The organism is Agrobacterium sp. MCAB5 (assembly GCF_052114365.1).
GTDB classification, from domain to species: Bacteria; Pseudomonadota; Alphaproteobacteria; order Rhizobiales; family Rhizobiaceae; genus Agrobacterium; species Agrobacterium tumefaciens.
The window spans coordinates 1-57,671 of sequence record NZ_JBFREP010000003.1; the positions used below are offsets into that span (position 1 = coordinate 1).

48 protein-coding genes and 2 pseudogenes (1 of these 50 running past the window's edge) are annotated in these 57,671 nt (G+C 58.3%); 31 read left to right on the plus strand and 19 right to left on the minus strand.

Features of this window, described 5'->3' with window-relative positions; all coding sequences use genetic code 11:
* Positions 1-573 precede the first annotated feature (573 nt).
* Genes AB4Z23_RS07740 through AB4Z23_RS07750 form a run of 3 tightly spaced genes read left to right on the plus strand, consistent with a single transcriptional unit; the run spans position 574 to position 4,264 of the window.
* Positions 574-1,683, plus strand: a complete 1,110-nt coding sequence (locus tag AB4Z23_RS07740) for a 2Fe-2S iron-sulfur cluster-binding protein (protein WP_421477059.1) — start codon at positions 574-576, stop codon at positions 1,681-1,683.
* 41 nt (positions 1,684-1,724) lie between these two features.
* Positions 1,725-2,846, plus strand: a complete 1,122-nt coding sequence (gene hisC / locus AB4Z23_RS07745; RefSeq protein ID WP_421477061.1) for a histidinol-phosphate transaminase — start codon at positions 1,725-1,727, stop codon at positions 2,844-2,846.
* Positions 2,843-4,264: an FAD-binding oxidoreductase gene (locus tag AB4Z23_RS07750; RefSeq protein WP_441360043.1), complete on the plus strand. Its 1,422-nt coding sequence runs from the start codon at positions 2,843-2,845 to the stop codon at positions 4,262-4,264. The genes hisC and AB4Z23_RS07750 overlap by 4 nt, the downstream gene beginning before the upstream one ends.
* Before the next feature lie 51 nt (positions 4,265-4,315).
* On the opposite strand, the pseudogene AB4Z23_RS07755 reads toward AB4Z23_RS07750, so the two are convergent.
* The 6 genes and pseudogenes from AB4Z23_RS07755 to AB4Z23_RS07780 form a co-directional block, all read right to left on the minus strand.
* Positions 4,316-4,441, minus strand: a pseudogene (locus tag AB4Z23_RS07755) (S-(hydroxymethyl)glutathione synthase); the annotation flags it as partial.
* Positions 4,420-5,106, minus strand: coding sequence for an ABC transporter permease (locus AB4Z23_RS07760; protein ID WP_013636823.1), 687 nt, complete (start codon positions 5,104-5,106; stop codon positions 4,420-4,422). The gene AB4Z23_RS07760 and the pseudogene AB4Z23_RS07755, both read right to left, overlap by 22 nt.
* Before the next feature lie 4 nt (positions 5,107-5,110).
* Positions 5,111-5,818: an ABC transporter permease gene (locus AB4Z23_RS07765; RefSeq protein WP_035198759.1), complete on the minus strand. Its 708-nt coding sequence runs from the start codon at positions 5,816-5,818 to the stop codon at positions 5,111-5,113.
* Positions 5,819-5,955: 137 nt separating this feature from the next.
* A complete protein-coding gene (locus AB4Z23_RS07770) occupies positions 5,956-6,750 on the minus strand; it encodes a transporter substrate-binding domain-containing protein (protein WP_003514202.1) in 795 nt (264 codons plus the stop codon).
* A gap of 71 nt (positions 6,751-6,821) precedes the next feature.
* Positions 6,822-8,783, minus strand: a complete 1,962-nt coding sequence (locus AB4Z23_RS07775) for a DUF2817 domain-containing protein (RefSeq protein ID WP_441360044.1) — start codon at positions 8,781-8,783, stop codon at positions 6,822-6,824.
* 139 nt (positions 8,784-8,922) lie between these two features.
* Positions 8,923-9,963 (minus strand): aromatic ring-hydroxylating dioxygenase subunit alpha, encoded by a 1,041-nt coding sequence (locus AB4Z23_RS07780; protein WP_421477067.1) that lies wholly within the window; start codon positions 9,961-9,963, stop codon positions 8,923-8,925.
* Positions 9,964-10,092: 129 nt separating this feature from the next.
* Between AB4Z23_RS07780 and AB4Z23_RS07785 the strand changes: the two genes are divergently transcribed.
* Positions 10,093-11,013, plus strand: a complete 921-nt coding sequence (locus tag AB4Z23_RS07785; RefSeq protein ID WP_080797685.1) for a LysR family transcriptional regulator — start codon at positions 10,093-10,095, stop codon at positions 11,011-11,013.
* Positions 11,014-11,036: 23 nt separating this feature from the next.
* On the opposite strand, the gene AB4Z23_RS07790 is transcribed toward AB4Z23_RS07785, so the two are convergent.
* The gene (locus AB4Z23_RS07790; RefSeq protein WP_111798698.1) at positions 11,037-11,552 is read right to left on the minus strand and encodes a flavin reductase family protein; all 516 of its coding nucleotides are present in this window, start codon (positions 11,550-11,552) and stop codon (positions 11,037-11,039) included.
* A gap of 11 nt (positions 11,553-11,563) precedes the next feature.
* Positions 11,564-12,928 carry an LLM class flavin-dependent oxidoreductase gene (locus tag AB4Z23_RS07795; RefSeq protein ID WP_421477070.1) on the minus strand — a complete coding sequence of 455 codons (1,365 nt, stop codon included), beginning with the start codon at positions 12,926-12,928 and terminating at the stop codon, positions 11,564-11,566.
* A 427-nt stretch (positions 12,929-13,355) separates the two neighbouring features.
* Here AB4Z23_RS07795 and AB4Z23_RS07800 point away from each other — a divergent pair, with 427 nt between their 5' ends.
* From AB4Z23_RS07800 to AB4Z23_RS07845, 10 genes are all read left to right on the plus strand, one after another.
* Positions 13,356-14,489, plus strand: coding sequence for an HD domain-containing phosphohydrolase (locus AB4Z23_RS07800; RefSeq protein ID WP_441360045.1), 1,134 nt, complete (start codon positions 13,356-13,358; stop codon positions 14,487-14,489).
* Positions 14,482-14,808, plus strand: a complete 327-nt coding sequence (locus AB4Z23_RS07805; protein ID WP_111798695.1) for a hypothetical protein — start codon at positions 14,482-14,484, stop codon at positions 14,806-14,808. Before AB4Z23_RS07800 ends, AB4Z23_RS07805 begins: the two co-directional genes overlap by 8 nt.
* Entirely contained in the window at positions 14,805-15,173 is a 369-nt protein-coding gene (locus AB4Z23_RS07810; RefSeq protein WP_013636814.1) for a response regulator, read from the plus strand. The genes AB4Z23_RS07805 and AB4Z23_RS07810 overlap by 4 nt, the downstream gene beginning before the upstream one ends.
* On the plus strand, positions 15,170-17,137 hold the full coding sequence (locus AB4Z23_RS07815; protein ID WP_441360046.1) for a chemotaxis protein CheA: 1,968 nt from the start codon (positions 15,170-15,172) through the stop codon (positions 17,135-17,137). Before AB4Z23_RS07810 ends, AB4Z23_RS07815 begins: the two co-directional genes overlap by 4 nt.
* Entirely contained in the window at positions 17,134-17,679 is a 546-nt protein-coding gene (locus tag AB4Z23_RS07820; RefSeq protein ID WP_003514184.1) for a chemotaxis protein CheW, read from the plus strand. Before AB4Z23_RS07815 ends, AB4Z23_RS07820 begins: the two co-directional genes overlap by 4 nt.
* A 1-nt stretch (position 17,680) precedes the next feature.
* Positions 17,681-19,498 carry a methyl-accepting chemotaxis protein gene (locus AB4Z23_RS07825; protein ID WP_421477076.1) on the plus strand — a complete coding sequence of 606 codons (1,818 nt, stop codon included), beginning with the start codon at positions 17,681-17,683 and terminating at the stop codon, positions 19,496-19,498.
* Between the two features lie 2 nt (positions 19,499-19,500).
* Positions 19,501-19,995 carry a chemotaxis protein CheW gene (locus AB4Z23_RS07830; RefSeq protein WP_003514179.1) on the plus strand — a complete coding sequence of 165 codons (495 nt, stop codon included), beginning with the start codon at positions 19,501-19,503 and terminating at the stop codon, positions 19,993-19,995.
* Entirely contained in the window at positions 19,992-20,861 is an 870-nt protein-coding gene (locus AB4Z23_RS07835; protein ID WP_421477078.1) for a CheR family methyltransferase, read from the plus strand. The genes AB4Z23_RS07830 and AB4Z23_RS07835 overlap by 4 nt, the downstream gene beginning before the upstream one ends.
* A 12-nt stretch (positions 20,862-20,873) precedes the next feature.
* Positions 20,874-21,962, plus strand: a complete 1,089-nt coding sequence (locus tag AB4Z23_RS07840) for a protein-glutamate methylesterase/protein-glutamine glutaminase (RefSeq protein WP_035198754.1) — start codon at positions 20,874-20,876, stop codon at positions 21,960-21,962.
* A 117-nt stretch (positions 21,963-22,079) separates the two neighbouring features.
* Positions 22,080-22,781, plus strand: a complete 702-nt coding sequence (locus AB4Z23_RS07845) for a ParA family protein (protein ID WP_111798691.1) — start codon at positions 22,080-22,082, stop codon at positions 22,779-22,781.
* A 58-nt stretch (positions 22,782-22,839) separates the two neighbouring features.
* On the opposite strand, the gene AB4Z23_RS07850 is transcribed toward AB4Z23_RS07845, so the two are convergent.
* From AB4Z23_RS07850 to AB4Z23_RS07860, 3 genes are all read right to left on the minus strand, one after another.
* Positions 22,840-24,567: a chemotaxis protein gene (locus tag AB4Z23_RS07850; protein WP_421477081.1), complete on the minus strand. Its 1,728-nt coding sequence runs from the start codon at positions 24,565-24,567 to the stop codon at positions 22,840-22,842.
* Between the two features lie 140 nt (positions 24,568-24,707).
* The gene (locus AB4Z23_RS07855; protein WP_421477083.1) at positions 24,708-26,822 is read right to left on the minus strand and encodes a sensor histidine kinase; all 2,115 of its coding nucleotides are present in this window, start codon (positions 26,820-26,822) and stop codon (positions 24,708-24,710) included.
* The gene (locus tag AB4Z23_RS07860; RefSeq protein WP_003514167.1) at positions 26,819-27,559 is read right to left on the minus strand and encodes a response regulator transcription factor; all 741 of its coding nucleotides are present in this window, start codon (positions 27,557-27,559) and stop codon (positions 26,819-26,821) included. Before AB4Z23_RS07860 ends, AB4Z23_RS07855 begins: the two co-directional genes overlap by 4 nt.
* A gap of 229 nt (positions 27,560-27,788) precedes the next feature.
* On the opposite strand from AB4Z23_RS07860, the gene AB4Z23_RS07865 reads away from it, so the two are divergent.
* The 4 genes from AB4Z23_RS07865 (at position 27,789) to AB4Z23_RS07880 (ending at position 33,300) form a co-directional block, all read left to right on the plus strand.
* Positions 27,789-28,781: an ABC transporter substrate-binding protein gene (locus AB4Z23_RS07865; RefSeq protein ID WP_421477118.1), complete on the plus strand. Its 993-nt coding sequence runs from the start codon at positions 27,789-27,791 to the stop codon at positions 28,779-28,781.
* 117 nt (positions 28,782-28,898) lie between these two features.
* Positions 28,899-29,924 (plus strand): ABC transporter substrate-binding protein, encoded by a 1,026-nt coding sequence (locus tag AB4Z23_RS07870; protein ID WP_003514162.1) that lies wholly within the window; start codon positions 28,899-28,901, stop codon positions 29,922-29,924.
* A gap of 86 nt (positions 29,925-30,010) precedes the next feature.
* Positions 30,011-32,242 carry an ABC transporter permease gene (locus tag AB4Z23_RS07875; RefSeq protein ID WP_038492179.1) on the plus strand — a complete coding sequence of 744 codons (2,232 nt, stop codon included), beginning with the start codon at positions 30,011-30,013 and terminating at the stop codon, positions 32,240-32,242.
* A complete protein-coding gene (locus AB4Z23_RS07880) occupies positions 32,239-33,300 on the plus strand; it encodes an ABC transporter ATP-binding protein (protein WP_003514159.1) in 1,062 nt (353 codons plus the stop codon). The genes AB4Z23_RS07875 and AB4Z23_RS07880 overlap by 4 nt, the downstream gene beginning before the upstream one ends.
* 27 nt (positions 33,301-33,327) lie before the next feature.
* Here AB4Z23_RS07880 and AB4Z23_RS07885 read toward each other — a convergent pair whose 3' ends face one another.
* Positions 33,328-35,364, minus strand: a complete 2,037-nt coding sequence (locus tag AB4Z23_RS07885) for an NADH:flavin oxidoreductase (RefSeq protein ID WP_013636803.1) — start codon at positions 35,362-35,364, stop codon at positions 33,328-33,330.
* A gap of 145 nt (positions 35,365-35,509) precedes the next feature.
* On the opposite strand from AB4Z23_RS07885, the gene AB4Z23_RS07890 reads away from it, so the two are divergent.
* The 4 genes and pseudogenes from AB4Z23_RS07890 to AB4Z23_RS07905 all read left to right on the plus strand — a co-directional run.
* The gene (locus tag AB4Z23_RS07890) at positions 35,510-36,139 is read left to right on the plus strand and encodes a TetR/AcrR family transcriptional regulator (protein ID WP_421477085.1); all 630 of its coding nucleotides are present in this window, start codon (positions 35,510-35,512) and stop codon (positions 36,137-36,139) included.
* 139 nt (positions 36,140-36,278) lie between these two features.
* Positions 36,279-36,953, plus strand: a complete 675-nt coding sequence (locus AB4Z23_RS07895) for a response regulator transcription factor (RefSeq protein ID WP_003514154.1) — start codon at positions 36,279-36,281, stop codon at positions 36,951-36,953.
* 35 nt (positions 36,954-36,988) lie between these two features.
* Positions 36,989-38,386 (plus strand): sensor histidine kinase, encoded by a 1,398-nt coding sequence (locus AB4Z23_RS07900; RefSeq protein ID WP_441360047.1) that lies wholly within the window; start codon positions 36,989-36,991, stop codon positions 38,384-38,386.
* Between the two features lie 5 nt (positions 38,387-38,391).
* A pseudogene (locus AB4Z23_RS07905) lies at positions 38,392-38,614 on the plus strand (outer membrane protein); the annotation flags it as partial.
* A gap of 113 nt (positions 38,615-38,727) precedes the next feature.
* Here AB4Z23_RS07905 and AB4Z23_RS07910 read toward each other — a convergent pair.
* Together AB4Z23_RS07910 and AB4Z23_RS07915 are read right to left on the minus strand one after the other, a co-directional pair.
* Positions 38,728-39,114, minus strand: a complete 387-nt coding sequence (locus tag AB4Z23_RS07910; RefSeq protein WP_421477087.1) for a hypothetical protein — start codon at positions 39,112-39,114, stop codon at positions 38,728-38,730.
* Positions 39,115-39,218: 104 nt separating this feature from the next.
* Positions 39,219-39,650, minus strand: coding sequence for a MarR family winged helix-turn-helix transcriptional regulator (locus AB4Z23_RS07915; protein WP_025594436.1), 432 nt, complete (start codon positions 39,648-39,650; stop codon positions 39,219-39,221).
* A gap of 206 nt (positions 39,651-39,856) precedes the next feature.
* Here AB4Z23_RS07915 and graD point away from each other — a divergent pair, with 206 nt between their 5' ends.
* From graD to AB4Z23_RS07950, 7 genes are all read left to right on the plus strand, one after another.
* On the plus strand, positions 39,857-40,396 hold the full coding sequence (gene graD, locus AB4Z23_RS07920) for an FADH(2)-dependent resorcinol hydroxylase reductase component (protein ID WP_003514147.1): 540 nt from the start codon (positions 39,857-39,859) through the stop codon (positions 40,394-40,396).
* 36 nt (positions 40,397-40,432) lie between these two features.
* Entirely contained in the window at positions 40,433-41,662 is a 1,230-nt protein-coding gene (graA, locus tag AB4Z23_RS07925; RefSeq protein WP_421477089.1) for an FADH(2)-dependent resorcinol hydroxylase oxygenase component, read from the plus strand.
* Positions 41,663-41,708: 46 nt separating this feature from the next.
* Positions 41,709-42,692: a gamma-resorcylate decarboxylase gene (tsdA, locus tag AB4Z23_RS07930; RefSeq protein ID WP_003514143.1), complete on the plus strand. Its 984-nt coding sequence runs from the start codon at positions 41,709-41,711 to the stop codon at positions 42,690-42,692.
* A gap of 3 nt (positions 42,693-42,695) precedes the next feature.
* On the plus strand, positions 42,696-43,751 hold the full coding sequence (gene graC, locus AB4Z23_RS07935) for a maleylacetate reductase (RefSeq protein ID WP_112675643.1): 1,056 nt from the start codon (positions 42,696-42,698) through the stop codon (positions 43,749-43,751).
* Between the two features lie 40 nt (positions 43,752-43,791).
* Complete coding sequence (gene graB / locus AB4Z23_RS07940; RefSeq protein WP_065662121.1) at positions 43,792-44,679, plus strand: hydroxyquinol 1,2-dioxygenase; 888 nt, start codon at positions 43,792-43,794, stop codon at positions 44,677-44,679.
* Positions 44,676-45,014: a YciI family protein gene (locus AB4Z23_RS07945; protein WP_111790577.1), complete on the plus strand. Its 339-nt coding sequence runs from the start codon at positions 44,676-44,678 to the stop codon at positions 45,012-45,014. The genes graB and AB4Z23_RS07945 overlap by 4 nt, the downstream gene beginning before the upstream one ends.
* Positions 45,015-45,234: 220 nt before the next feature.
* Entirely contained in the window at positions 45,235-46,521 is a 1,287-nt protein-coding gene (locus AB4Z23_RS07950) for an MFS transporter (protein WP_013636793.1), read from the plus strand.
* Positions 46,522-46,574: 53 nt separating this feature from the next.
* Here the strand turns inward: AB4Z23_RS07950 and AB4Z23_RS07955 are convergent, their stop codons facing one another.
* The 4 genes from AB4Z23_RS07955 to mprF form a co-directional block, all read right to left on the minus strand.
* The gene (locus AB4Z23_RS07955) at positions 46,575-48,902 is read right to left on the minus strand and encodes a DUF1217 domain-containing protein (protein WP_174068609.1); all 2,328 of its coding nucleotides are present in this window, start codon (positions 48,900-48,902) and stop codon (positions 46,575-46,577) included.
* Positions 48,903-49,279: 377 nt separating this feature from the next.
* Positions 49,280-50,605 (minus strand): telomere resolvase, encoded by a 1,326-nt coding sequence (locus tag AB4Z23_RS07960; RefSeq protein WP_174068608.1) that lies wholly within the window; start codon positions 50,603-50,605, stop codon positions 49,280-49,282.
* A gap of 288 nt (positions 50,606-50,893) precedes the next feature.
* Positions 50,894-52,273, minus strand: a complete 1,380-nt coding sequence (locus AB4Z23_RS07965; protein WP_115064398.1) for a virulence factor — start codon at positions 52,271-52,273, stop codon at positions 50,894-50,896.
* Positions 52,270-54,870: a bifunctional lysylphosphatidylglycerol flippase/synthetase MprF gene (gene mprF, locus AB4Z23_RS07970; protein ID WP_013636789.1), complete on the minus strand. Its 2,601-nt coding sequence runs from the start codon at positions 54,868-54,870 to the stop codon at positions 52,270-52,272. Before mprF ends, AB4Z23_RS07965 begins: the two co-directional genes overlap by 4 nt.
* 275 nt (positions 54,871-55,145) lie before the next feature.
* On the opposite strand from mprF, the gene AB4Z23_RS07975 reads away from it, so the two are divergent.
* Positions 55,146-55,439, plus strand: a complete 294-nt coding sequence (locus tag AB4Z23_RS07975; RefSeq protein WP_003514125.1) for a hypothetical protein — start codon at positions 55,146-55,148, stop codon at positions 55,437-55,439.
* Positions 55,440-55,499: 60 nt separating this feature from the next.
* Here the strand turns inward: AB4Z23_RS07975 and AB4Z23_RS07980 are convergent, their stop codons facing one another.
* The gene (locus tag AB4Z23_RS07980) at positions 55,500-56,540 is read right to left on the minus strand and encodes a dipeptidase (protein WP_013636788.1); all 1,041 of its coding nucleotides are present in this window, start codon (positions 56,538-56,540) and stop codon (positions 55,500-55,502) included.
* Between the two features lie 235 nt (positions 56,541-56,775).
* Here AB4Z23_RS07980 and AB4Z23_RS07985 point away from each other — a divergent pair, with 235 nt between their 5' ends.
* On the plus strand, positions 56,776-57,671 hold the 5' portion of the coding sequence (locus AB4Z23_RS07985; protein ID WP_421477092.1) for an ABC transporter substrate-binding protein. The gene runs 700 nt beyond the window's last position; only the first 896 of its 1,596 coding nucleotides appear in the window; it begins with the start codon at positions 56,776-56,778; its stop codon lies off the right edge, out of view.

Genomic DNA, 57,671 nt, shown 5'->3' on the forward strand with positions numbered 1-57,671 from the left:
TGAAGGCCGCAGGTTCAAATCCTGCCCCCGCAACCAATATCTTCAAGACTATCAACAACAAAGCCCTCCCATCCCGGAGGGCACCTTGCGTTTAGGGCCTTGGATACCGCAAATGAATTGCTGGCGGTATAGCCACGTGGGGCTCTGATAGCGTGCACCTAGGCCTATATCCTGCTCGCGGAGCACTCTGCAACTATCTAACGATTGGTTCTCAAGATCACGTTCTGTTTTGGCGTATCCCAGTGAAAAACGAGGGCGCAAATCCAGAGTTGCCCGCCCCAATTCATACCCCCATAGTTTAGCTTTTCTAAACAAAAACCCATCTGTGGCGGGATTGTCTCTCTTTGTTGACGCGCAAATAATGAGATTTGTCAGAGGGATAAATTGAGGTGAGGCCTTGGGGCTGCAAATTGGTGAAGACCAAATTGCCAGCGAGTTTTTGAGGAAGTTCTGCCTCCCACGAAAACCTTTGACCGTCTGCAGGTTGAAGCAAGCCTTGAGCGATCTCACGGGGAGGGCTTTCGAGGCGATCTGCGGATTTCCGGATATTGCAATCATCAGGACAAGCAAATCATGACGACCCGCCTGGATCCACGTTTTCGCCCGTTCGAGGTAAAGCGCAAGGTGCGCGAGAGTGCCACGATCACGTCTTTTTACCTCACGCCTGTCGATCCTGCGGATTGGTGTACTTTTGAGGCGGGCCAGTTTCTGACGATCCAGATACCGCATCCCGAAGGCAAAGAACCGCTTGTCCGGAATTACACGGTTTCGTCAGGACCAAATGAGATCGGGGTCTATCGTATTACCGTGAAACGGGAGGCCGCTTTAACGCCCGATATGGCCGATGGTCTTGTTTCGTGCTGGCTCCACGACGCCGTAGAAGAGAGTGCGGTCATCCATATTGACAGGCCGCGTGGTGCCTTCAAACTCGACAAGGCCAGTCAGCGACCGGTTATTCTCTTGTCCGGTGGCGTCGGGCTGACACCTACGATATCCATGTTGAAGGTCTTGGTTGCGGAAAGCGATCGGCCCGTCTGGTTCGTCCATGCCTGCGACGGGGCTGCTACCCATGCGCTGCGTGAAGAAGTACGGGTGCTCGCTGAACAGCGCAGCAACGTCCATATTCATTACTGTTATCGTTTTCCGACCGACGAGGATGCCAAGGCCGGACTATTCCATTCCGCCGGTTTCATCACTCGGGAGACCTTGCAGTCGTTTCTGCCGCTGGACGATTACGAAGTCTATATGTGCGGACCACCGCCGTTCATGCAGGCGATGTATGACCTGCTCCTCTCCCTCGGCTTGGAGAAAAGCAAGATTGCCTACGAGTTTTTCGGGCCTGCCTCCCTGCTTTCGCCATCGCAGCCGAAGAAGGAAGCAAACCTCAGCCTCACTGTTGCTCCGGTGGCGTCAGAGCCTGAGTACTCAGGCATTGAGATCGTTCTTGGAAAGTCAAATGCCAGATTCGAGTGGGATTCAGCCTCGGAATCCATCCTGAGCTTTCTGGAGAGCCGGGGTATTGAGCCAGCATTCTCCTGTCGCGCGGGTGTCTGCGGCAGCTGTGTCCAGGACCTTGTGTCCGGCGACGTTGAATATGTGGAAGAGCCGCTGGATGACGTGCCATCCGGGCAGATTCTCCTCTGTTGTTCCAAGCCCGTGAGTTCAATCGTACTCGACCTCTGAAACCAGATTCCAGCGTTTGTCCAAATCAGCGAGATCAACCCATGGCCGATGAACTCAGACTCAACCCGCACGTTGCTGAACTCCCGCCTTATAATGCTGGAATGAATATCGCCGTTGCGCGAAGCAAGACGGGTTTGACCGATATTGCGGCCCTTGCCAGCAATGAGAATCCATATGGTTGCTCTCCGAAGGTAACCGCTGCGCTGGCCAGTCTCGACCCTTCACGCTATGCGGATCCTGCCTGTGTGATCTTGCGTGATGCGCTTAGTCGAAAGCTCGGCGTTGCCGGAAACCGGATTGTCATTGGAAACGGCTCCGAAGAGATGATCGCTGCCGTTTGTCGCGCGGTCCTGCGTCCGGATGCTACCGTGGTCGCGATGATACCTGGTTTCGGCCTTCACGAAATCGAGCCTAGAGCAAATGGTGCGAAAATCATCAAGATACCGATGACGAAGGATCTTCGGTTCGATCTTGAGGCGATGACGACCGCATTGCGCGAAAAGCCATCGATATTCTTCATCTCCTCGCCTTCCAATCCCGTGGGCCCTGCGTTGCGACAGGATCAGCTCTCAAGCCTCATTGCAGCCGTCCCGAAAGAGACGTTGCTTGTTTTCGACGAAGCCTATTTCGAATTCTGCGACGGGAATACGCCAGATGGGCTTAAGACACTGGCTGACAGCGCTATCTCCTGGGTCGTGCTCAGAACCTTCTCGAAGGCCTACGGGCTGGCTGGGTTGCGCGTCGGATATGCCGTGGCTTCCGATGAGCGGCTGGCACAGGCCATGTCATCTGCAAAAACACCGTTCAACGTCAATGCAGCCGCGCAATTGGCCGCAGTTGCCGCGCTCGATGACGAAAACTGGATGCGGGTTTCCGTCGAAAGCGTCGTCAAGGAGCGCAGGCGCATGGCTGCGGCAATCGCCTCGCTTGATCTTTTCGTTCCGGACTCTCAGACGAATTTTCTCTTCATCGATGTTGGTTGCGACAGTTCGATCGCTTTCGATCATTTCCTGTCCCATGGCGTCATCGTCAAGCCCTGGAAAGAACCGGAGTTCGCCAGCTTCATTCGTGTGACCGTCGGGCTTCCTGCGGAAAACGACCGTTTTCTCGAAGCGTTACGCTCACTCAAAGATAAGCTTCCTGAGGCAAAAGTCGCGTCATGATCGAACACAATACCGCCTCAACAGGGGATTTGTCCGCCGCGTTTCTCAATGAAATCGACCTGATTATCGGCCTGTCGAACCTGAAACGCGGTGATGCCGTTGCCAATCTCGATTATGGCGTAACGCCTGCGAATTTCGGTGCGGATGCGGTTGCTTTCCCTTCATCTCCGCACGAGGTTGCGTCGATCATAAAAACTGCGGTTGCCCATGGTATATCGGTTGTACCACAGGGTGGCCGAACCGGGCTTGTTGGCGGGGGTGTGTCCGTCCCCGGTCAAATCGTGGTGTCGACCGCCCGGCTGAACCGGATCGTGGAAATCTATCCAGATGAGCGCGTTGCCGTTGTGGAGGCGGGCGTTACGCTTCAAGCGTTGCAGGCGGCCGCATCGGAGCATTGTCTCGAGCCAGGCATCGACTTGCCATCGCGTGGTTCTGCCACGATTGGCGGAATGGTCTCAACCAATGCCGGCGGGATTTCTGCCTTTCGATATGGGGTGATGCGACATCGCGTGCTCGGGCTGGAAGTCGTATTGCCTGATGGCTCGATATATTCCGACCTGACACGCGTGGTGAAGAACGCCGCAGGATACGATCTCAAGCATCTCTTCATCGGGGCCGAGGGTACGCTTGGTATTGTGACCAGAATTGCCATCAAGCTAGAGCCGGTTCCCGCAGCAACCGCCACCGCACTTTTTGGGCTTCCCTCCGTTGAAGCGGCTCTTGATGCAACCAGGCTGGGGTTGACCGTGAGGTATGGCCACATGCGTGCGGCGGAAGCGATCTGGAATTCGTTTTTCTCCCTGACGGCGGGCGAGCACCTTTGGTCGGCGCCAGATTATGCCCCTGACTATCCTGTCAACCTCATCATGTCTCTGGGCGGCGGTGACGAGGAACAGCTTCAGATGGAGCTCGGCCGGATTTACGAGGAGCTGTATGAAACCTATCCGAACGTGTCCGCTGTCGTCGCAACATCGAAGGCACAGGAAGCAGAGTTGTGGCGTCTGAGGGAGGACACGGACCTTATCTATCGCAGATATCCGGCTGCGCCGTCCTTTGACGTCTCCGTCCCCTTGTCGCAGATCGGAGAATATGTGGCTCGCTGCGTACCGGAGCTTCGGTCAATCGATCCTCTCCTCGATCCCTACCTCTTCGGCCACATTGCCGATGGCAATCTTCACATTGTTCTCAATGCAGCCGGGGCAGCTCTGACGCCCGCCAAGATTGCTGCCATCGAATCCGTTCTGTACCGCGACCTGACGCAATCGGGTGGTTCGTTCTCGGCGGAACATGGGATAGGCTCCAAACGCATTCATGCGTTGCGGGAGACAGCGAACCCGGTAAAATTTGCCTTGATGACGCAGATCAAGGCCGCAATCGATGGCGGATGCACTCTTAACCCCGGCAAAGTCACCGGCTGACATGACAACGCCGCGCTCTTTAGGCGCGCGGCGCGGACACGACATAGGCGGCTACGGTTCAGTTCGCCAGATCGCCATTTTTTTGGCTGTCCAGGCGGCGATATAGTCCATAAATGCGCGTGACAGGCAGTCGTAAGGTTCGAGACTACTGGCCTTCAGCGCGCTTCGTGACGCATCAGATGTGCCTCAAGCATGCGGATGAGCATGACGAGGGTGAGGTTGATGACGAGGTAGATGGCACCCGCCAAGGCGAAAACCTCGAAAATCGCGAATGTCTGGCTCATCAGGCGCTTTGCATATCCCGTGATCTCGAGAACCGTGATTGTCGAGGCAAGGCTCGTACCCTTGACGACGAGGATCAGCTCATTGCCGTAAGCCGGCAGAGCCTGGCGAATGGCGAGCGGGAATTCGATCCGGCGGAAACGCATAAATGGTGACATTCCCGTGGCTTTGGCCGCTTCCTTGAGACCCGCGGGAACCGATAATAATCCGCCTCGCAGAATCTCCGATGTATAGGCGGCTGTGTTGAGCGCCATCGCCATGACCGCGCAGCGCGCACCATCACTAATCACCCACCACGTTATGGCATTGCCTTTGATAAAGCCAATTTGGCCAAGCCCGTAGTAAAACAGGAACAGCTGTACAAGCAGCGGTGTACCGCGAAAGACCATGCTGTAATATTTTGCAAACCCGGCAAGGAAACGGTTTTCGGACAGCCGCATGAGCGCAAGACCAAGGCCGAGATTGAAACCGATCGCGACAGATATCGCGGTTATGGTCGCCGTTGTGGAAAGCCCTTTCAAGAGGAAAGGCATCGATGTTTTCAGGAATTCGATATCCATCGCGTTACTTCCTCGCCCTTAGTCTCACCAGGCGTTCGACCCTGTCGAATCCAGCCTGGCTTATGATGGTGATCGCGAAATACACGACGGCTGCGATAAGAAAGAAAATCAGGGGATTGCGGGTGCTACCGGCGCCAACCGAGGCGGCGCGCATCAGTTCCTGCAGCCCGACAACCGATACCAGTGCCGTGTCCTTGATGGTTGTCTGCCAGACATTGTTCATACCGGGGATGGCAATGCGTAGCATTTGCGGGATGATGATGCGCCTGAAGATGCGGCGCCCGGGAATCCCCAGTGCGCGCGCAGCTTCTATGTGTCCCGTCGGGATGGAAGCCAATGCTCCCCTGATAACCTCGGTCGAGTAGGCGCCTGAAATCGTACCGATGGCAATGATGGCAATGATGAAGGCATATCCGCTGTCCGCAAGGGCAGCATATCCGAAAGCTGTGGCAACCTGTGTCACGAATTGCACGGAAGAAAAGAACAGCAGATAGATGATAAGCAGTTCCGGCACCCCCCGCACGAGAGAGGTATAGGCGTCTACCACAAGTGTCAGCGGGAATATCCGCGCCCACTTGATGACCCCGCACAAGGTTCCGATCAACGCACCGACAAGCATGCTGACCGTACCGACGGCAATCGTTATTGCGGCCCCCTGCAGAATGGCTCTTATCCAACCACCCTGCCAAACTAGGATCAGACTAGACTCCATTGGATTTGCCTTGGTTTTGCTGCGCACTCCCTTGCCTTTTTGGCAGCAGGCATCGTCAGCGTCTTCGACCGTGCGCACCCTGTCAGGTTGCGATTGAGTGGTTGCCCCGCACTTCTGGGAAGAGCGGGGCAGGCGTCTTAGTTGCAGGGTCTGGAGATATCCATCTTGAACCACTTCTGGCTCGCTTTGCCGATCGAACCATCCGCGACGAGCTCGCACAGTGCCTTGTCGATCTTCGTCTTCAGCTCGGTGTTCTCCTTGGCAATACCGACGCCGATCCCTTCGCCGAGGGTGGAATCGAATTTGCTCTGAACTTTCACGTCGACAAACTGAAAGTCCTTGCCTTCGGGCTTGGCGAGAAAATCCTGAAGTGCAGAGGCGTCTGCAAATGCTGCCTCAACGCGGCCGCTTGCGAGATCGATCTGCATATTGTCGAGCGTGTCGTAGGTTTTGAGATTGGCATTCGGCACCCGCTTTTCGATGAAATGGGCGTGCGTCGTGCCGGTTTGAACGCCGATCGTCTTGCCGTCCAAGCCCTTCAACAAAGTGTCGATATCCTTGATGCCGGCGAGATCGGACGTCTTGGGAACGAGGAACATGTTTGCCAGCTCAGCATATCCGACCGAAAAATTGATTTCCTTTTTTCGATCCTGGGTAATCGACATCCCGGAGATGATGACGTCGAAGCGCTTCGCCTTGAGGGCAGGGATCAGGCCATCAAAGGCCTGCACGACGAACCGGCACTTCACGGCGAGCTTCGTGCAGAGCAGGTTGCCGACATCGGCGTCGAAGCCGGTTACATTGCCGGCAGCATCGGCCATGCTCCATGGTGGATAGGCACCTTCGGTGCCGATCGACAATTCGCCTTCGGCAGCGTGCGCCGTGCTGACGCCTGCAAGAAGCAGGGCGAGTGACAGGACTTTCAGATTCATATGCGAATTCCCCTATTTGGTTATTTGTTAGGTTTGATTTGCCGGACACAGCGCCGGCACAGCGGATCACGTCATAACGTTCGCGACAGAAACTGACGCAGGCGTTCCGATCGCGGATTGGTGAACAATTCCGCCGGGGTACTCTCTTCCTCCACCTTTCCTTTGTGTAAGAAGAGAATCTTGTGAGATACCTCGCGCGCAAACTGCATTTCATGCGTCACGAGGATCATGGTATTGCCCTCTTCTGCCAGCTGACGGATCACGCGCAGGACCTCTCCCACAAGTTCGGGGTCGAGAGCGGATGTCGGTTCGTCACAGAGGATGACTTTTGGCCGCATGGCCAGTGTTCTTGCGATGGCCGCACGTTGCTGCTGGCCGCCGGAGAGCTGCCCGGGATATTGGGCATGCTTTTCCGACAGTCCCACTTTCTTCAACAACTGATGGGCATGGTCGATTGCATCCTGGCGACGCTCGCCAAGAACATGGACGGGAGCCTCGATGATGTTCTCAAGCACGGACATGTGGGGCCAGAGATTGAAGTTCTGGAATACCATTCCCACGCGGGCGCGAATTCTTTCGACCTGGCGCATGTCTGCTGGCTGCGAACGGCCATTCGCTCCGCCCTTCATTCGTATTTCCTCGCCATCAACGACGATCGTTCCACTGCTGGGCTGTTCGAGCAGGTTTATACAGCGCAAAAACGTGCTCTTGCCGGAACCTGACGAGCCGATCATGGAAACGACTTCACCGGGATCGGCACTCAGCCCCACGCCCGACAGGACTTCGTGCGTGCCGAAGCTTTTGTGGAGATCATGAACTTCAACGGCTGGCCGTTCATGGCGTTTGGTGTTCACAGGAACGGCCGGTGGCCAGTCGCTCACCAAAGCCGGAGCGGTTGCGCCCTTTGAAGCCGGGGGAGTAACCGAGGCAAGTGCGGTCAGCGCGCGGTCGAAATATCGCAAGCTTGTCCCAAGACAGTTCTGCTGCCATTCGGGATCGTCAGGAATGAACGCCGTTCTCAGCGTCTTCTTGATTTTCTGCCCAAGCGGAGATTCGATATTCCCGAAAAGATGCAGCCAGTTATCGGCCTGCACGGCGTCCATCACCACCGGGCCTTCAAGGGTTCCGCATTCGATTACCAGCGGCAATACGCGGCTGTCCGGCAAGGATTTGCAGACCGCTGCTGAAACGTAGCCCGTAGCCGTTGCCGCAATGCCGGTATCGGTCGTTACGCCATTGCCGGTCATCACGACCGCGAGTGCGTGCCCATAGGTTTTCCTGCCCCATTCCAGACCGGCATGGTCCTCTTCCGCCACGGATAGCAGTGCGGGATATCCGTAAGGGCCTGCACCGGTGTGAAGATCGAAGACGACGACATCCGACGCGCCACTGACGAAAGTGCTCAAGATATCGTTGAGGGTGCGGTTCGACCATGTCGGGCCGTTGCCGCCATAAAACAGTCCGTCTGGAAAGTCGTATTGGCCTGCTTCGATAATCGCGGCGATACCGGCGTGACCGTTTAATGCGGCCTTGGCATCTCTCAGCAGTTGATCGGCACGGTCACGATCGGGCCCATCCCACTCGGCGCAGACAAACGCATTATGGAGTGGGGCGTATCGTTCGTTTCGTGGAACGGCTCTCTTCCAGTCAACGAAGTTTCGGTTGAGATCGACATTGTCTTCGTTGACCCGTCGGCTCCATGCTGTTCCCCACGGGTTGATCAGATGGATCATCACCACAGCCGTATCGGGAGGAAGCGGTAAAGGGTTATTTGTGGCAAGCCATTCAGCCTGGCAAGCCGATCCGAATTGCCCCTCAACTCCGTGCGTGCCGGACAAGATGACTAGTTTTTTTGACGCGTTGCGTTCGCCCAGATATGCAACATCCGTGAAAAGGTGCTCTCCACCTGGGCCATGCAATGGATGCTTATATTCGAACAACGCAGCATTCGACCGGCGCGCGGCGGAAAGAAAACGTTGCCGCAGCACATTATAGTCCACTGAATAGAGCTCAGGCTGCCTGATGTGGCGCATCAAGGATACTCCCGATTTGTGGCGGGCGTCGGCTTTTGCCGCTCACCAGCTATGTTCCCGGTTATTATTTTTTTGCCATCTCCGCCTGACCCATTTGAGCAGGCGAAGACCATATCGTTAGTCATTCCGGCGCAGGCGCTTACTCCGCGGCAGCGACGACATTCATGGTCTCGCTATCGATCATCTGTGAAAGCTTGCGTCTGAACCGCAGCGGCCCGACATCGATCTTCAGATCGAGGTTTGGAGTCTTCTTGTTCGCGATCCCGAGGTGGACCGCCTCCAGCACGACACGGTCTTCCTCGAATGCGCCGCGTACGGATGTTGCGAAGCGCGCTGAAACGTCCGGGTCGTCGGGCGCGAAATTTCGCATCTGAAACCAATAATACTTCGTGCGGTTCTCATCGACTGGCGTCATGAAATTGTAGCTGTCCATCAAGAACGTATTGGCTGGCAATTCGCGGCCTTCGCCACCGGAGCCTGATGGTGCGAAGATGGCCTTGATGATGGCATTGCTGGGGTAGCGAACCTCGTAATGCTGTTTTCGATCGCATTTCCCCTCAAATTGCAGGAACGGTGCGTAGAAGGGGGCTGGATCTGAATCCAGCATCCAGCGCCAGACGACGACGCCATCGCTTTTCACCGTTGTTTCCAATGGTGTTTCTTCGCAGGCGGAACTGGCGAATGAGCTCTGATGCACCCATGCGACGTGGGATGGGTCCAGCAGATTGTCCGTCATGTAGAGGTAATTGCAGTTGATCGTCATCGACTCGCCGCGATTGACGCCCCAGGACGGATCACCGAAATGTTCGACATGGAAAATCTCTGCGGGATCGGCTTTCGCGGGCTCACCCATCCAGACCCAGACGAGCCCGTAACGTTCCTCCACCGGGTAGGAGCGGACGCAGGCCACATGTGGAATACGCTCTGCACCCGGCACGCGGGTGCAGGCGCCGGAACAGTCGAAGGTCAGTCCGTGATAGCCGCATTCGACGTCGTCGCCCTTGATACGCCCCATGGACAAGGGGAGCTTGCGATGGGGACAGGCATCTTCGAGCGCTGCAAGCTTGCCATTCTGAAGACGATAAAGAACGATATTTTCGCCGAGCATCGTTACGGGTGTCAGGTCTCGTCCGATTTCGTGATCCCAGGTGGCGACATACCAAGCATTCTTGAGAAACATTTTCTTCCCCCGTTCTCGCTTTAATCGGATCAGTATTTTCCTTGTTGCGATGCGGGACAAGCGGATTTTCGTTGCGTTTTTGTTTAGAAAAACTTAACAAAAAGCAGAACTGGAGATACTCTATTGGCTATGCCCCCACTCCATGCCCTGCAAGCTTTCGAAGCCGTAGGAAGGTGCGGCACGATGAGCACGGCCGCCAAAGAACTGGGCGTAACACCCAGTGCCATCAGCCAACAGGTGCGCAAGCTTGAGAACCATCTCGGCGTTACGCTCCTCGAACGTATCGGACGCCGTGTGGAACTGACGTCGTGGGGTGTTCTTCTTCACAAGGAAGTCGCCAAAGGCTTCAGCCAGCTCAATCATTCCGTCGATGTTCTCGAACGGGCGCGGAGCCAGACTGGCATCGTGCTGACTGCGCTCAGCTCGGTTGTGAACAAGTGGATCGGCCGCAAGATCTTCGAGTGGCAGGCTCTCTATCCGGAAGCCAATGTCCGTATCATCGGCAAGGATGACGAACCCAGCCTGTCGGGCGGCCAGAGCGATTTCCGCATAACCTATGGAAAGCGGGCAGAGGTGCACGCGCATTTCGTGCCGCTTTATACGGATTGGGTGGTTCCCGCATGTTCGCCGCGTTTGCTCGGGGGACGGACATTATCGGCGCCCGCCGACCTTCTCAAATTCCCTTTGCTCAATATCGAGTGGGAAGCCCATTACAGCCGTCCGCCACAATGGAGCGAGTGGGCGCAGCTGGTTGGCGCGACCGTGAATGAAAAACTCTCGAGCCTGTTTTTCGCGCTGTCGAGCAACGCAATCGACGCTGCGGTCAACGGACACGGCTTCGTGCTGGCTCAGGTCTCGATGATTGAGGACGAGTTGCAGGCCGGTACACTTGTTGTTCCTTTCGACATCCGCCTTCCGCTTCCCGAGAGCTACTATCTGGCATGGGATCGTTCCGTTTTCGATAAGCCCTACGGAAGAGAATTTCATATGTGGGTGATGGGGATCGCGAAAAAGCAGTCTGTCGCATCGTCCCCGAACCGCAGTGCGTGACTAAGGGCCTACCGCTCGGGATATCACTTTCTGATGTGTTGATATTCTCCGCGCCAGTACAGAAGTGGCCGGGCATCGTCATGCGTCCTTATCGACCGGACGAGGCCGATCAGGATCACATGGGATCGATGGATGATCGCGTCTTCGAGTTCGCAGTCCAGACTTGCCAGAGCGCCATCCAGCGCAAGGCCGCCTGACGCCATCGTGTGCCAGACGGCGCCATCGTAGCGGCTGGCACCCTTAAGGCCATTAAAACCCGAGAATGAGTGGGCGACGTTTTCCTGACCTTCAGCGACTACGTTGACGCAAAACCGTCTGGCTTTCTCGACGATTTCCCAGGACGAGGATCCACGATTGAGTGCGACCATCACCGTCGGGCCATCCGCAGAAAGTGCTGTGACGGATGTTGCGGTGAAGCCGGTTCGTGTTTCACCCGTGCCTGTCGTGATGACGCAAACGGCACCCGCCAGATTCCGCATGGAGGATTTGAAGAGGTCAGCGCCCGGAGACGGCACCTGCATTTTCATCTGGTCCACCATGATCGGCTCCTTCAGATGCGCTCTTTATCGCCTTTGGCGGCCGTGTAACGGTTGGCAGGCATCGAAAGCCCCAGGTTCTCGCGCAGCGTCGATCCTTCATATTCCTCACGAAACAGTCCGCGTCGCCGCAACTCCGGCAAGACAAGGCGGACGAAATCTTCCAGGCTTGCGGGAAGTGTCGGGAACATAAGAATGAAACCGTCGGCGGCACGGGTTTCGAACCACTCTTCCATGTAGTCTGCGATCTGTTTTGGTGTCCCGGTTATTCCGTTTCCGGTGTGGCGTTCTGCGTAGTGGCGGATCAATTGTCCCACTGTCTGTCCTTGCTTGACGAACTCGACGAGCTGGTCAAACATCTTGCGCGAGCCTTTCGGCTCGGTGGGCAGCCGGTCCATCGGAAATGGTTGATCGAGGGGGACGCCACGAAGGTCGGCTTCGAGGAACTCCGAAAGCATCAACCGACCTACGTCCGGATGCAGGCTGTCGATGAGAAAATCGACTTTTGCCTTCGCCTCGGCCTCGGTCTCCCCGACATTGACGACAATGCCCGGCATGACCTTGAGATCTTCGGGATCGCGACCGAATGCCGGCATACGTCCTTTGACGTTCTGGTAGAAAGCCCTGTTGCTCTCGATGTTGGATGCCAGGCTGAAGACGATTTCAGACGTCCGTGCAGCAAGGTTCATTCCGGCCTCGGAGCCGCCGGCCTGAGCAATAACAGGCCGCCCCTGCTCGGAAGGCGCAATGTTGAGGGGGCCGCGCACCTGAAAATGCTTCCCGACATGATTGAGGGTATGGTGCTTGGCCTTGTCATAATAAACGCCGCTTTCGCGATCGAGCAGCAAGGCGTCGCGTTCAAAGCTGTCCCATAGGCCGAACACTACGTCGATGAATTCCTGCGCGCGCTCGTAACGGACGGCGTGAGGATCGAGACCCTGACGATTGAAGTTGTAGCCGGTCTCGTCATGATCGGAGGTGACGACATTCCAGCAGGCGCGTCCCCGGCTCAGCTGATCGATAGACGCGAAAATCCGGGCGACATTGAAGGGTTCATAATAGCTCGTCGATACCGTCGAGACCAAACCCAGTCTTTCCGTCATCACCGAAAGTGCCGAGATGAGAGAAAGCGGTTCGAACCGGTTCTGCTTGGTCGGGCTGCGCGCCAGGGCGTCGGGGTCACCAACGGCAGCCGCAGCGGAATCGGCGAGGAACATGAAATCGAATTTGGCAGCTTCAGAAATTCTGGCCACATTCAACATGTGGCTGAAGTCGGTTGCTGCGGTTACCTTGCTTGCCGGGTGCCGCCATGCGGCTGCATGGAAGCCGAACGTGTAAACAAAGGTTCCGAGCTTGATCTTGTCCTGCCGTTTCGACATCGTTCCCTCTTTTGCCTGATACCAATTCTGGTCTCAGGCTATTCGAGGATCAACGCTGCAACAATCGGCCGAAATCTTCTCCGTAGGTTAGAAATACTAACAAGGATTAGTGGCGCGTCTACGCATCAGCCCGAGAGGCTGCGGCGCCACGCCACGGGATCACATTCCCGTTGGGAGGCCTGATGATGGCGCTTCACTATAAGTATTCATAAGTCACACTTAAGTCGCTGTTAACCAACATCTGGTCAATTTATTCATATAAGAAGTTGTCTTCGCAGGCGAATTTCGCGCAGGCGCTTCATTTTCATGACCACATGACGCGGTCGTCTTTTCCCAAAAAAATGTTTCCAGATCCGTTGAATTCGCTCGGTGAAAGCCGAGGAGTTCGCGCGTCTATTCGCCCGCAATCCAATGATAGCGAGGACAAGTGCAAATCGTATTGGTCGATGACAGCAAGTCGATTCTTGTTGCCCTGAAAGCGACGGTCCGCGGGCTTCCGGATGTCGGCACCATCGTGGGCTTCACCGATCCCACGGAGGCGTTGGAATTCTGCCGCAACAATGCGGTCGATCTCCTTGTGGTGGATTATACGATGCCGAAATATAACGGCATACAGCTCCTCAAGGCACTGAATACGTATGAGCATTTTGCTCATGTGCCTGTCATCATGATCACATCGGAAAGAGGCCGGCCTGTCCTTATCGAAGCGATAGAGAGCGGTGTCACGGAATTCATCCACAAGCCCTTTGACCCGGTGGAGCTGAAGGCGCGGGTGCGCAACCTTCTCGCCTTGCGCAAGGCGCAGCGCGATCTTGCCGGACAGGCGCGCAGCCTTGTGGATGAGGTGCGCAAGGCCACCCGGCAACTCGCGGCCCGCGAAGAGGAAATCATCTGGCGCCTGGCGCGGGCCATCGAATTCCGCGACGGCCACACCGGCGACCATATTTCCCGCGTCGCGCAAATCAGCATGCTGATGGCAAAGGATCTCGGCCTCGATGACGAGCATTGCCGCATGATCTATCTCGCGGCACCCTTGCACGATGTCGGCAAGATCGGAATTTCCGACAGCGTGCTGCTGAAGCCGGGTCGCCTGACGCCTGATGAGATTACCGAAATGCGAAAACATGTCGGTATCGGTGTGCAGATTCTCGAAAACGGTTCATCCGACCTGCTGCGCATAGCTGAGGCGATTGCAGGCGGCCATCACGAAAAATGGGATGGAACGGGATATCCGCACGGCTTGTCGGGCGATGGCATTCCGCTGGAAGCCCGTATCGTCGCCATTGCGGACGTCTTTGAGGCTCTCTGCTCCGAGCGCCCTTACAAGAAGGTGTGGTCGACCCAAGAGGCCTATGCGCATGTTGTCGCGCAGAGCGGCAGCCATTTCGATCCCGCCTGCGTCGCGGCGTTCCAGCGCCAATGGACACTGATCGAGAGGCTCATGACGGGTCACGACGTTCTAGAGATCGAAGTGCCGAGCCTCGAAACACCGGAAGAACAACCGATCAGGGCGGATGGCGGCATGCACACCGAAGCCGTTCGGGAGGCTCCCCATGTTTGATGAAACCACGAACGACACACTGAAGATGCCGCAAGCGCTTTCCATACGGTCGATTGCGTCGGCACACGGTCTTCTTCTCGACCGTCTCAAAGACACCGACAGACTGGTGGTCGAGGTGCCCAAGGATGCGGATGCGGATTTGAGCTTCGTGCAGCTGATGGAAGCCTCGCGCAATTTCGCGGCGCAGAACAACAAGACGATAACATTGAAAGAGCCGGCTGACGGTCAGGTTTTGCAGACATTGCGGCGGGGCGGTTTCCTGTCGCGGATGGATGAAGCCTCCCGCCAGTTCTGGTTGCATGGAAAGGACATATCATGAGCGCACATATTTTAACGGTCGACGATTCCGCCAGCATTCGCATGACGACGAAGATCGCCCTCACAGGCGCGGGCTACCAGATTACCGAGGCCGTTGATGGGCAGGACGGTCTTGCCAAGGCGAAGGCCGCGAATTTCGACCTCATCGTCACTGATCTCAACATGCCGAACATGAATGGTCTCGAGATGATTGAGGCGCTTCGGCAATCTCCGGCTCATACCGGCATTCCGATCATCTTTTTGACGACGGAATCCGATGCGGACATGAAGGCGCGCGCCAAGGCCGCCGGTGCCACCGGCTGGCTGACCAAGCCCTTCGATGCCGAACATCTGGTCAAGATCGTCAGAAAGGTCCTCGGAAAATGACGACGCTGGACCCTATTCAGGTTTTCAGAACGGAGGCTGCGGAGCTTTTCGAGCAAATCGAGGGTGGCCTTCTCGATCTGCTTCACGATTTGACCGATCAGGATCAGATCGACGCCGTTTTCCGCGGACTGCATACATTGAAGGGGTCCGGGGCAATGTTCGGGTTCGAGGCGCTTGCCGCCTTCACCCACCATTGCGAAACCGCCTTTGACCGGGTGCGCAAGGGCGAGGTTCCGGCAACCAGCGAACTGGTCGCAGCCGTTCTTGAAGCGCAGGATCATATGCAGGCTCTGGTCGACAATCCGCACGGTGTGCAGGGTGATGTTGGAGAGCAGCTGCTCGCCAAGCTTCGTGCGGCAGTCGGCACTCGTGGCGATGGCGGTGTCCTGACACATGTTCCGGCGCAGAATCTCTCCAGGAAGCAGGCAAAGGCAAAAGCTGCCACCTGGGAAATCCGGTTCCGGTTGCCCGTCAATGCCATGGCAAACGGAACCAATCCCCTTGGTCTGCTGGATGAACTAGCCGAACTCGGCGATTGTGAAATCGTTGCCGACACCTCGACGGTGCCGTCTCTCGATGCACTCAATCCGAGCGATCTCCATGTGGGCTGGACAGTCCGGCTGACGACCGAGCAGCCGCAATCGGCAATCGACGACGTTTTCATCTTCGTGATGGATGACATGGAGATCGATATCCGCGCAATCGAAGCGGTTGTCGAAGAAGAGCTGCCCGTTTCCGAAATCCTGCCGGAAGCCAGAAAGGTCGCCGCCGATCCGAAGGGCGGCAAGGCGGCCGAAAACGTGCGGGTGCCTGCCGAAAGACTTGACGAGTTGATGGATCGGGTCGGTGAACTCGTCATTGCCCAGTCCCGCCTTTCGCAGCTGGCGGGTAGCAGCGTCGATATTCTTCTGCGCTCTGTTTCGGAGGATGTCGAACGTCTTTCCGGAGAACTTCGCGATACGATGATGGTCCTGCGAATGGTGCCGATCGCCCAGCTTTTTGGTCGGTTCCGCCGTCTGATCCATGACCTGGCGCGGGAAACGGGCAAACAGATCGAGCTGGAGACCGAGGGCGAAGGCACAGAGGTCGACAAGGCGGTTATCGAACGCCTGGCTGATCCACTCGTGCACCTTGTCCGCAACTCCTGCGACCATGGACTCGAAAAAAGCGATGAGCGTGTGGCGGCCGGCAAACCGGCGACGGGGCGGATCACCCTCATTGCCCGCCAGTCGGGCGGTGATGTGACGATCACCATCCGTGACGATGGCCGTGGCATCGATCGCCAGCGCGTCCGGGCAAAAGCTGAGGCTTCCGGCCTTCTGGCTCCGAACGCGCAGGTCAGCGATCAGGAACTGCTGCAGATGATCTTCCAGCCGGGCTTTTCGACAGCCTCTGAAGTTACCAGTCTTTCCGGCCGTGGTGTCGGCATGGATGTGGTGAAAAAGAGTGTCGAGGCCCTTCGCGGCACGATCAGCGTTACCAGCACGCCGGGCGCGGGCTCGGAAGTTTCGCTGGCGATCCCGTTGACGCTGGCCATCATCGACGGCCTGCTGGTGCGGGTCGGCAATGGTTGCTACGTCATTCCGCTGCCGGCGGTGGAGGAATGCCTCGAACTGTCGCCTGACGACGATATTCGTTCGCGGGGCCGGTCCTTCATTTCACTGCGAGAGAGCCTCGTTCCCTTCATTCGCCTGCGCGAATTGTTCAACACCGGAACCAAGCCGGATCAGTTCCAGAAGATCGTCGTCATTTCCACCGGCTCCGAGCGCGTCGGGCTTGTGGTTGACCAGATCATCGGCGATCACCAGACGGTCATCAAGGCCATGTCGAAACTGCACCATGACGTCGCGACATTCTCCGGCGCGACCATCCTCGGTGACGGCAATGTCGCCCTTATCCTCGATGTCGCACATCTGGTGATGGCGGGGCAACAACAGGAGGCGCGATTGCGGGCCGCGGGATGAACCAGTCTCTCTTGAAGCAGACGGACGAATTTTGGGGCGTGTCCGACGCCGTGGAAGTTCTGACCTTCAACATTGCGGGCGAGACCTTCGCCATCGAGGCGGTGAAGGTCCGGGAAATTCTGGATCTTCTGCCCGAAACCGCCGTTCCCGGTGCTAAAGCCTTTGTGGCGAGTGTTATCAACTTCCGGGGCAAGGTCATCCCTCTGGCCGATATCCGTCTTGCATTCGGCATGGAAGCCACCGAGCGAACCATTGATAGCCGTATCGTCGTCATAGAACTCCCGTTCGATGGCGAGCCGGCATTGATCGGCATCAGGACCGATAAGGTCAACGAGGTGACCACGTTCAGCCGGGCAGCCAGCGAACCGCCGCCGAGCGTCGGCATGCGGTGGCGGGCGGATTACATCCATTGCCTCATCAAACGCGGCAGCGAGTTCGTCATTCTTCCAAATCTGACAGCAATTTTCACGGGGCATCGCGAGTCCGGACCGGTTTCGTCCAGCGCGCGTGGCAACGTCATCGAACTTTCCAAGGAGCATTGAGATGCGATTTACAATCAAGATGAAGCTGGCGGTTGCCTTCGGCTTTCTGATCCTGATGCTTGCCGGAACGGCCGGCTACGGCATCTACAGCCTCGGTATCGCCAAGAATGCCATGGACGATGTGGTCGACGGTACTGTCGTGCGCCTCGACAAGGTTCACCAGATGAACGCACTGGCGCTGGCAACTGTCCGGTCGCAGAAGAATATCATCCTTGCTGCTTCGCCGGAGGAAACCCAGCTTTTCAAGGCGGCCGGTAACGAAAGTCGCGACCAGTTGACGGCCATGCTGAATGATATGGCAGCCACCGCCAGCGCCGAGACGCGTGCGTTCTGGACGGATCTGCAGGCCATCACCAAGGCTTTCGAGGCCAGTGATGATCACGTCCGGGAACTGGTTGCGCAGGGCAATACGTCGCTCGCCGCGTCGTACTCGTCCGGCAAGGGCCGTGACGCTGCCAATGCCCTGACCGGGAAACTGGGCGAGGGCGTCAAGATGAACCGCGACCGTCTTGAAGAATCGAAGCAATTGGCGGCTGATGACTATGAGCAGACCCGCACCCTGCTCGTTGGTGCATCGGTCGTTGCCGTACTCATCGCCATCGCGACAGCATTCTGGATCGCGCTCGGCATTAGCAGCGGATTGCGCAAGATCATGACCGTGGCGGAGGCGGTTGCGATCGGCGATCTTGATCAGAATGTCGAGATCAAGACCAATGACGAGATCAAGGATCTCGTTGCGCGCATCAACACGATGACGGGCAATCTGCGCAATACCGCAGGCATTGCCGACCGGATTGCGGATGGCGATCTCACCGTCATGCCGAAACCCCTGTCCGACAGGGATACTCTCGGCCTTGCGCTGGAACGGATGGTTGAGCGCCTGCGTGGCATTGTCGCCGATGCGCTTTCCGCTTCCGACAATGTGTCCTCCGGCAGCCAGGAACTGTCGGCCAGCTCCGAACAGCTGAGCCAGGGCGCAACCGAGCAGGCATCGTCTGCCGAAGAGGCCTCGGCCTCGATGGAAGAGATGGCTGCCAACATCAAGCAGAATGCCGACAATGCCGCGCAGACGGAAAAGATCGCGCGCCAGTCGTCCAAGGACGCCGAAGCCAGCGGTGAAGCCGTCAACCGCGCCGTGGTCGCCATGCGCACCATCGCCGAGAAGATTTCCATCGTGCAGGAAATTGCCCGCCAGACCGATCTTCTGGCGCTGAACGCCGCCGTTGAGGCGGCGCGCGCTGGAGAACACGGCAAGGGTTTTGCTGTCGTGGCATCGGAAGTGCGCAAGCTCGCCGAACGCAGCCAGGCTGCTGCCAGCGAGATCAGCTCGCTTTCCGGCGAGACCGTGCAGGTGGCAACCGAAGCGGGCGACATGCTGAACCGTCTGGTGCCGGACATTCGCAAGACCGCCGAGCTGGTCGCCGAAATCTCCGCCGCCTGCCGTGAGCAGGATATCGGCGCCTCCCAGATCAACGAGGCAATCCAGCAGCTTGACAAGGTGACGCAGCAGAACTCCGGCGCTTCGGAGGAAATGTCGGCGACTTCGGAAGAGCTGGCGGCGCAGGCCGAAGAGTTGCAAAGCAGTATCGCCTTCTTCAAGGTAGATACCTCAAGCGTCTCGTCGCGCCCCGCACAGGCTGCACATCGGCCTGCCGCAAAGCCTGCTGCCACGCGTCCGGCGATGAAGCCGGCCCCCGTTCGCAAACCGCAGACGGGCAATACCGTCAGCGCCCAGCAAGCCCGCGTCAAAGGTTTCGCACTGGATATGTCCATGGGCGGTCCCGATGCTGACGACGCGGATTTCCGCGAAAGCGCCTGACCATGACCAGCACATCTTCAGAAGGCCAGTTCGTGACATTCAGCCTCGGTGAGGAGGTCTTTGCGGTATCCGTCGCGGTCGTCCGTGAAATCCTCGACTATGAGGACACGTTCAAGATTCCGCATAGTCCTGAATATCTGCTGGGTCTGAGAGATGTGCGCGGGCAGGGTGTGCCCATCATCGATCTGCGGCTGCGGCTCGGAATGAGCCGCAGCGTGCGGACACCCCATACCCGCGTGCTGGTGCTGGATATTCCGTTCCCATCCCGCACGCTGGCGATAGGTCTTGTGGCGGACAAGGTGTTCGAGGTGACGCCGTTCCGTCGCGACCAGATGGAAACCGCACCCGATATCGGCGTTCACTGGAACTCCGACTACATTGCAGGTGTGGTTCGCCGCGAAGGTGATTTCGTCGTCATCATCGATCTTGCAAAGCTTTTCTCGAACGAAGAAAACGCCATTGCCCGGCAGGGCGGCACACCGGTTCAGGCGGCATGAGGAGAGCCCTTTCCGTGGATGCCTCCATTGCTGCCAGCTCCGCGCATGATGGCCTGAGTCAGCGGGATTTCCGGCTGCTCGCCGAATACATCTACAATTACAGCGGCATAAAGATGCCGGACAGCAAGCGCACCATGCTGGAAGGGCGTCTGCGAAAGCGCCTTCGCGCCACGGGGCATGCCACCTTCGCTCAATATTGCAATTTCCTCTTCCGCGAAGACGGGCTGGAAGAGGAAGCGATCTACCTGATTGACGTGGTGACGACCAACAAGACGGATTTTTTCCGTGAGCCGAACCATTTCGACTACATGGAGAAATTCGCTTTGCCTGCACTTGCGGGTGAAGGCCATGGGCGTATCCGCGCCTGGAGTTCCGCCTGTTCAACGGGTGCGGAACCCTATACCATGGCGATGGTGCTGGCCGAAGCGGTCGAGAAACAGGTCATCAACAATTTCAGCATCCTTGCGACCGACCTTTCCACTGATGTGCTCAGGAAAGCCCATAGCGGTATCTATGCCCGTGAACTGCTCGAACCGGTTCCGGCCGACATGATGCGGAAATATGTCATGCGGTCGGTCGATGCCGGACGACGGGAGGTTCGTATCGTGCCGCGGCTGCGTTCCAAGATCGGTTTTGCCCGCCTCAACCTCATGGACCCGACCTACCAGATCGGCGATGCGGTGCACCTTCTCTTCTGCCGTAACGTTCTCATCTACTTTGATAAAAAAACGCAGGTGCACGTCCTGACCCAATTGTGCAAGCGCCTGGTGCCGGGCGGTTACCTTTTCATCGGTCATTCCGAAACGATAACCGGTATCGACCTGCCCCTGCGGCAGGTCGCCAATACCGTTTTCAAGAAGCAATAGCGGCAGAGAGCCATGTCGAAAAAAATCCGCGTTCTTATCGTCGACGATTCCGCCAGCGTCCGGCAGACCCTGACGGAGGTTCTCGAAAGCGATCCCGGCATTGAGGTGATCGGGGCCGCTGCCGATCCGTTTGTTGCGGCCAAGCGCATCCAGGAAGAAATTCCCGATGTCATCACGCTTGATGTGGAAATGCCGCGCATGGACGGCATCACCTTCCTGCGCAAGATCATGTCGCAGAAACCGATCCCTGTAGTCATGTGCTCGTCGCTGACCGAGGCCGGATCGGAAACCCTGCTTCAGGCACTGGAGGCGGGGGCGGTCGACATCATCCTGAAGCCGAGGATAGGCGCTGCGGATCATCTAGCGGAGCAGGCCACACGCATCTGCGAGGTCGTCAAAAGTGCGGCGCACGCCCGCGTCGGCAATGCGCGGGCGGCGCTGCGTTCGGCTGCCGCAAGCGGTCCGCAGGCCAAGCTGACCGCCGATGCCGTGCTGCCGCCGCCTTCGGGCAAGGCCATGGCACGCACCACTGAAATGGTGGTCTGTGTCGGTGCATCCACCGGCGGCACAGAAGCGTTGCGCGCAATGCTGATGAAGCTGCCGGCCAATTCACCCGGCATCGTGATCGTTCAGCATATGCCGGAAAAATTTACCGCCGCATTTGCAAAACGCCTGAACAGTCTCTGCGATGTCGAGATCAAGGAGGCCGAGGACGGCGATCCGGTGCTGCGCGGCCATGTGCTGATTGCGCCGGGCGACAGACATATGCTGCTGGAGCGGCAGGGTGCACGTTATCGCGTTTCGGTCCGCACTGGGCCACTGGTTTCGCGACACCGGCCTTCGGTGGACGTTCTGTTTCGTTCTTCCGCGCGTGCCGCCGGTGCCAACGCCATGGGCATCATCATGACAGGCATGGGTGATGATGGCGCACGCGGCATGCTGGAAATGCATCAGGCCGGCGCCTTCACGGTGGCGCAGGACGAAGCATCCTCTGTTGTCTTCGGCATGCCAAAGGAAGCGATCGCCCATGGCGGTGTCGACAAGGTTCTGCCACTAGACAGGATCGCGCTGGAAATTCAGGCCGAAGACCGCCGCCGCTGATGGCGCGACCCTTTTTTACCCGGCATTAACCAAACTCGCCAATGATGGCGGTAACACCATGCGACAGGTGCGTTCCGCGAGGCATGACAGTCTCCGCCCAGTTTTCCGGATCATGCCATGCCAGTTATCACCTTCGCGAACACCAAGGGCGGTGCCGGGAAAACCACGGCGGTTCTTCTCCTGGCGTCCGAACTGGCGCGGCTCGGATCGCGGGTTTGCGTCATCGATACAGATCCACAGCGCTGGATTTCCCGCTGGCGTGAAAAGGCCGATGCGCGTGTCGATTTTTCAGTCATCACCTATGTGACGGCGGCGACGTTACAGCAGCATGTCATCGACAGCCGCCGTGCATTCGATCATGTGATCATCGACCTGCCCGGTGCGCAATCGCCCCTGCTCGCGACTGCGATAGGTGTCTCCAACCATGTGTTGATACCCGTTCAGGGCAGCACCATGGATGCGCAGGGCGGGGCGCAGGTGCTCGAGCTGCTGCGTTATCTCGATGAAAAGGCGAATATCCGGATCGACCATTCCGTCGTGCTGACCCGCGTCAATCCGCTGGTCACGACCCGCGCGCTTCTGGCCGCACGGGAACTGCTGGCGCAAAGGAATGTACGTGTTCTCGATACGCCCATTTTCGAACGTTCTGCGTTTCGCGATATGTTCGAATTCGATGGATGCCTGCATATGATGAAAGCCGGCCATGTCAGCAATCTCGACAAGGCTCTGCAGAATGCCGAAGCTTTTGCCGCCGAGGTTCTCCGTCTCCTTGAGGCCTCCAGCAAGAAAAGCCCTGGCAAACTGATGCAGGCGGCCTGACGCCGGGAACCCGGCGCAGCAAAAGCGCCCCATCGATCCCGTTTAGATCGAATACGCTCTAGAAAAGCGCGTCGGCAAACAGATCGTCGTCATCTTCGACGGTGGCGGGTGCTTTCTGCCCGGACGCAAGATCGACCGGCAAGTAGCGAAGATGCACGTCGCGCTCCTGCGCCATCGTGTAGATCTTGTAGATGCGTGTCGAAAACGGCTGGATTTTCTCTGCGAAGCCGGAAATGTCTCCGGCGCCGCCGGCGGCCAGCCCGCTTGCCACGTGATGGCATTCTTTCAGGACATCGCCGAGTTCGCTTTCGAAATCGAGCTTGATCACGGCGGCACTGATGCGGCTGAAAACGGCCTGACCTTCCGTGGCGAGATCCTGAAGACCGGTTTCCATCTGACCCTTGGCGTGGCTTATGGCTTCCAGTGCTTCGCTCAATGGTTCCCGCAGGTCACCGGCGCTCCGGTTCTCTGCCGTCTTCAGATTTGTAATGACGCTTTCGATCCGGTGGAGATCGGCAACGATCGAATCTGCCGGGCTTTCCAGCTTGTCGGCAAAGACCCGCAGCTCGCCGCTGACGACATTGACCGACCGGCCTTCGTCGCCCAGTTTCGAGCAGCGCAGGTTTGAGTTCAGCGCCATATAATGGATTTCAGTCTTGATCGAGCGCAGCACTTCAATGCCGTGCAACAGGTCCTGTGCGGTACCGGTAACGGAAGCGACGACCGCATTGGCGTCCGCCATGCCTTCCTGAACGCGCCCGGCCAGATCGCACGCCTTTGCTATGTCCTTCTCAAGCAGCTGCAACGCGCTGCCGCCATCATTGGCAGCATCTTCCACCAGGGTGTCGCGCAGTGAAAGAATGGTTGCGGCATCGTCGGCGAAACTTGAGATGCCTGCAAAGATCTTGCGGCAATCCTGCTGGAAGGTGGTTGCCATCTCGTCGATCTGGGCGCTGACCATCTCGAAAACGGTGTCGTAAAGAGCGTCCATTTCGGCGGAATTTAACGCCAGCGCCTCTTCGGAATTCAGATAATCGCTGAACAGGGCGAGTGTCGTCTGCACATGTTCGACACGTTGGCGGGTGATGTCGCCGATCTGGAGGGAGGACAGCGTTGCCGCTATCTTGCCCTGCACGCCCTGCGCGACGGATTTCACCTTGGCCGCCATGGCCGTCATGGCGCGATGCTGTTCGCCGATGCGACCGGAATTTGTCTTCAAACCTCCGACGATGCCGGGGATCGTTGCTTCGAAATCGGCGCCGATGGCGGATGAGACGTCGCGCGCTCTGGCAAGCTGCTTGTCCATGAGATCGAGATATTGCGCGAATTTGCCGACTTCAGTACCGCCGAAATGGATGCGTTCGCGGATTTCCTCGGCAAAGGAGGAAAATTCGGCGATGCCTGCGCCGGTAATCTTTACCGTGACCGCAAAGGTTTTCAGGTAACGGATCGTCTCGCGGATATCATCGACATGGCCGTTTGCAGACTTGCAAAGGGAACTCATTTCAACGAAGGCGGCCTGTCGCAACTGTTCGGTTTCCGGCAGGCGGACCATATCCTCAATGGTCTTTTGCATGTTGGCCATTGCCGCATCCGCGGTATCGCCGTCCATCGAACCCGTCATGCGGTCCAATATGGTGATGAGCTGGTTCAGGATGTCCATGACTGAAACGAGCACGGCGCCGCCTTCGAGAAAGGTCTTCTCGATACGAGACTGTGCGGTTGCAAGGCGCGCGGTCAGGTACGCTTGCGGATCACTGGCTTCAGCTTTTGGTTGATTTTTCACGACGGTACTGTTTCCCATACTCGGATGGCGTGATCCTAGAGAGCAGGAAGAAACGGACAGTGAATATTCTGAGTTGATCGGGAGTTAACAACTCAATTGGTTGACGAATTCCTCTCCCCCTTGGAAGGCCTTCTCGGGGCTTATCGAATCTGGACGTGGTCGGTGCCTACCGGAAAAGTCAGTTGTACCCTTGCGCCATCGCCCGGCATCGAGCTGATATGCGCCTCGCCGCCGCTCTGCCGGACGAAGCCGTAGACCATTGCAAGGCCGAGGCCTGCCCCGCCGTGTTCCTGCCGGGTGGTGAAATAGGGCTCGAAGGCCTTGTCCACCGCCTCGGGCGTCATGCCCACTCCCTCGTCGGTGACCGCGATCACAAGTGCATCCTTCTCGGAAGCGGCGCTGATCGAGATCAGGCCACCATCGGGCATGGCCGCTGCCGCATTCAGGCAAAGGTTGAGGATGGACTGCTCGAGGAGGGCAGGGTCTAGCGCAATCGAGGGAAGATCCTCGTCAATCTCCAGCGCAATCCGGCATTTCGGGCCGACTGCAATCTCAAGGATATCGGCCATGCCGCGCAGCAGGTTTGCGACGTTGATGCAGCTCGGATGAATGGGCTGCTGGCTGCCGATGGTCAGCATGCTGCTGGCCAGAGAACGGCCGCGATCCGCCGCCTTGCGGATACGGGCGATGTGGCGTTTCTGGCGATCGTTGAAACCAGTTTCGCGCTCCAGCAGGCCGAGGCTGCCGGTGATGATGCCGATCATGTTGCCCACTTCATGACTGACCTGATGGGTCATGCGCATGATGCCATCAAGCCTCTGGGCTTTTGCGGCCTCCGCCTCCTGACGATCTAGAGAAGTTACATCCCGCGCCAGCAGCACGATACCGCCATCCGGCTGGCGTGACATCGATACTTCGATCACTCGTTGATCTCCAGTGCGATGGCGCACGATTGCCCGGTCCATCAACTCGCCTCGGCCGCTCTCGAAAGGGAACAGTGCGGGATCGATCTCCGGTATCGGTTCGACAAAACGGCGAAGCGGCAGCTTACGCGACGAGCCGGAACGACCGACAAGTTCTATGATCCGGCGGTTCATGGTGATTGGCCGACCGGTCGGATCGAACAGCGCTATTCCCTCATTCATGTTGCGGAAGGTGGAGCGGATGGTTCGGGCCGCCGCTTCCGCCGTGCGCCGCAGGCGGGAGACACGATCGACGCTGTCATGGAAAGCCCGGAAAGCATCGAGCAGGCGGATCAGTTCCGTCTCCGATCCGGTGTAGGATGGCGGGCCGACATCCTTTTCACCCTTGGCGAGCGCGTTCATGCCGTTGGAAAGCGTCGCGATCCCGCGCGAGACACGCATCACTGATCGAATCGAGAATGTTGCCATGACCAGAACCAGAAGCGAAGCGACTGCGACGATGACCAATAGCCGGCTCAGAGCGTCCGAGGTCGAGATCAGGTCCTCGTTGAGGCTGCGGGCAACCGCATCGCTCTGGGTTTCGGTGACATGGGACAGATCGCGCGAAACAATGTGAAGCCGCGACACCGAGGCGCGGATCGCAAACATTTCCAAGAGGTAACGGCTCTGCGCTTCAAAGACCCGCTCATAGGGTTGCAGCTCGGCCACGGGGAGCCGCTCTCCGGGATAACCTTCCTGGCGCGCGGTGGTTTCGGCAACATAGCGGCGGCGCAGTTCACCAAGCTGGAAGAGGCTGTCGGATGCGGATGCGGCCTGCACGATGCCGTTCATCCGCCGGCGCAGTTCGGGATCGGTGATGCCGCGACCCGTGGCAATTTCGCCAAGCGCGGCTGCCGCTTCCGCCTTGTGGCCCTGCGCCGCATCGGCATCCTTTGCCAGATCCAGCGTCTGTGTTCTGATCAATTCAAGGAGTTCGACGATGCGCTCGTTGGCAAAGCCGCGGGCGACCCGATCACCGTTGCCTGGCCCTGTCATCTCCAGCAGGATATCGACCTGCTGGACCACGGACCTGCTTTCGCTGGAGACGCGATAGGGCGAGGCGGCATTCATCAGGAAAGGTGCACTCGAGACGAGGTCGGAGACCTGCCGCGAAACCAGCGATGCCTTGGCAAGGCTGGAAAAGGCCTGCAGGCCGTAGGCGGCCATTTCATCGCGGGCGCGTTGCAGGCCGTAGATGGCGATGGCGGATAGGCTGAAGACGAGGATGCAGATGAAGACGATCGCAAAGGGCAGGCGAAAGGCGATCGAGGAAAGGAAGGAGCGGCTGATCACGGAGAAAGCTCGCCCTCGTCGGTGTGGAGCACATAACCCCTGCCGCGCCGCGTCTTGATGTGACGCGGCAGATCGGGGTTTCGCTCGATCTTGCGCCTCAGCCGCAGCACCAGCACATCGACGTTTCTATCGATATAGCGGTCGCTTTCCGAGCCCAGTCTGTCGAGGATCTGGGAGCGGCTGACGGGCTGGTTGGGCGTTTCGGCCAGAATTTCCAGAAGTGCGAATTCGGCACTTGTCAGCGTTCTGCTGCGATCGGTCAGGCAGACCGCCTGTCGGGCATTGAGATCAATCGCCCAGTCGCTGAGGAGCAATGCTGCCCGGCCGTGGTCGCGCTCGCTGTCCTTTTCCTGCTTCAAGGAGGGGATCGTCCGGCGCAGAACGGCCTTGATCCGTGCCGTGAGTTCGATCGGTTCGAAGGGTTTGACGACATAATCGTCGGCCGCTGTTTCCAGGCCGAGAACCCGGTCGGCGGCGCTGCCGGCAGCCGTTACCATGACGATGCCGATATCAACCTTGCTGCGTAGTCTCTGGGCAAAGGTGCGGCCGGAGGTGCCGGGCAAGTTGTGGTCTACGAGCACCAGCTGCATCACGTCCTTCGCCAATATCTCGTCCGCTTCCTCGGCGGAGCGCGCGCAGGTGGGCAGCCAGCCCTCGGCCTCGACGAGGTCCGAGATAAGCTCTGCCATATCCGGATCGTCCTCGACGATCAGAATGCGAACCTTCTGATTAAGCACTGCGTATTCCTCCCGCCATCATCATAGGCGCGGCAGACGCGATCTTCAAAGCCTAGCTGGTTATCCGCCCTGTCATATTTGTAATATCTGTAATCTTGTTCGGAAAGATTGGTAACCATTCTTCGATTGCGGTGCGGTCAGGATGTGACATGCTAATGGCGGAGATTGGAACGGGGAGGTTCCAAGCAGGGAGGCTCAGTTGAGAGCATTGACCGCACTTGCGGCGAGCATGGCCTTATGGCTGTGCGGCGCAGGGCATGGCATGGCCGCGACGAAGTTGAACGTCCTGTGCGGCGTCGACGAGGCTTGGTGCGTGACCATGCAGCGGGCTTTCGAAGCGCGGATGGGGGTCGAGATTTCGATGGTTCGCAAGAGCACCGGCGAAATCCTCGATCAGATTCGTGCCGAACGCGCCCATCCGACTGTCGACGTCTGGTGGGGCGGTACAGGCGACACTCATTTGCAGGCGGGTTCGGAAGGCCTTCTGGAAGAGTATCAGCCCGCCCATCAGCAGGATCTGCTGCCATGGGCGCAGAATTTCAATGCGATGTCGGGATCGAAATCGGCCGGAATCTATGCCGGTGCGCTCGGTTTTGCCTATAATTCGGAACTGCTCGCCAAGAACAGTCTGCCGGCCCCGACATGCTGGAAGGATCTGGCGAAGGAGATTTATCGCGGCCATATCCAGACCGGCAACCCGAACTATTCGGGCACGGCCTTCACCATGCTTGCCACGCTTGTCCAGCTCTTTGGCGAGGAGGAGGCTTTCAGTTTCATGGGCAAGCTTAACCAGAATGTGGTGAGTTACACCAAGGTCGGCTCGGCGCCCGTAAAGGCGGCGGCGCGGGGGGAGGTTCTGATAGGGATTTCCTTCATGCATGACGCCGTGACACAGAAGATCGAAGGCTTTCCGCTGGTGATCGTCGCCCCTTGCGAGGGAACCGGTTACGAGATCGGGGCGGTCAGCATCGTCAAGGGCAACCACAACGATGCGCTGGCGCAGGCCTTCGTTGAATTCGCGCTGACCCCGGAAGGACAGGCGACCGGGGCAAAGGCGGGGCAGAACCAGGTGCCATCCAACGCCCGGGCGACATTGCCGCTGACGGCGCCCGATATATCGATGATCAAGATGGTGGATTACGACTTCGCCACCTTTGGCCAACCCGATGAGCGAAGTCGATTGTTAAGCCGCTTCGACAACGAAATTCACCCGACCCAGTAGGGGTCAGCAATCCAAGACCGAAAATACAGACAGCGTGGCAGCACAAGATGCCGCGACCGGCAGCGCCATGTTTGTGGACTGCCGAACCATTCAGACGCAAGCTACAGGAGGATAACCATGCGACTGACGATACTTTCCACATTGCTTTTTGCCGGTACGGCACTCGGCACCACATCGGTGCAGGCGGCGGGCGAGCTTAACCTGATATGCTCTGCCGATGTCGTCATCTGCGAACAGATGAAGGGCGATTTCGAAAAGTCGCATGACATCAAGGTCAATATGGTTCGCCTGTCTTCCGGCGAAACTTATGCCAAGGTGCGTGCGGAAGCCCGCAACCCGAAGACCGATATCTGGTGGGCCGGCACCGGCGATCCGCACATGCAGGCGGCCTCCGAAAACCTGACGCTCGAATACAAGTCGCCGATGCTGGATCAGCTGCAGGACTGGGCTGTCAAACAGGCGGAAAGCACCGGTTACAGAACCGTCGGCGTTTATGCCGGCGCGCTGGGCTGGGGTTACAACACCGAAATCTTCAAATCCAAGGGTTACAAGGAGCCGAAGTGCTGGGCCGATCTGCTGGCACCGGAACTGAAGGGCGAAATCCAGATCGCCAATCCCAACTCTTCGGGCACAGCCTATACGGCGCTTGCCTCGCTCGTGCAGATCATGGGCGAAGACCAGGCGATCGATTATCTGAAGAAGCTCAACGCCAACATCTCGCAATATACCAAGTCCGGATCCGCGCCGGTGAAGGCGGCAGCGCGTGGCGAGACGGCACTCGGCATCGTCTTCATGCATGATGCCGTGGCGCAGACAGCGGAAGGTTTCCCCGTCAAGTCCATCGCGCCCTGCGAAGGTACCGGCTACGAAATTGGCTCCATGTCGATCATCAAGGGTGCCCGCAACCTCGAAAATGCCAAGACCTGGTATGACTGGGCGCTGAAGCCAGAGGTCCAGTCACGCATGAAGGACGCCAAGTCCTTCCAGCTTCCATCCAACAAGACCGCGGAAGTGCCGAAGGAAGCACCGAAGTTCGAGGACATCAAGCTCATCGACTACGACTTCAAGACCTATGGCGACCCGGCCAAGCGCAAGGCGCTGCTGGAACGCTGGGACCGCGAGGTCGGTGCAGTCGCAAACTGATTTGAACTCCGGCGATCGGCATCCCGGCTTTTGAAAGCCGGGATGTCCGCCGTTCTTTCATCGGCATGAAATAAGCGAGGTCGGCCATGACACGTGGCAATCGCAGGCTGAACATTGTCCTGGCGCTCGGGGCTTTTGCCCTGGTTTTTCTTCCCTGGTATCGCATTGAAGGCGGCTTCTTCAGCTTCCGCTGGCTGTCTGAGTTTCTCTCTTCCCCCAGCAATGCGCCCGGTGTGCTGCAAATATTGGTTTATGGAAAACCCTGGCTTGCCGGTGCCGGCCTGTTTTTCCTTGCCGGATGCCTTGTCCGCGCGATTGGCGATCCGATGCTGCGGGGCAAGCTGCTTGCGTGGATTGGTGCTGCCGGTCTCGTGGTTCTGATTTTGCAGGGATTGGCGATCGGCTTTACCGGCTGGACATGGAGCGTCAGTGAAAACCTGTTCGGCGTGCTTTCCGATGGCCAGCCCGCCATGGGCGCCGGTGCCGTTGTCATGTCTCTGGTCTTTGTGCTTTTCTTTGCCTTCGGGCTTGCCGAACGCGGCGTGATGAAGGGCGATGCCTTTGTCGTCGGCTCGATTTCCATTCTGGCCTTCCTCGTTACCGTTTTCGTGTTCTATCCGATCGGCAGCATGCTGATCGCATCCGTTCAGGATTTCGATGGCTCCTTTAATGCCGATGGCTTCATCCGCAATATTCAGGATCCCGGCATCTGGAGCCTTGGCTGTGTCACGGGTGAAGAGCGCTGCGGCGTTGCCTGGCGAACGCTCTTCCTCGCCTTGATGACCGCCTTCGGCTCCACAGTGCTTGGGTTGGGTTTCGCGCTGGTCGCCACCCGCACCCGTTTTCCGTTCAAGAAGGGCCTGCGCCTTCTGACGGTTCTGCCGATCATAACGCCGCCTTTCGTCATCGGTCTTGCCCTGACGCTGCTCTTCGGCCGCGCCGGTGTCGTCACCGAATGGCTTTCCTATCTCTTCGGCATCGAACCCGGCCGCTGGCTCTACGGCATGACCGGCATATGGATCGCGCAGGTGCTCTCCTTCACGCCGATATCCTTCCTGGTGCTGATCGGTGTCGTCGAAGGTGTCAGCCCGTCGATGGAGGAGGCGTCGCAAACGCTTCGCGCCGACCGCTGGCGTACCTTCTGGCGGGTGTCGCTGCCGCTGATGAAGCCGGGTCTCGCCAATGCGTTTCTCATCGGCTTCATCGAAAGCATGGCGGATTTCGGCAATCCGCTGGTGCTTGGTGGCACGCATGGGGTGCTGTCGACGGAAATCTTCTTTGCCGTTGTCGGTTCGCAGAACGACCCTTCACGCGCCGCTGTTCTCGCAATTATCCTCCTGTGCTTCACGCTTTCGGCCTTCCTCGCCCAGCGTTTCTGGCTGGCCGGCAAGAACTTCGCCACGGTTACCGGCAAGGGCGACAGCGGCGCGCATATCGCGCTGCCACGCGGCCTGTCCATTGGTGTCCATGCCGTCGTCGTGCCGTGGATGGTCTTCACCATCGTCGTGTACGGCATGATCCTCGTCGGCGGTTTCGTGAAGACCTGGGGTCTGGACAATTCGCTGACGCTCGACCACTACATCCGCGCGTTCTCCGTCAGCTTCTCCAACGGCTCGATCGCCTGGACCGGTGTTGCCTGGAACTCGTTCTGGACGACCATGGAGATCGCGCTGGTGTCGGCGCCGCTGACCGCTGCCGTCGGTCTGCTGACGGCCTATATCATCGTGCGGCAGAAGTTTGCCGGTCGGAACATCTTCGAATTTGCCCTGATGATGAGCTTTGCCATTCCCGGAACGGTCATCGGCGTCAGCTATATCATGGCCTTCAACCTGCCGCCGGTGGAAATGACGGGATCGGCGCTGATCCTGATCGCCTGCTTCGTCTTCCGCAACATGCCGGTCGGCGTGCGCGGCGGCATTGCGGCAATGAGCCAACTCGACAAAAGCCTCGATGAGGCCTCGCTGACGCTGCGCGCCGACAGTTTCCGCACGATCAGGAAAGTGATCCTGCCACTGCTGCGCCCGGCGATCACGGCGGCTCTGGTCTACTCCTTCGTCCGAGCGATTACCTCGATCAGCGCCGTCATCTTCCTCGTCAGCGCCCAGTACAACATGGCGACCTCCTATATCGTCGGTCTCGTCGAAAACGGTGAATACGGTGTCGCCATTGCCTATTCCTCCATGCTGATCGTGGTGATGATCACTGTTATCACCGGCTTCCAGCTCATTGTAGGCGAGCGTCGCCTGCGCCGCGAAAACCGCGTCGCGGGACTGCCGTCCGCGTCCTCCGTTCCTCTCGCTCAGGAGAAAACCGCATGATTTCCGTAAAGCCCGGCTCCGTCACCTTTCAGAATGTCCGCAAGACATTCGGCGCCTTCACCGCCATCCCCGACCTTTCGCTCACCATCGAACCCGGCACGCTGGTGACACTTCTCGGTCCCTCCGGTTGCGGCAAGACGACGACGCTGCGCATGCTGGCGGGGCTCGAACATCCGACGGCCGGTCGCATTCTGATCGGCGACAAGGATGTGACCATGCTGCCGGCCAATGAGCGCGATGTCTCGATGGTTTTCCAGTCCTATGCCCTGTTCCCCCACATGACGGCGCTCGACAATGTCGCTTATGGCCTGCAATCCTCCGGACTGCGCAAGGCGGAAGCACGGGAGAAGGCTGAGGAAGGTCTGAAGCTCGTGGGGCTGGCCGGCATGGGACATCGTCTGCCTGCCGAGCTTTCCGGTGGTCAGCAGCAGCGCGTGGCGGTTGCCCGTGCTCTGGTGCTGGAGCCGCAGGTGCTGCTGCTCGATGAACCCCTTTCCAACCTTGATGCGCGTCTTCGCCGCCGGGTTCGTACCGAAATCCGGGAATTGCAGCAGCGGCTTGGTTTTACCGCCGTTTATGTGACGCATGATCAGGACGAGGCGCTGGCCGTTTCCGACCGGATCATCGTGATGAAGGAGGGCGAGATCGCCCAGTCAGGCGCGCCGCGGGAACTCTACGAGGCGCCGGCTTCTTCCTTCATCGCCGACTTCATGGGCGAAGCGAATGTCGTCGGCTGCGAGGTGGTCAGCCTTGAGGGCGCCGATGCGTTGATCCGCGTTGGAGGGATCGATCACCGTGTTGCGGCACGCAACGCCAAACCCGGCCCGGCAAAGCTTGCGGTTCGTCCGGGTTCGATTTCCATTGCCCAATCGGGCGGACAGGGACTTGCCGGGCGGGTGCTGCACAGCGCCTATCTCGGCGGTCACGTCGAATATGAAGTCGAGACCGATATCGGCACGCTCTTCATCATCGACCATGCGGTCGAGACCAGCCTGCCGCCCGAAAGCGATGTCACACTCGGGTTCAAGAACCGTGGCATTGCCTTGATCCAGGCCTGAGTTTCAAAGCGTATCGCGGCGGCCCTCTCAAATGTCCTTTGCGAGACGCAGCGCATCGTAGATCGCCGCATGTGTATTGCGTGCGGCGACCGCATCGCCGATGCGGAAGAGCCGGTAGGCACCGCCAGGGTTGCGCTCGACGGTTTGGGCGGAGCCCTCCAGCAAGGCGTCGTAGGATATTTCGCCGAGGTTCCTGGAGCCGGGCTTGAGGTCGAAATAGAGATCGTCCAGCGGCACCGTGCCGTGATTGACGACGATCTGGTCCACGGTCCTTGATTTCGTCACGCCGCCATAATCGCTGCCGACGTGGGCGACGAGCTGGTTGCCGTTTCTTTCCGCCGCTTCCAGCCGATAGGTGACGGTGAAGGTGACGTCGAGTTTTTGCAGTGAGCGCATGTAAGGAACCAGGTTCATCGCCATGACTTCCGGCGCGAAGGCGCGATCCGGGGTCATGATCTCCACTTTTGCGCCCGCCTTTGCGAGAAATTCTGCTGCCTGCAAGCCCGCATGGTCGCCGGCATCGTCGAAAACCAGCACATTCGTTCCCGGCTTGACGTCGCCGGAAATGATATCCCACGACGAAACGACCAGATCATTGCCGTTTGAAAGCACATCGGTATGCGGCAATCCGCCGGTGGCGATGATGACGACATCTGGGCTTTCCGAGAGAACCGTGTCCGCTTCCGCCCAGCTGTTGAAGTGAAAGGTAACGCCGAGCCTTTCGCACTGGCTCATGCGCCAGTCGATAATGCTGATCATTTCGCGGCGGCGTTCGCTTTGCGCGGTCAGGCGGATCTGGCCGCCCGGATCGTTTGCGGCCTCGAAGACGACGACCTCATGGCCGCGTTCGGCACAGACTCGCGCGGCCTCCAGCCCGGCCGGACCGGCGCCGACGATCACGACCTTCAGGCTTTCCGTCGCCTTGGTGATCTCGTGCGGCATCGTTTCTTCGCGGCCTGTCGCCGGATTGTGAATACAGAATGCAAGGCCGCCCTGATAGATGCGGTCGAGACAGTAGTTGGCGCCAACGCAAGGCCTGATATCGTCCTCCCGCTTTTCCATGATCTTGCGCACGATATGCGGGTCCGTCATGTGGGCGCGGGTCATGCCGACCATATCGACCTTGCCGGAAGCGATGGCGTATCTGGCGGTGGCGACATCCTGGATCTTGGCGGCGTGGAAGGTGGGGAAACTGGTTGCCGCGCGGATTTCGCCTGCGAAGTCCAGATGCGGCGCGTTCGCCATGCCCTGAATGGGAATGACGTCGGTCAGGCCAGGATCCGTATCGATATGGCCCCTGATAACGTTGAGATAGTCGATCAGGCCGCTATCCCGCAACCGGCGCGAGATTTCGAGGCCTTCCGCCTTTCCGGTGCCGCCTTCAAGACATTCGTCGGCGGTATAGCGAACCCCGAGGATGAAATCGTCGCCGACACGCTCGCGCATCGCCCTGAAGACGTCGAAACAGAAACGCATGCGGTTGTCCAGCGAGCCGCCATAGGGGCCATCCAGCTCGTTGGTCAGCGGCGAGACGAACTGGTCGATGAGATGGCCATAGGCTTCAAGCTCCACCCCGTCCATGCCGCCCGCCTTCATGCGTTCCGCAGCGTCGGCGAAGTCCTTGATGATGCGCTCGATATCCCAATCCTCGATCTTCTTCGGGAAAGCGCGATGCGCGGCCTCCCGCTGGTGAGATGGTGCCAGCACCGGCAGCCAGTCGCCCTTGTCCCAGCGCGTGCGGCGGCCGAGATGCGTCAGCTGGATCATGATCGCTGCACCCTCTTCATGCACGGCGTCGGTCATTTCCCTGATCCACGGAACGATTTCATCCTTGTAGGCCAAGAGGTTGTTGAAGACGGGCGGGCTGTCTTTCGAGACGGCTGCGGAGCCTGCCGTCATCGTCATGGCGACGCCGCCCTTTGCCCGCTCGAGCGTATAGGCGCGGTAGCGCCCTTTCGGCATGCCGTCCTCCGGATAGGCGGGTTCATGCGAGGTAACGATGATGCGGTTTCGCAGGGTGAGATGCTTTAGCTGGTAGGGCTGAAGAAGAGGGTCATTCGACATGGCGACCGGGCTCCGAGAACGTTTATCGGAGAAGGCTAAGCGGGAATGTACATAGGTGTCAATTAATAAAACACTTGTGTTTATGCATTCGACATGAGTGGACATTCGCCTTGTCGCGACCAGACCGATTTGCTAGGAAATCATCATGGAAGCGACATTGAACGAGACCGGTTGGCGCGGATCGCAGGAGGGCTGGCTTGAGGCCGCCTACCAGGCACTTCTCGAATCCGGCGTGGATTCCGTGAAAATCCTGCCGTTGGCGAAAAAACTCGGTCTGTCGCGCACGAGTTTCTACTGGTTCTTCCGGGATCGGGAGGAGTTGCTGGCCGCACTCGTCTCCCGCTGGCGCGAAAAGAATACCGGCAGCATCGTCAGGCAGTCGGAGGCCTATGCGGAGACCCTGGCCGAAGCGATGCTGAATGTCTTCGATTGCTGGCTGGATGCTGGCCTCTTCGACAACAGGTTCGAATTTGCGGTTCGCAGTTGGGCTCTTCAGTCCGATGATATTCTTGCCGAGGTGCGTAAGGCCGATCAGACGAGAATGGATGCACTTTCGCGCATGTTCATGCGGTTTGGCCATTCGGAAAATATGGCGGATGTGCGTGCCCGCACCACCTATCTCGTGCAGATCGGCTATATCTCCATGCAGTCGGAGGAAGATATGGCCGTGCGCATGAAAAGGATCCCGGACTATATTGCGATCTACACCGGTGAGGCGCCGAAGCAGCGCGAGCTTGACCGGTTTTATGCAAGACATGGGTACAGGCCGGGATAAGGCATCCAAGGTGTGACGGTCGATTTGCGTCTGGCAGGAGGGTGAGAGAAGGATAGTCCGGCTCCTTGCCTGCAATGTAGCTGTAACATTCACCGACCAGTGGTGAGGACGGCAAGCATTCACCTTTGGGGAAAAGTCATTGCGAATCCTGCTTCTCGAGGATGAACCTGAAATGGCGCGGGCCCTGCTCGAAGCCCTGCGACGGCGTGATGTGCTTGCGGATCATGTCAGGACGATTGCCGATGCCGACGCGCTGGCGCGTGACGGGTCTTACGATGTGCTGGTTCTGGATCGTCGCCTTCCGGATGGTGAAGGGTTGAACCTTGTGTCTTCGCTTCGCAAAGCCAGGCATTCGGTGCCGATCCTCGTTCTGACGGCGCTCGGAAGTGTCGATCACCGCGTTGACGGTCTTGACGCCGGAGCGGATGATTACCTCGCCAAGCCCTTTGCGATCGAGGAATTGCTTGCCCGCCTTCGGGCGCTGCACAGGCGCGGCCCTTCGCTTTCCAGCCAATATGTGAGCTTCGGAAATCTGAGCATTGATCCGAAGAGCAATGAAGTCACGGTTGCCGGTGCCATCATCGAGTTTCGGCGGCGGGAATATCTGGCGCTCGAGGCTCTGATGCGACGCCCGAACCGCATCGTGACGCGTTCCAATCTGGTCGAAGCGGTTTACAACCTGGATGATGAGATCGAATCCAACGCTCTCGACGCCCATATCTCCCGCATCAGGAAGAAGCTCGCGCAGGCCGAAGCCACCGTCGAGATAAGAGCCGTGCGAAACATCGGCTATCTCATCCGAGCGAACACATGAAGCAGGAGCGCAACCGATCCCTGCGGTGGGCGCTGATGAAGCGTCTTTTCGCCTTGCAGGCGTTCTTGCTCGTTCTGTTTGTCATCCTCCTCGTCGGCTGGATCTGGATCATTGATCCACGGCTGGAGGGCGCCAATGAAGAGGCTGTCCGCATCGTTGCGGAAAGCGTGACAAAGGATGGGCAGGGCCGGGCGCAAGTTCTGCCCACGCCCGGATTGGTCGAGCTGAAACAGCGCTATCCGAATCTTTGGTTCTTGGTGCGGGACGCCGATGAAATCGTCCTGCGATATGGAGAAATCCCAGTACCGGCTTTGGCGGCAGTTTTTCCGTCAAGCATCGAAAGGGCGCGTCTGGAAGCGGGGGAAACAGTCCGGGCCACCATGGAAAACCGTAATACGCCTGCCGGGCGGCTGCAATTCATTGCCGGGACGGAAAAAGGCATCCCGAATGACGGCCTCAGCCTATGGATCAGTATGCAGTTAGATCTGGAAAAAGATGCCAACGGCGAGATCCGCTGGCTTACTGTCTTGCCGGGTGTGGGCTTCGTCATTCTTATCGCCGTCGTGCCCATGCTGATCCTGACTGGTATCGCGACATTGATCGTGACCCCGAGGGCGGTCGGCCGTTCACTTGGCGGCCTCATGGAAACGGTCAGCCAGGAGCAATCCATCAATTTCGAGAACCGGTCTGCCCGTATCAATCGTTCCAAGGTGCCCAGCGAAATCATTCCCCTGGTAAATGCCTTCAACGTCGCGCTCTCCAAGCTGGATGAGGGATATAATCGCCGTAACCGCTTTCTTGCCGATGCCGCGCATGAGCTGAGAACGCCGATTGCAATCGCGCGGATCAGGGCCGATCTTTTGCCCGATGACCCGCTGAGCCGACAACTCCGGGCCGATATCGATCGCCTCACACGCGTTGCGCACCAGTTGCTGGAGATGCAGGCAGTCGGCGTGGTGGAATTACCCGCCGAGCGGCAGTACCTGAACATCCTTGTCGAGCGCATCGCGACCGATCTCGCGCCGATTGCGATGGATGCCGGTTACGAGTTCGATTTCGAGCCAAGTGAAGGAGAGGCCGTATTCACGGTCCAGACTTCGATCATCGAGATGGCGGTCGTCAATCTCGTCCGCAACGCAATCGATCATGGCGGCGGCAAGGGTGCTATCACGATCCGGGTCGGTGCTGCGGGCTTCATTGACGTTTGCGATGAAGGGCCGGGCATCCCCGTCTCGGAGCGCGAGCAGGTATTCGAGCCGTTTCACCGCGTCAATACGAACTCGCCAGGAGCAGGCCTCGGGTTGAACCTAGTCCAGAAGGCGGCAGAGATCCATTGCGGACGCGTTGTCTTCCTCGACCTCAATCCCGGTTTTTGCGTCCGGCTGGAAATTCGCTCGGTGGCTTCGAAAGGTGCTGCGGCTGACAGTGTCTAGCTGACGGGATTGTAAGCGATCAGGCATGTTTCCCCGGCCTTACCACCACCAAGTTCAAGGATGGAAACGGCGTCACGGGTGCCGACTGCTGGAACCAGGGCTATCGGGTTGGCGCTGGCGTCGAACAGAGCTTCGGCGGCTGCCTGTCGGCCAAGTTTGGCGAGCGGCAGGTCGAAGTCCGATCCAAATGATCACGTCATCAAGGCCGGCCTGAACTACCGCTTCTGACCGGCCCATCCGATGAGAAATCCCAGGGAGAACGTTTCAACGAAAACCGCCGCTTCAAGCATCAAAGCGGCGGTCAAAAATCTGGGAGGGCTGAGTTTGAAATCCGGGAACAATCACTCGCATTCGAGTGACGGTTGCCGGAAGCTCGTTACATACCATTCGCCGCCGGAATTGCGTGTGTAGAAAGTGTAGAAGCAGTCTATGCGCTCGACATAACTCGGCGTCTCGGACACTTCGTAACGCTCCCCGCTTCGTGTTGTCCGCACTTCGCCACTCGATGATCCGGCGACAGCTTGTGTCTTGTTCTTCCGCCACTGGTAGGCCTGCTGTCCACCGCCAAGGCTATAGATATTGTCCGGCGGCCCATAGTCCAGCATCACGCTGGTGATGGGCGCGCCGATGTAGCTTTTCATGACTGTCGAGGCGCAGGCCGAAACCAGGATCGATGCTGTGACAAGGGCGAGCGTTGTCAGGAAGGCGGGTGACAATCTCTCGGACATGGGCAAATTTCCTCCGCTGTGGTGAGTTGCCACAGGGATAGGAACCAGCCATTACAAGTACATTGCACGCGAAGGTCGTGACGGGTCAGCGGATCCTTGGGGGATCAGAGACCCGCAATGTTGCGGCCGATGTGGCGCAGGATGCTTTTGAAAAGTTTCACTTCGGCCGGGTCGAGGCCTTCGATCGCGGTCTTTTCGAACATGGCGGCGATGGGCATCAGTTCCTCGGCAAGTTCTTCACCCTTTGGCGTCAGCGTGATGCGCACGATCCGCGCATTGTCGACCGGTCGCTCGCGGCTGACGAGGTTGCGTCTGACGAGCAGGCCAACAAGCCGGGAGAGCGTGGAAATCTCCACCGACACGAGGTCTGAAAGCTCGGTCAGCGTTTTGCTTTCCTGTTGTCTCAGCGTTGCCAGCACACGATACATCGGCAGGGTGATGTCATAGGATGCCAGCCTCAGGGAGAAACGCTCTCCAAGCCGAACACCTACCCAGTTGAGCAGGTAGGGCACCGAGTCAGTGAACTGATAAGACACAAGCAAAACCCCGTTTTGAGAAACACGTGCGCGGATTACGTGGCGCACCCATCGGCTGTACCGGCATAATCTATCAGTTTCAATAGTTTCGCTCCAGAAGACCGGGGACGGCGAGGCCATATCGCAGCTTCCTCCGCCGTAAAACATTTGCATTGACAAATGTTGCAAATGAAAATATTTAAGAATGCAGGATTTGGGAGGATCTCATGACATCAGCACTGTTTGGCCTGAACAATCTTGCGCCTGAAGGCGTCGGCCAGAATTTCCGCACGACGATGCGCCGTTTTCCGGCGACCGTGACGGTCATCACTGCCTGTGCCACGGGTGATCAGCGCGATCACGGCATGACGGTTACCGCCGTCACCTCGGTTTCGATGGAGCCGCCCTCTCTTCTGGTTTGCCTGAACAACCGCACGTTTCTGCACGAATTGCTGCTCTGCCGGCCCGATTTCATCGTGAATGTGCTGACGCAGGACCAGATTGCCTTGTCTGATGCTTTCAGCGGCAAGGTTTCGCCGGAGGAGCGTTTCCGCAACGGCGAGTGGCAGCGTCATGACAACGGTGTTCTTTATCTGCCCACGGCCCATGCCGCCATCGCCTGCCGCCGTGTCGCGGCAATGCCATATGGAACGCATACGGTGTTTATCGGACAGGTGGTGTCGGCCGATGTAAGCGAGACGACACGACCGCTGCTTTACGAAAATGCCCAATATTGCGCCGCAAGCCCGGCAGGCCTGTCCGCCTGATATTTCCCGGCTAGACTATTCTCGGAGGAGACAATCATGAACGATATGAGCAATGCGCCGCAGCCGGCGCAAACGAACCCGCATGTCCGCCTCGTCGGTCGCGTTGCCGGTGTAGCGGATCTTTTCCGGTCCAGCGCCCGACAAACAGAGGAGGCGCGCCGCGTTCCCGCCAGTCATATCGCGGCGCTGCGCGGCATCGGCTATTTCGATGTCGTCAAACCGCGGGCTTTCGGCGGGCAGGGCGGTGAATTTGCCGAGCTTGTCGAAGCCAATATCGAGCTTTCGGCGGCCTGCGCGTCGACTGGCTGGGTTGCCGGCCTGCTTTCCGCCCATCAATGGCTGCTGGCGATGTTTCCAGAGAAGGCGCAGGCGGATGTCTGGGACGAAAACCCTGACGCGCTTCTGTGTGGTTCCTATGCGCCGGTAAAGATGGCGGAGGCCGCTGACGGCGGTTACCGCCTGAGCGGCAAATGGGCCTTTGCCTCGGGCTGCGAGAATGCCCAATGGTCTCTCTGCGCCGCCATCCTGCCGCCGCAGGGCGAAGGCAGGCCGGTTCCGGCCTTCCTTCTCGTGCCTGCAAGCCAATATGCCATTGAAGACACGTGGCATGTGGTCGGACTGGCCGGCACGGGTTCCAAGACGCTGGTTCTCGATGATGTCTTTGTTCCCAAACATCGGGTTCTGACCTTTCCGGACGCGACCAGCGGCCACACGCCGGGCGGGCGGTTTTATGCGCAGGAAGGTCTCTTCAACATGCCGCTTCTGACCGGCATTCCTTCCTGTCTCGCCTCGACTGGCGTCGGTGCGGCCAAGGGTGCCCTGGCAGCCTATGTCGATCATGTCGGTGGCCGGGTGACCCGCGGTGCGGTGGCGGGCGGCAATAACCGCATGGCGGAATTTCCAACCATCCAGCTGCGTGTCGCGGAAGCCGCTGCGAGCGTGGATGCCGCTTGTGAAATCCTGTTGCGCGACGTTGCGCGGGCTCAGGCACTCTCACAGGCAAGGCTTGAAGGGCGGGCGGAATTTTCGGTGGACGACCGGCTATTGAGCCGTCGCGGCCAGTCCTTTTCGGTCTCTCTGGCGCTGCGCGCCGTGCAGGCACTCAACGATTCCACCGGCGGTGTCGGGCTTGATCTTTCCAATCCGGTCCAGCGGGCCTGGCGGGATGCGAATGCGGTGGGCCGCCATATCAGCATGAACTGGGATGCCGTGGGCACCATGATCGGCCAGAGCATGCTCGGCCTGGAACCCAAGGGCCAATATTGACCGCACATGTGGCGGCAACTGAACAGCGATTTTCGGAGGAAATAACATGCAAGGCAAGGTCGCTCTCGAAGAGCATTTCGCAATCCCGGAAACACTTCAGGATTCGGCCGGGTTCGTGCCCGGTGATTACTGGAAGGAACTGCAGCATCGCCTGCTCGACATTCAGGATACGCGCCTGAAGCTGATGGATGCGCATGGCATCGAAACCATGATCCTGTCGCTGAATGCGCCGGCGGTGCAGGCTATTCCCGACAAGAAGAAGGCGATCGAGATTGCGCGCCGCGCCAATGACGTCCTGGCTGAAGAATGCGCCAAGCGGCCGGACCGCTTCCTCGCCTTCGCAGCCCTGCCGTTGCAGGACCCGGATGCGGCGACCGAGGAGCTTCAGCGCTGCGTCAACGATCTCGGTTTCGTCGGCGCGCTCGTCAACGGCTTCAGCCAGGAGGGCGATGGCCAGACACCGCTTTATTACGACCTGCCGCAATATCGTCCATTCTGGGGCGAGGTGGAAAAGCTTGATGTGCCTTTCTATCTGCATCCGCGCAATCCGCTGCCGCAGGATTCCCGCATCTACGACGGCCACCCCTGGCTGCTTGGCCCCACCTGGGCGTTTGCGCAGGAAACGGCGGTTCACGCGCTGCGCCTCATGGCATCAGGCCTGTTCGATGAGCATCCGCGCCTCAACATCATTCTTGGCCATATGGGCGAGGGCCTGCCCTACATGATGTGGCGCATCGACCACCGCAATGCCTGGGTGAAGCTGCCGCCGCGCTATCCGGCCAAGCGCCGTTTCATGGATTATTTCAACGAGAATTTCCACATCACCACCTCTGGCAATTTCCGCACCCAGACCCTGATCGATGCCATTCTGGAAATCGGTGCCGACCGCATCCTGTTCTCCACCGACTGGCCCTTCGAGAACATCGATCACGCCTCCGACTGGTTCAATGCGACGAGCATTGCCGAGGCCGACCGGGTAAAGATCGGCCGTACCAATGCGCGCCGCCTGTTCAAGCTCGACGGAGCCTGAGCCATGCAGCCGTTCGTCTATACGACGGCCCCGGCCCGCATCGTCTTTGGCACGGGTAGCTCCGTGGGGGTGGCGGAGGAAATCCGTCGCCTCGGGCTGTCACGGGCGTTGGTGCTTTCCACACCCCATCAGAAGGGCGATGCGGAGGCTTTGGCCGCCCGGCTTGGCCCATTGGCTGCCGGTGTTTTTTCCGATGCGGCCATGCACACGCCGGTCGAGGTGACGAAACGGGCGGTCGAGGCCTATCGCGCTGCCGGTGCCGATTGCGTCGTGTCGCTCGGCGGCGGCTCTACCACCGGTCTTGGCAAGGCCATTGCCTTGCGCACCGATGCGCCCCAGATCGTCATTCCAACGACCTATGCCGGCTCTGAGGTGACGCCCATTCTTGGCCAGACGGAAAATGGCGTGAAGACCACCCTGCGCGGTCCGGAAATCCTGCCGGAAGTGGTGATTTACGACGCCGAGCTGACACTTGGATTACCTGTTGGCATCAGCATGACCAGCGGGCTAAACGCCATGGCCCATGCGGCAGAGGCGCTTTATGCTCGGGATCGCAATCCGATCGCCAGTATGATGGCGGTGGAAGGGTTGCGGGCGATGATCGAGGCGCTTCCCGGTGTGAGGATGGAGCCGCAAGATACCAAGGCGCGCGAAACGGCACTTTACGGCGCGTGGCTGTGTGGCACGGTGCTTGGCGCTGTTGGCATGTCGCTGCATCACAAGCTTTGCCATACGCTGGGCGGCAGTCTGGATTTGCCGCATGCGGAAACCCATGCGGTGCTTCTGCCGCATACCATCGCTTATGTGGAACAGGCGGTGCCGGATCAGCTTGCGCCGCTGGCCGCACTTGTCGGTGGCAGGGCAGGGACGGGTCTTTACGATTTTGCCGCCCGGCTCGGCGCGCCGGCAAGCCTTGCAGCACTCGGTGTTGGCGAGGAAGATCTCGACGCTATGGCCGAGCTTGCGACCGCCAATCCTTACTGGTGCCCGCGGCCAGTTGAAAAAACCGCGATCCGCGCCCTGTTGCAACGCGCCTTCGAGGGCGCAAGGCCGGAGTGATCCGGCAAGCAGGGAGCGGCAATGATGGGAGGAGGACATTATGGACATGAAAACAACCGGTGACGACGGCTATTTCGTCGAGGAACGTTCGGCCGAAACCGTGATTGCCCGTATGCGCGATTGTGACGATCCGCGTCTCAAGGAGATCATGGCGGTCGTCACCCGCAAGCTTCACGAGGCGGTGAAAGAGATTGAGCCGACTGAAGAGGAATGGATGAAGGCGATCCATTTTCTGACCGAGGTCGGCCAGATCTGCAATGAATGGCGGCAGGAGTGGATCCTTTTTTCCGATATTCTCGGCGTTTCCATGCTGGTCGATGCGATCAACCACCGCAAGCCGAGCGGCGCGTCGGAATCCACCGTTCTCGGGCCTTTTCATGTGGCCGATGCGCCTGAGATGCCGATGGGCGCCAATATCTGCCTCGACGGCAAGGGCGAGGACATGCTGGTAACCGGCCGCATTCTCGACACCGACGGAATGCCGGTCGCAGGCGCCCGCATTGACGTCTGGCAGGCCAATGACGAAGGTTTCTACGACGTGCAGCAGAAGGGCATTCAGCCCGATTTCAACCTGCGTGGCGTATTCGTCACCGGTGAGGACGGACGCTACTGGTTCCGGGCGGCGAAGCCGAAATATTACCCGATACCGGATGATGGCCCCGTGGGGCAGCTTCTGCGGGCCATGGGGCGTCATCCCTACCGACCAGCGCATCTGCACTACATCGTTTCGGCAGAAGGCTTCACCACGCTCGTCACGCATATTTTCGACCCTGATGATCCTTACATTCGTTCGGATGCAGTTTTCGGTGTGAAGGAAAGCCTGCTGGCCGATTTTCAGCGCGTGGAGGATGCGCAGAGGGCGCAGGAGCTTGGGTTCGCCAACGGCTGGTTCTGGTCGGTGGACCACGATTTCGTGCTCGCCCGATGACCCGCGGTAGCGATCGTCCCCGGCTCTATGTGCGTTTTGCGGAAAGTGATCCCGCTGCCGCTGAGCAAAGGTTGGCGCAAATGAGTGCCCACAAGGCTCATTTGCGCAACGAAGATGGCGTTCCGGAAGGATTCAGAATTCTCGCATCCGGCCCGATGCAGGCGGAAAGCGGAGGGTCTGCCGCGGCCCTCATCATTGCTGAAGCCCGCTGTATCGAGGACGTCATGGCTTTTAGCGACGCCGACCCTTTTGTCATTCACGGCGTCTATAACCGCATTCGTATTTTGAACTGGACGCCGACTTTGTCGAGGATTTCGGGGCTGGAAGGCGACTGAAATCCACGCCTGCAATGGCTGTTGACGATTGTTAATATTTCAATTGCAATTTTTGCAAACGCAACATTTAATCGAAGGCGGGTGATGCCGGCGATATGTGTCTTGACAGGAGCGAGACGCACATCAGGGTGGAGCAAGCCGGGCACCCAGGGAGCAATCGCAGGAACGGGAAGACGTCGATCCATTCCGGGTGGCGCGTTCATGCGTGAAAGGGAGGAATATGTCCACGAACTATATGAGCGCCGCCTCGGTGCGGACGAAGAACCCGGCTGGCGTCATCGCGACATGCGGCCTGATGATCATGTTCGACGGTTACGATCTTGTCGTTTACGGCGCGGTTGCACCGGCGTTGCTGAAAGAAGGCGCATGGGCGCTCAATCCGGCCATGGTCGGGCGGGCTGCCGCCTTGACGCTGGTGGGCATGCTGCTCGGCGCGCTGTTTGCCGGCACCATGGCGGACCGTATCGGCCGCCGGAAGGTCGTTCTCATCAGCCTTGCCGGATTTTCAGCGATGATGATCGCCTCGGCCATGACGCCGAACTTTCTTGCTTTCGAAATCACGCGCTTCTTCGCCGGTCTCGGCCTTGGCGCGCTCCTGCCGACGGTGACGGCGCTGGTGCTGGAGTTCTCGCCGCCAAAGCGCAGGGCGCAGGCAAATTCCCTTTCCTTCCTCGGTTATCTTATCGGCGGCATCATTTCCGGCCTCATGGGTATTTTGCTTCTGGAGAGCTATGGCTGGCGGCCATTGATGCTGATCGGCGGCCTGCCGCTTATTCTTCTGCCGATCTTCATGCGGTTCCTGCCGGAATCGCCGGAATGGCTGGCAAGCAAGGGCCGGCAGGCAGAGGCAGACGGGATTTGCGACACTTACGGCCTGCAACGCATTACGCCGCATGCCAAGATCCAAAAGGGCGGCGTGGGCGCCCTCTTCTCGGAAGGCCGGCTGCTTTCGACGCTGAATGCCTGGGGCATTCACTTTTGCTCGCTTCTGCTGACCTTCGGCATGGTCAACTGGCTGCCCACCATCATGAACAAGATGGGCTACGACATCAGTTCGGCGCTCAGCTTTTCCATCATGCTCAATGTCGGAGCCGCAATTGGCATTCTCATCGGCGGACGTTTCGCCGACAAGGGTAACGTCAAGGTGGTTGTGGCCGTCCTTTTTGCCATTGGCGCGGCCTCGATCTGGGCCTTGACGGTAAACAAGGGGCCGTTGCTCTATCTCTTCGTTGCCCTTGCGGGTGCGGGAACGATTGGAACCCAGATTCTTGCCAACGTTCTGGTCGGGCGGCTTTATCCTGTCCATATTCGCGGTACGGGTCTTGGCTTTTCCCTGGCCGTCGGGCGGCTGGGCGGCATCGCCGGTCCGATGATCGGCGGTCTCGTGCTGCAAAGGGGCCTGGCTCCGGAGTGGAACTTCTACATTTTCGGCTCGGTCGCGCTGGTCGGGCTGGCTTTGACCGTACTGACCCTGCTCTACCGCACTTCAGGCGACGGGCGGGTTTGACTAAGATTATGTTGGCCGCAGGGCAAAACCTGCGGCCAGCACTTATGGATGGTCTAACCTCTGCGGCGGCTGCGGAGTTGCCCCAACGTCGCGAGTGTATTGCCGCTGATGGACGTGCTGCCGCTGCCGAATAGAGCGAGACGCGGATCCGACGTTGCGTTGTTAGCTTCGAATGTCAGCAAAAAGCGATTGACCAGTTTTTCGACCTTCTTGGGGTCCTGCAGGTCCTTCATCTTCAACTTCTTCTCGATCATCTTTGCCTGCGCATCCACCTTGGAGTTTGCGGTTTCTGCGGGAATTCCAAGGGCGGTGCGGGTGAACTCCGCAAGCGCATTATCGGCGAGTATGTCGTAGGGATTGGAAATGCTGGCAGCCATGCGCTTGAAATAGAGCGCAAGGCGAACGCCGGAATTTTCTTCGCCGACCCGCTGTTCCAGCGTCTGCCGAACATATTTGTCGCGTGTTTCCATGAGGCTGCGGGTGTTCTGCACGCTCTGGCCGGCTTTCGCGACGATATTCCCCTTGGCGTCGAAATTGAAGGAGCCGGCAAGTGCGCGGAAGCGGGCATCTTTTTCGGTATTGGCGAAACTTTTGGGGTCCTTGAGGTCGGACTTGAAGATCTTCTTGAGGTAGTCGGTGGTGACCGTTTTGGGGTCGATACGCTGCGCAATCAGCATGAAATCGAGAAGGCGGCGGTCGGAGAGCAATTGATCGACGGTTTCAATCGTTTCCATTTTCTGGCGATAATAGGTGACCTCCTTCTCACCTTTCTCCCTGACCTTTTTGTCCTTGTCCCAACGGGTAACTTCCTTCAGATAATTTCGCGATATTCGGGTGATCTCGTTTTCCGACTGGGCGAGCCGGGGTGAGCCAATCTTGCCCTCGGCATCAAAGTTGAACGCCTTGGCCAGCCGCACGAAACGCTCGTCTTTCAAAGTATAAACGTAACTTTTCGGGTCTGACAGATCGCTGGTAAATACCCGTTTCAGCGTGAAGGACGAGGCTTCTTCAGCGGTAATATCGAAGGCTTTCAGGGCGAAGTTTCGAATGATGACCGCGCCCTGCGCGTTCGACAGAAAATCCTCGAGATTTTTCGTCAGGCCGATGTAGCGCTGGTAGTTCTTGATTGCCTTTTCGTCCGCTGCTTCGTCCTTGTCATCGTAACGGCTGAAGTAGAGGTTCATCATGGTGTTGAGCTGTTCGGCGGTCTGCGCTACCTTGCCGGTCTTGATCTTGCCGTCCGCACCGAAATTGAAGGCGCGTGCCAGATCGACAAGACCTTTGTCCTTCTCCTTGTGGATGGGGCTTTGCGGATCATTCGGATCCTGCAAGACGGCCCAGCCGATTTTCTTGTCCGTCTCATCATTGTCCGTCAGATTGAAGCTGACGATGAGCATCGTTCTCAGGCGCGCAAACTGCGTCATCTGGCTGGCCTCGGTGATGGTTTTCATCTTGTCCGCGAAATACTCGCGGTTGAGAACAGCTCCGGCCTGCGTCAGGCGGGGATTTGAAAGAACGTAGGTTTCGTTAATCAGTCGCCTCTGCGCAGCCGTCTGCGCCGGCATGCCGTCATCTACGCGGCCGTCGTCCCGGAAATTAAACGCGGCCGCCATCTCGAACAGTTTGTTGGCATCGTTGATACGCTTGTTATATTGGCTGATCAGGTAGTCGATCTTTGCGAGCGCCGGTTTGTCGGTGGACGCGACGCCTGCACGTTCTATGCGCAGATCGGCCGCCTTTGCCTTCCACTCCGGGATCAATGACTTGTAGGTCTTGTTGATGTAGCTATCGGCATTGCTGATATCGCTCGTCAGAACGTTTTTGACGTGCTTGTAGCTGAAGGTCTCGGGATCGATGCCGAAGGATTTGAAGATATAATCCCGAAGCCGCGTGTTCTTGAAGATATCTTCGACATGCCCGACCTTCTCGATGGCAATGTTATAAAAACGGGTCTCTTCCTTTAATTCGGCGCCTTCCTGTTCGATCGTAGCGTGATAGGTGGCAATCAACCGGTCCTGCTGGGATTTTGTCTGAACCGATTTTTCCGCTTTGATCGTGCCGAAATCGAAAGAGGCAGCGAAGTCGCGGTATCGCGTATCCTTCAGTTTGTTGGCGAAGCTGTTCGGATCGTTGAGATTGCTTTCCAGCACCTTCTTCATGAAGGCGGTGGCATAGATCATTTCCTCCAGTCCATGTGCCTTCATGGCGTAGGAATAGAGCCGGAAGTCCTTCAGGAACGCGTCGAGGTTTTTGACCTTGCCGATATTATCCGCATAATATTTGGCGTCGCGCGATACGACGGGGTCGTTCGCGACGCGTTTCAGCGACAATTCCATATCACGATTGTAAAGAGCGTAAGTCGTATATGCGGGCAGCACCATGTGTCTCCGAAAAAACTATGGCAAAATCTGTGCGTGAACCAGTTATGAAGCGGATAATTGCAGTATAGTCTTGCGCGTAGCTGTATAATTAAAAGTAATATTTAGAGTAAATATTTTTTATTATTAAATTAGTTGAGATTTATATTGATTGTTTGGTGCGTGGCTGCGTTGAGATCGCGTGCAGGCAGAAGCGGCCCCAAGCGCCAACGCCAACACCACGCCGGCAGACAAAGGGGAAAGACTTGGCAAAAGCTGAGGGCGGCACATTTGTCCGGGCTGTTGGGACAGACATGCGAAAATACCGCTGGCAGCGTGTTCAGCGCTATCCTGAGGCAAGGCCGTATTAGAGGCTTTTTCTAGGGCAGTTCCGGGTACCGCTACGGGTTCTTGCGGGAGGCGGGGGCGATGGTCGCCATCTGCAACAATGTGCGCTCATTCGTGCGTTTGGCTCGCGCCAATGCATCGTTGCGGTCTTCCGGCAGCGTGTAGGTCATGTAGGACAGCGAGGTTTCGAGGTCGTTATTATTGTGTCCGAGGATGGCCGCGAAATAGCTGTTCTTGGTGACATGGGGCGGCGCGAAATTGTGATACGCCACCTCCGCATAAAGGTGCCGCAAGCCATAGGGCTTGGGCAGTTCTTCCTTCGGCCAGAGATCCTCGAACAGATTAAAAACCGTGTCCCGAAGCAGCAGGCGGGTTTCCGATGAAAAATCGTCGATCGACATGCCGTGCCACAATTTTCCCTGCCCGCTTTCGCGCAGGCGCTGGTAGGCGGACAGGATGGTTGCGGAGCGTGCAAGGACCGGGATCTCGTAGGTAATCCCGAATTTCGTTCCTTCGCCCTGCTTCGTCTTGGCCTGGCCGTTAAACAGGATGCTCCATTTGGAAACGCCCTTGCCATAGGGGGCGGGTGAAAACTCGGCCTGCGTAAAGACCTCGTAGGGGCGTCGCCCCGTCATGCCGATCAGGCCGATGCCGATCATCAGCGGATCGCTGGACTTGAGACAATCCTCGCAGATCTTCAGCACCTGCCGGTAATTCTCGAATGTGATGAGCGCGCCGTGCTTGTTGGCGATCTTCTCCATCTTCACCCGGCGTGCCTCGTCATACATTGCGGCATCGCCGGTGGCGATCTTCAGCATTGGATGCTCGTCGCCAAAGGCTTCGCGGATGGCGTTACGATATTTGGTGATGTAGGAAATGATCGTCGTCTGGGCGCGGCCCTTCATGACGGCGATTTCGGCGTCCCACAAGGCCTGCATCTCTTCTTTCGAGCCCAGGCCGTTCATCGCTGCAATAAAATCCGCGATCCGCAAAAGCACTGTCGGCTTGCGGCCGGCGGTGTTGAACTCCGCCCGCTCGATCTTTTCGACAATGGAGGTCGCCACGCCGGTTTTCGGATAGTCGGCCCGCTCTATATAGGTCTTCAGCCGCTCCCGCAGCTTTTTCATGTTGCAGATGGCAAGCGGGGTGCTCTTTGCCCCAAATTCGGCCTTCAGGGCATAGCGATATTTCATGATGTAAAGTTCGAGCGTCTTTTCCGTGCGGCCATTGTCGAAATGGTAGCGGACCTCTGCGTCCCAAAGATCGCGGATTTTTTTGTTTCGCAACGTCTCGCTGCTTTTCATTGCCTCCCTGACCCGACCGACGAACTGGTCGATGCGTTCCACGAGAACTGGAGTTTTGGTCTTTCGTGCGAGCATGCGGCGGCCCCTGAACCGGTCGGGAAATATAAAATCTATGATTGGCAATCAACAGAAGCATGGTTGCGGAAATGCCATGGATATTCGCTGCCAGCATATTTCTTTTGAATAATAGTTTAATCGATTCCGCAAGTATGGCCGTGATGCGTGGAACCTTCAAGGAAGGTTTGCGAGCCGAGATCGGTAAGTCGGGGAGCCGACATCCTGCCGGCGGCGCTTCAGGTGATTGAATTCTGATGGAAGTACGGGCTTCGGGAATTCTCCCGAAGCCGCAGAGGTTGCGACAGCCTATTTCGGTAGCCGGGTTTTCAGGGAGGTCACGATGCGCTTGGCAAGCCCCTCATAGTCCTCATCGAAATGGTGGCCACCTTCGATGCCGACCGTCTCCACGCCCTTTGCCTTCAGGCCGGGGCAGGGGTCTTCATCCTCTTCCTCCGTGCCATAGACGCATTGCACCAGCTTCGGATCGATCTTGACGATGTCGTCGATGGTCTTGCCGCCCTTGCCTTCGCCGGCAACGCCGAGCCAGCCCTGGACGGAAATCTCGAAATCGACTTCGGTCGAAAGTCCAAGCAGCGTCAGCTGCACGACATGGGATTTCGCGCGTTCGGGCAGGAGATTATAGGTGGCGGGAATGATATCAGCGCCAAAGGAATAGCCGATCAGCACGACGTTCCGAACCTTCCATTCCTTGCGGTAGGTGTCGATGATGCGCGCAAGGTCATTGGCCACTTCCTGCGGTTGTTTTTCTTTCCAGAAGTAACGCAGGGCATCGACGCCGATCACAGGTATCCCCTGCTTTTGCAGCGCGCCGCCGACTTCCTCGTCCAGATCGCGCCAGCCGCCGTCACCGGAATAGATCACCGCCATGGTGTCCATCGCCGGGCTCGTTTCGAGGACCGTGATCGGCAGGCCTAGCGGGCTGCTGGTGTCGCCCGCCGCATCGACCTTGTCGGACAGGGTCTGGGACAAAATCTCATCCGCCTTGCCTGTCACATCAGTCACTTCGATATCGGGATGAAGCTTCACCAGGGCGTTAACGTGGTCGCGGCCCTTCTGATCCGCATCGGGCGTGAACAGCACGCTGACAGGAGCTGGCAGCGGGCCATCGGTCAGGCCATAAACCGTTTCACCGTCCACCTTGTCCTTGGTGGCGGGGGTGCAGAGTATCTTCTCAAGCGGCAGGCCAGCCTTGGGGTCGACCGCGATGGCTTCCTGAACGGTGGAGACCGGGCTTTGCGCGATCATGGCGAGCGCCAGCGTTCCGCCCTTGCCGATGCCGGTGAGGATAGGCTGGCGATAGCTGGCCGTCCCGGCGGTGCGCTGGATCTGCTGCGACAGCGACTCGATGTCCGAGATCATATAGATACACTCGTCATCATCGGCCTCGAGTGCTTTCAGATATTCCTTGAAATCGATGCCGACCACCGCGGCACCCTTTTCCACCAGTGCTTTGGCGCGTTCTTCGTCGGTGCCGGTCCATCCGTCCGCATCGGAAATCAGGAAGACGCTGGCGAGAATTTCGCCATCCGGCACCATGATGTGCTCGGCGGGGATCATGCCGGTGTCATAAGCTGGCTTGTCCTGCGAAAAGGCGGCGCTGGACAACGGGGAGAGGAACAGGGCGGAAGCGGCAAGGGCTGCCTTCAGCATGCTGTATTTTCTCATTTTCCGATCACTCCTCTGACACCGCCACTGATCAGAACCGTCGCGTCCATCAGCGCCAGAGCGGCGTCTGCGCCATTTTGTACGGCGAGGTAACGCGGTTCCCATTTCGGGTGGAACTTCGTCTTGAACGCACGAAGGCCCTTAAAGTTGTAGAAACGTTCGCCATGTTCGAAAAGCGTGCTGCCAATGCGGTCCCAGACCGGTGCCGCATCGCGCTTCGACATGCCGGACATGGGTGCCATGCCGAGATTGAAGCTCTCATATCCCGCCTCACGCAGGTGCTGCATGATGCTGACGAAGAGGAAATCCATCGAGCCGCGCGGTGCATCCGGTGAAAAGCGCATGAGATCGACGGTGGCTTCCTTTTTGGTGTCCGTCACCATCAGATTGGCGAAGGCGGTGATCTTGCCATCCTTGCGCAGCACGGCGACGGGCTGGGAGAGAATGTAGTTGGGCTCGAACGCACCGAGAGAAAATCGCTTTTCCCTTGTATTGTGGTGGGTGAGCCAGCCATCCGAGACCTGCTTGAGATCATCCAGAATATCGGCAACATGCGATTGCTCGACAACTTCGAAGGTCAGCCCGTCGCGGGCGCCGCGGCTCAGTGACTGGCGAAGGGTTGCGAGCTTGCCGCCCTTCAATTCGAATGCGGTAAGATCGACCAGCGCCAGTTCGCCAAGCTTGAAGGCACGCAGGCCCGCATCGGCGCAATGGGACAGGAGGAAGGGCGAAATCTGGTAGAAGGCGGCGCGCGCACCCGCCGAACGGGCGGATTCCACGAATTGCCAGACCAGATCGGGAAAATCCTCCTCGTTGCCGACGGGGTCGGCGAAGGCTATCCATGATCGGCCCTGAATGCCGTACATGATGAAGGCGCTGCCGCTTTCCGAGAACATCACATGCTTGTCGCCCATGCGCACCAGATTGGCATCGGCCGAATCCTGCTGCATGACGATGTCGGTTGCACGTTCAACGTCTTCCGGCTGGATGGAATCCGGCTTGAAAGTGACCGGCCGCATCAGGCTGAAAATTGCAATGGTGGAGGAAGCGAGCACCAGGCCGAGAAGGGCGCGCAGACCGCGCGGTGCTTCCTCGGAGAACTCGAATTCCCACCACAATGTGTGGCTGTAATCGGTGTCGCGGTAGACGAACAGAAGGATCGTTGCCGCGCCGGCGATGATGACGGCCATAGCGGCGAGCCAACTCGGTCCCAGCGCCTGTTTGACCAGCGAGGCATGACGGTTGAAGCTGCGCATATTGAGGGCGAGCGCCGCGATGAAGATGCCGAGGAAGATTGCCTCGAAAACGGCGATCGCCTTCACCAGCGACAGGATGAGCGCCAGCGATGCGGCGACAAGGGCAATCCACCACGCCCCATCCAGCCGCTGCCCGAGGCCGCGGGAGGCGACAACGAGGCCAAGGCCGAGAATACTCGTCAGAAAGTGCGCCGCCTCGATGATCGGCAGTGGCACGAAATTCGACAGGAAATCCAGATTGCTGCCGGGCGTCGGCGTCACGCTCGAAAAGATCAGCATGGTGCCGAGAATGATCGCGAAGGTGGAGAGCAGCGGCGGCGCCAGCCGCACGGCAAGCTGGCTGATATCGGAGACCACCGGCTTGGCCGCGAACTGCTTCATTTCGGAAACGATCATCACCAGAATGGCAACAACCAGCGGCAGGACGTGATAGATGACGCGATAAAGAACGAGGCTTCCGAGCAGCTGATCGACGCTGATCGCGTTGCCGAGCCCGGCTACCATGACCGTTTCGAACACACCGAGACCGGCGGGAACGTGGCTGAGAACGCCAAGGCCAACGGCGGTGGCATAGATCGCGAAGAATGTCGGCCAGCCGAGATGCGTCTCGGGCAGGAGCACGTAAAGCACGGAGGCGGAGGCGGCGATATCAAAGGCGGAGACGAGGAACTGGCGCGAGGAGGTGCGGCTGTCGGGAAGGCGCAGTCGCCATTTGCCGAGCCGGATCGCCTTGCCGTTGCGGCCGACGTAGGCGGTGGTAACGAGAACGGCAATGACGGCGAGCGCTCCGCCCCTTAGAACAGTCGGGTCGAGACCGATGATGGCGGCGATGCGTGGTGCGACGATGAAGGTCGAAAGGGCGCTGACAGACAAAAGCCCCAGCCCGAAGGACAGCGTGACGAAGGCGATGACACGGGCGATGTCACCCGGCGAAAGTCCCAGCCTGGAATAGGCGCGAAAGCGTATTGCGCCGCCGCTCAAGGGGCCAAATCCAGCAGTGTTGCCGATGGCGTAAGCGGCAAAAGCGGTGGCCGCCATGGACGGGAAGCGCACCTTTTTTCCGACATATTCGATCGCGTTGGCGTCATAGAAAATCAGCGACAGGAAGCTCAGCGCCGTAAAGACCATTGCAAGAAGAATGGCCGGAAGCGAAGTGTCCAGAAGGGCTGCGATCACATCATCGTACCGCACTTCGGATGTGAGGCGGTAAATCGCAAACGTCATCATCACGAAGATGAGCGTAATGGCGATGGCCGTCAGATAGGGCCGGTTTCTGGCAAAGAAGCTTTCAACCGGGGATTCGGTAATATCGGTCTGTATAATTTCGCTCTTGTCTGCCATTTGCTTTTTCCAGCGCCAGTCCCTTGGTTGGCGAACCACAGGATTGTGTCGCTAATTCGTTTCGGTTGAGGAAATTTGCTTAGCAGAAATGCGTGACGTGTCGATGTGAAGTTTGGCGACAAACCAACGAGATTTTCGCCGTTAAAATGAAAAATGCAACCAAAAAGAGCTATGTTCAAATTTTAGATCAAAAACTCCGTGAATTAAACGTTCCGATTGCTTGGAGGCGATGTTTGATGTGATTAAACGCTTCTTTCAATTGAAGGAAATGCAAAATGAACATGCCTACAAGAATAGTAATTTCGCTGATCGCAGCCCTTTTGGTGGGCGGCGGCTACATGGCTTATGACAAGATGCGGGGCGCCGAATGGGTTGTCTCGCCGCAGCAGATTGCTGATGCGAAGGCCGGCGGGCAGGCCGGATATGAATCGCGTCCGGGAACAGTGACCGTTCTGCCGATCCGTAGCGAGACGGCGGATGTACTGCCGATCAAATGGGCCATTGCTGGTCTGGTCGCAGGCCTGCTGGCGTTTCGGTCCACGGGCAAAAAGAAAGCGGCAAAGGCCTGAGGCCTGCCGCTTCATGTCTCCGGCACGGAACTCCGGGGAGAATGCCAGAGTCGGGGCGCGTTACGCGCCCCACGTTTTCTCCAGCACGCGTACCCAGTTGCCATGGCAGATCTTGGCGAGTGCGGCGTCGTCATAACCGCCGTTGCGCAGGGCTGTGACCAGCAATTGCAGATCGGCCGCATCCTTCATGGCTGCTGGAATGGTGGTGCCGTCGAAATCCGAGCCGAGTGCGACGTGATCGATGCCGATGCGGTTGACGATATAGTCGACATGGCGGACCAGTTCGCCAAGGTCGGTAGCCGGGTTCTTCACGCCGTCCTGGCGCAGGAACAGAACGCCGAAATTGATGCCGGCAAGACCGCCTGTGTCGCGGATCGCGTCCAGCTGGCGGTCCGTCAGGTTGCGGCTGTGGTTGCACAGCGCATAGGTGTTGGAATGGGACGCCACCAGCGGTGCGTCCGAAATCTTCGCGATGTCCCAGAAACCCTGTTCGTTCATGTGCGACAGGTCGACCATGATCTTCAGTTCGTTGCAGGTCTTTACCAGCCGTTTTCCGGCATCGGTGAGGCCGGGGCCGATATCCGGTGTCGACGGAAAGCGGAAGGGAACGCCGTAGGCGAAGATGTTCGGGCGGCTCCAGACCGGTCCGAGCGTGCGAAGGCCAGCCTCGTGGAGAACATGCAGCGCATCCAGATCGGCGCCGATCGCTTCTGCGCCCTCGATATGGAAGACGGAGGCAAAGGCGCCCTCTGCCATCGCGCTGCGGATCTCGGCAGCCGTGCGGCAGACTTTCAGCGCACCGCCTGATTGTTTCTCGGCGCGGAACAGCAGAGCCGCCATGCCAAGCGTCGCCTTTAGCGCGTCCGCTTCAGCCGGTGTCGTGAAGTCGCCGTTCGCGTCCTTCTCCATGCTGGGCGAGGGGACGTAGATGGCGCAGAGGCCACCGGCCAACCCGCCCTTCCGGGCGCGCGGCAGGTCGATGTGGCCGACCGTATCACCCTCGATGAGAAGCGTTTCGGGAGAGGCATTGCCCGATCGCCATAACCGCAGAAGCACGTCGTTGTGGCCGTCGAAGACGGGTACGGTTTTTTCATCGGTCATGGTCATTCACCTTTGGATACGGGCGGGGCGCGGTCGCGCGGTCGTCAGACTTTTGAGAATTGGTAGAGGAAAGGTCAAGGTCGGAGCAAATGCAATCCATGCATAGGCTCTGCCAAATTTGGAATTGGTCGCGCCTCGTTTGCTCGTGGTAATCGCGGGAAAACATAAAAAAAATGACTGGATTGGGGCGAACCCATACCGTTTCCGAAAAATAAGGTCCGAAAGGGGATTTTCGATGATTTCAAGACGCAACCTGCTGATTGCCGGCGCTGCCGTACCGTTCCTGTCCTATGCGCACATTCCGGCATTTGCTGCGACGCCCAAGGATATTCTGGTGGTCGCGCAGCAGCTGGACAACATGACGAGCCTTGATCCGCATGAGGGTTTCGAAGCCGTCGGCGGTGAAATCATGTCCAACATGTACCAGAAGCTGGTGCGGGCGAACCGTGAAGATTCCACCAAGGTCGATCCGGTCATCGCGAAGTCCTGGGAAGCCGATGCGGAAAGCAAGGTTTTCACCTTTGTGATTGGTGACGATGCGACCTTCTCGAGCGGTGCGAAAGTGACCGCGGAAGACGTGGCCTTTTCGCTGCAGCGCGCCATCAAGATGAACAAGAGCCCGGCCTTTATCATCGGCCAGTTCGGCTTCACGCCTGACAATGCCGAAACTACCATCGTTGCCGCCGACGAAAAGACGGTGAAGCTGACGACGGCAAAGCCGACCGCAATCTCGTTCCTGCTCTATTGCCTCTCCGCCAATATCGGCGCGATCGTTGAAAAGAAGGCCGTGCTGGCAAATGCCTCGGGCGAAGACCTCGGCAATGGCTGGCTGCAGAAAAACAGCGCCGGTTCCGGCGATTTCATGTTGCAGGCCTGGAAGCCGAGCGAGAGCGTAGCGCTCACCGTCAACCCGAATGGCCCCTACAAGGGTAACATCAAACGCGTCATCCTGCGCCATGTCACCGATCCGTCTTCCCAGCTTCTGATGTTGCAGAAGGGCGATATCGACATTGCCCGCGACCTGACTTCGGAACAGCTGCGTACCGTCCAGAACGACGCCAACATCGAGTTGCAGCGCAAGAGCATCGCCTCGCTGGTGCTGATCTCGCTCAATCAGGGCAATGAGAACCT

Bases quoted from the DNA above. Each gene is read 5' to 3' on its own strand.
- AB4Z23_RS07740 (WP_421477059.1), top strand. From the start codon at position 574: ATGACGACCCGCCTGGATCCACGTTTTCGCCCGTTCGAGGTAAAGCGC.
- hisC (WP_421477061.1), top strand. From the start codon at position 1,725: ATGGCCGATGAACTCAGACTCAACCCGCACGTTGCTGAACTCCCGCCT.
- AB4Z23_RS07750 (WP_441360043.1), top strand. From the start codon at position 2,843: ATGATCGAACACAATACCGCCTCAACAGGGGATTTGTCCGCCGCGTTT.
- AB4Z23_RS07760 (WP_013636823.1), bottom strand. From the start codon at position 5,106: ATGGATATCGAATTCCTGAAAACATCGATGCCTTTCCTCTTGAAAGGG.
- AB4Z23_RS07765 (WP_035198759.1), bottom strand. From the start codon at position 5,818: ATGGAGTCTAGTCTGATCCTAGTTTGGCAGGGTGGTTGGATAAGAGCC.
- AB4Z23_RS07770 (WP_003514202.1), bottom strand. From the start codon at position 6,750: ATGAATCTGAAAGTCCTGTCACTCGCCCTGCTTCTTGCAGGCGTCAGC.
- AB4Z23_RS07775 (WP_441360044.1), bottom strand. From the start codon at position 8,783: ATGCGCCACATCAGGCAGCCTGAGCTCTATTCAGTGGACTATAATGTG.
- AB4Z23_RS07780 (WP_421477067.1), bottom strand. From the start codon at position 9,963: ATGTTTCTCAAGAATGCTTGGTATGTCGCCACCTGGGATCACGAAATC.
- AB4Z23_RS07785 (WP_080797685.1), top strand. From the start codon at position 10,093: ATGCCCCCACTCCATGCCCTGCAAGCTTTCGAAGCCGTAGGAAGGTGC.
- AB4Z23_RS07790 (WP_111798698.1), bottom strand. From the start codon at position 11,552: ATGGTGGACCAGATGAAAATGCAGGTGCCGTCTCCGGGCGCTGACCTC.
- AB4Z23_RS07795 (WP_421477070.1), bottom strand. From the start codon at position 12,928: ATGTCGAAACGGCAGGACAAGATCAAGCTCGGAACCTTTGTTTACACG.
- AB4Z23_RS07805 (WP_111798695.1), top strand. From the start codon at position 14,482: ATGTTTGATGAAACCACGAACGACACACTGAAGATGCCGCAAGCGCTT.
- AB4Z23_RS07810 (WP_013636814.1), top strand. From the start codon at position 14,805: ATGAGCGCACATATTTTAACGGTCGACGATTCCGCCAGCATTCGCATG.
- AB4Z23_RS07815 (WP_441360046.1), top strand. From the start codon at position 15,170: ATGACGACGCTGGACCCTATTCAGGTTTTCAGAACGGAGGCTGCGGAG.
- AB4Z23_RS07820 (WP_003514184.1), top strand. From the start codon at position 17,134: ATGAACCAGTCTCTCTTGAAGCAGACGGACGAATTTTGGGGCGTGTCC.
- AB4Z23_RS07825 (WP_421477076.1), top strand. From the start codon at position 17,681: ATGCGATTTACAATCAAGATGAAGCTGGCGGTTGCCTTCGGCTTTCTG.
- AB4Z23_RS07830 (WP_003514179.1), top strand. From the start codon at position 19,501: ATGACCAGCACATCTTCAGAAGGCCAGTTCGTGACATTCAGCCTCGGT.
- AB4Z23_RS07835 (WP_421477078.1), top strand. From the start codon at position 19,992: ATGAGGAGAGCCCTTTCCGTGGATGCCTCCATTGCTGCCAGCTCCGCG.
- AB4Z23_RS07840 (WP_035198754.1), top strand. From the start codon at position 20,874: ATGTCGAAAAAAATCCGCGTTCTTATCGTCGACGATTCCGCCAGCGTC.
- AB4Z23_RS07845 (WP_111798691.1), top strand. From the start codon at position 22,080: ATGCCAGTTATCACCTTCGCGAACACCAAGGGCGGTGCCGGGAAAACC.
- AB4Z23_RS07865 (WP_421477118.1), top strand. From the start codon at position 27,789: ATGGCCTTATGGCTGTGCGGCGCAGGGCATGGCATGGCCGCGACGAAG.
- AB4Z23_RS07870 (WP_003514162.1), top strand. From the start codon at position 28,899: ATGCGACTGACGATACTTTCCACATTGCTTTTTGCCGGTACGGCACTC.
- AB4Z23_RS07875 (WP_038492179.1), top strand. From the start codon at position 30,011: ATGACACGTGGCAATCGCAGGCTGAACATTGTCCTGGCGCTCGGGGCT.
- AB4Z23_RS07880 (WP_003514159.1), top strand. From the start codon at position 32,239: ATGATTTCCGTAAAGCCCGGCTCCGTCACCTTTCAGAATGTCCGCAAG.
- AB4Z23_RS07885 (WP_013636803.1), bottom strand. From the start codon at position 35,364: ATGTCGAATGACCCTCTTCTTCAGCCCTACCAGCTAAAGCATCTCACC.
- AB4Z23_RS07890 (WP_421477085.1), top strand. From the start codon at position 35,510: ATGGAAGCGACATTGAACGAGACCGGTTGGCGCGGATCGCAGGAGGGC.
- AB4Z23_RS07900 (WP_441360047.1), top strand. From the start codon at position 36,989: ATGAAGCGTCTTTTCGCCTTGCAGGCGTTCTTGCTCGTTCTGTTTGTC.
- AB4Z23_RS07910 (WP_421477087.1), bottom strand. From the start codon at position 39,114: ATGTCCGAGAGATTGTCACCCGCCTTCCTGACAACGCTCGCCCTTGTC.
- graD (WP_003514147.1), top strand. From the start codon at position 39,857: ATGACATCAGCACTGTTTGGCCTGAACAATCTTGCGCCTGAAGGCGTC.
- graA (WP_421477089.1), top strand. From the start codon at position 40,433: ATGAACGATATGAGCAATGCGCCGCAGCCGGCGCAAACGAACCCGCAT.
- tsdA (WP_003514143.1), top strand. From the start codon at position 41,709: ATGCAAGGCAAGGTCGCTCTCGAAGAGCATTTCGCAATCCCGGAAACA.
- graC (WP_112675643.1), top strand. From the start codon at position 42,696: ATGCAGCCGTTCGTCTATACGACGGCCCCGGCCCGCATCGTCTTTGGC.
- graB (WP_065662121.1), top strand. From the start codon at position 43,792: ATGGACATGAAAACAACCGGTGACGACGGCTATTTCGTCGAGGAACGT.
- AB4Z23_RS07945 (WP_111790577.1), top strand. From the start codon at position 44,676: ATGACCCGCGGTAGCGATCGTCCCCGGCTCTATGTGCGTTTTGCGGAA.
- AB4Z23_RS07950 (WP_013636793.1), top strand. From the start codon at position 45,235: ATGTCCACGAACTATATGAGCGCCGCCTCGGTGCGGACGAAGAACCCG.
- AB4Z23_RS07955 (WP_174068609.1), bottom strand. From the start codon at position 48,902: ATGGTGCTGCCCGCATATACGACTTACGCTCTTTACAATCGTGATATG.
- AB4Z23_RS07960 (WP_174068608.1), bottom strand. From the start codon at position 50,605: ATGCTCGCACGAAAGACCAAAACTCCAGTTCTCGTGGAACGCATCGAC.
- AB4Z23_RS07965 (WP_115064398.1), bottom strand. From the start codon at position 52,273: ATGAGAAAATACAGCATGCTGAAGGCAGCCCTTGCCGCTTCCGCCCTG.
- mprF (WP_013636789.1), bottom strand. From the start codon at position 54,870: ATGGCAGACAAGAGCGAAATTATACAGACCGATATTACCGAATCCCCG.
- AB4Z23_RS07975 (WP_003514125.1), top strand. From the start codon at position 55,146: ATGAACATGCCTACAAGAATAGTAATTTCGCTGATCGCAGCCCTTTTG.
- AB4Z23_RS07980 (WP_013636788.1), bottom strand. From the start codon at position 56,540: ATGACCGATGAAAAAACCGTACCCGTCTTCGACGGCCACAACGACGTG.